Source organism: Olsenella sp. An290, assembly GCF_002159535.1.
Lineage (GTDB): Bacteria > Actinomycetota > Coriobacteriia > Coriobacteriales > Atopobiaceae > Thermophilibacter.
The window spans coordinates 57672-115342 of record NZ_NFIU01000006.1 but is presented as its reverse complement, the minus strand read 5'-3'; the positions used below and the strand labels follow the sequence as shown (position 1 = coordinate 115342).

Below are 57671 nucleotides of genomic sequence, written 5' to 3'. Positions count from 1 at the left end.
TGTTATATCCATTCCATACGATTTCTCATGCCCAGCATCACGCAGTTGATCGAAGCAATAAAAAACCAAGAATAATTTACATGGGCCATCTATACAAGCAGAAAGGTATTATTGACTTGGTCGAAGCGTTCTCCTCCCTTCCAAATAATTTTCAATTAGATATTTGCGGCGATGGGGATGCGGATGTTAGAAAGTATGTGGTCCAAAAGGCAGGCGAGTCTCAAGGGCGGATTATTTTTCACGGAATTGTGCGAGGAAATAAGAAGATAGAACTATATCAAGGCGCCTTGCTGTTCTGTCTTCCGTCCTATGCAGAGGGACTGCCGATCTCAATGCTTGAGGCTATGAGTTGTGGGTGCGTGCCAGTAGTGTCTAACGTTGGGGCTATTGATGAAGTAATCAATCGAACGAATGGTGTTTTGGTCACGCCAGGAGATCGCCAAGATATTGTTCGCGGATTGCTAGACGCATATAAGAATTGGGAAACGATGAGCAGAGGCTGCGTTCAATCTTCAAAGCATTTTACCGTTGAGAATCATATTAAGAAGGTATGTGAGATAATTAACAGCGATAAGAATTAAGAAAACAGATGATCCTAGAACAAATTCAAAAAAGGTTTGATAGAATAAGTGGATACTTTAAGTCAGTAGACTTATTCAGCGTCTGCATGGCTATATATATTGCCTGCTATCCCTTTGAGTACATCAAGCTTCCTGGTGGCGTGCCCATTACCAGGATCATGTTTCTTTTGGTCGGTTTTAGCGGCTTGCTCTGTTTGAAGCGCATTAAGATTAATAGAAATGCTGAGCTGGCTCTGCCGCTATTGTTGGTCGTTTTGCTGGCCTGGAATGTCCCGCATTCGCAGCAGTCGCTATCGGTTGCCGTCGACAGCTTCATAAAGTATGTCGGCAACATTGCCCTGGTAATCCTCTCTGTTATGTTGGTCGATAATTCTAGGCAAATAAAGCTGCTTGCAGGCTCTTATGTAGCCAGCAGCATGGTGATGTTGGTTTTTTATTATTTCAATAGCGGTAGCTATGCAACTCAGATGGAGAGCACAAGGCTAGTAGCAGCCGTTGGTGAAAACACAACAGATCCCAATACGTTTTGCCTTTACTTTATCCCGGGTTTGTCCTATTCCTTTTGCAAATTTCTTAACGCGCGTGGAGCTCAATGGTGTGCGCTATCAATCGCGTTTTTGCTAGTACCGTTATATTCTGGTTCAAGGGGTGCGTTAATTGCATATGCAGCAACTATTATCACAATTGTATTGTTTGCTCTTATCATCGACAAAAACCAAGTCAGAACCATATTTCTAGCTCTGCTAGTGTTTATTATTATTCTAGCTGTGCTGGGAATAGCGTTGAGGCTACTGCCTGAGAAGACTGCCGAGCGGTTTTCACTTGAGTATATTCTTGCACACGGCGATTCAGGGCGCAGCTTCATAAGGGAGAATCTTTGGGAGAATTACCAAAGCTTTTCGCTACTGGATCAGTTGTTTGGCAAGGGATTACGGTCGACGCTCCTGTATAGTGGCGTGGGCTTACAGGCGCACAATTTTTGGCTTGAGACATTAATCGATTTGGGCATAGCGGGGTTAGTTATCTTGCTGTCCCTGCACTGGATTGCACTCAATGCCTTTGTGAAAAGTAAAAGTATCTGGCTAATTGGCTGTCTTGCCGGCATTTTTGTAATGGAACTGAGCCTGTCTTTGAACACGTCAAAGACATTTTGGATACTAATTACATTGGCTCTGCTAATAAGCTTGACTATAAAAAAAAGAGTTGAAAAAAATGCTTAACACCAAGAAACTGAGGTTGGATAGTCTCGCTGCGTTAGGTGCCCAGGGCCTGGCCCTTCTGTGCAGTATGATAATGACCCTGATTATTCCAAAGATTCTTGGGGTTGAATCTTTTGGGTATTGGCAACTATTCATTTTCTACTCAAGCTATGTTTCCTATTTTCAAATTGGTTTGGTAGACGGTGTGTACTTACGTAACGGTGGGAAGTATAGAGACGAGATAGACGGCGCCTTCATCAATGCGCAGTTTAGATTCTTTCTAGCGTATCAAGTTGCTTTTTCATTAATAATAATAGTTATTACACTTTGTACCGTTTCCGACGCAAATCGCTCGTATGTGCTTATGGCCGAATCAGCGTATCTTGTTATTTCAAACGCCTGCTATTTCTGGGGCTATTTTCTGCAGGCAATCAATGAAACGAGAAAGTTTTCATACTCACTGGCGTTTGACCGTCTTGCTTTTCTGGCGCCACTACTTCTTTGTGCAGCAATGAAGATTGACGACTTTAGAGTATACGTTGCTCTTTTTCTTTGTGCGCGATTCATCTCATTAATCTATGTTTTATATAACGTAAAAGAGCTGTTGAGTACAGTTCCGAAAAAGATGAGTTCCGTTTTAAAGGGGAGCCTATTGGAAATGAAGAATGGGCTCATCTTGAGTACGGCCAATATTTGCTCAATGCTCATTCTCGGATGTGCGAGATTTGTTATTGACTGGAGATGGGGAATTGAAGAATTTGGGCAATTGTCCCTATCGCTTTCAATGGTGAATTTTGCCATTACATTCATCACGCAGATTAGCATGGTACTTTTTCCCGCTGTTAGACAACTTGAAAAAAAAGATGCTAAGTTCTTTTTTTTCAAGGTCAGGCTGCTGTCACTGGGGTTACTTCCAGTAGGTTATTTACTGTATTATCCGCTGAGAGCTTTTGTAGTTGCATGGCTCCCACAGTATTCATCTGCGGCACAATACTTGCTCTTTTTGATTCCAATTTGTGTTCTAGAGGCTCAAACTAATTTAGTTTATATTACTTACTACAAAGTATTTAACAGGCAACTTGAATTGCTCCTCATTAATCTCCTTGCATTGGCTATCGGTGCCGCCGGCTCATTTGTGGGAGCTTTTGTATTCGAAAACATTGAGCTGACAGTCGCATTGTCGCTAGTGGGGATAATGGCAAGATATATAGTTAGTGATTTCGTCGTTGCAAAGGATTTAAAATTAGGGAACCGCGCTTCGCTTGCTGCGTCAATCTCGCTGGCAGTACTATTCATTATCATAGGATCTTCCTTTTCTACGCTCTTGTCATGCGCGATAACAGTTGTGGTTTTAGTGATTTATTACGCAATCTATATGAGCCAAGCCGACGTTCGTTCCTTTCTTGAAAGTGGTGGTAACCAATGAGGGAAGTTGTTGCAATAACCGGTGCCTGTGGATTTATCGGGTCGTTTCTTGTGAAAAAGCTTCTTGAAGAAACGGGTTGCCAAATTACGGGTATCGATAACGTAAACGCTTATTACGACCCAGAAATTAAGAGAAATCGACTCCGCATGCTCCGCGAAGTAGATGTGGACGGGCGCTTCACCTTTGTTCGCGGCGACCTTACCGACGCTGCGCTCGTCGAGCGCCTTTTCGCTGATAATGGCTTTGACGTTGTGGTGAACCTTGCCGCTCAGGCAGGCGTACGCTACTCGATTGACAATCCTAAGGCCTATATCGACTCTAATCTTATCGGTTTCTACAATATTCTCGAGGCGTGCCGCCATCATCCCGTGAAGCATCTCGTCTTTGCTTCATCTTCCTCAGTCTACGGTGGAAACGAAAAGGTACCTTTCTCCGAGATGGATCAGGTTGATCATCCCGTGTCGCTATACGCTGCCACCAAGAAGGCCAATGAGCTCATGGCTCATGCGTATTCTAAACTTTACAACATTCCCTGTACGGGGCTACGCTTCTTCACGGTTTACGGTCCTATGGGTCGCCCCGATATGGCGTATTTCAAGTTTGCCAATACGCTTCGCATGGGGGGGACTATCCAGATTTACAACATGGGCGACTGTCGGCGCGACTTCACTTATGTGGACGACATCGTCGAGGGCGTTATGCGCGTTATGGACCGTGCTCCTGAGGACTGTGGAACCGGCGCGCGATACAAGGTCTACAACATCGGCAACTCTGAGCCGGTACAGCTGCTTGAATTCGTCGATACGCTTCAACATGTGCTCGTGGAGGAAGGTGTTCTTCCGGAGGACTATGACTTCGACGTTCATAAGGAGCTCGTTCCCATGCAGCCGGGCGATGTAGTGGAAACGTATGCCGACTGCTCGGAGCTTCAGCGCGATTTTGGCTATCAGCCTGCAACCAAGCTTGAGGATGGTCTTCGCGCATTTGCAAAGTGGTATCGGGAGTACTACGGACTTTAGGGTTCTAACCAGTTTATGACGGGTTTTTGCCCTGTAACGTTCTTTGACAATTGGAGACTGAGATGAAGATTGCCGTTGCCGGTACCGGCTATGTTGGCCTTTCACTTGCTGTGCTGCTTGCGCAGCACAATGAAGTCCATGCTTTGGATATTGTTCCTGAGAAAGTGGACATGCTCAACCGGTTTGAGGCGCCCATTCGGGATACGGAGATCGAGCAGTTTTTGAGCGAGGCTAAGGCGGGGGAGCGCACGCTCAATCTGACGGCTACGATTGATACAACGGCAGCATACGCTGGTGCTGAATTTGCAGTTATTGCGACGCCGACCAACTACGATCCGGCGCGCAACTACTTCGATACTTCTTCTGTTGAAGCGGCGATCGATGCAGTTCGCTCGGTCAACTCGGACGCGTTGATCGTCATCAAGTCGACCATTCCCGTTGGTTATACGGAGCGCCTGCGCGCGGAGCGCGGGGACTCCCGTATCATCTTCTCGCCGGAGTTCCTGCGAGAGGGGCATGCCCTGTTTGACAATCTTCATCCCAGTCGCATCGTGGTGGGTGCGCCGGCGGACGATGCCGAAGCTCGCGCCGGCGCGGAGCGTTTTGCGGCACTTCTCGCCGAGGGTGCCGATCCCGCAGAACTCGATCGCGTGAACGAGGACGGCTCGACCGGCATTCCCGAACTCGTGCTCGGCCTCACGGAGGCCGAGGCGGTCAAGCTCTTCGCCAACACCTACCTCGCGCTGCGCGTCTCCTACTTCAACGAGCTCGACACCTATTGTGAAGTGCGCGGCCTTTCCGCCACCGACGTCATCCGCGGTGTGTGTCTCGAGCCGCGCATCGGATCGTTCTACAACAACCCGTCCTTCGGCTACGGCGGATACTGTCTGCCCAAGGACACCAAACAGCTGCTCGCTAACTACAAGGACGTACCTCAGAATCTCATCGAGGCCATCGTGGACTCCAACCGCACGCGCAAGGATCACGTGGCCGACGAGGTGCTCACGCGCGTGAATGAGCTCGTGTACGCAGGCGTTTCCGCGCCTACTGTGGGCGTGTATCGCCTCACTATGAAGAGCGGATCAGATAACTTCCGCGCGTCTTCTGTCCAAGGCATCATGAAGCGAGTGAAGGCCAAGGGTGTTCCTGTGCTGGTCTATGAGCCGACGCTCGACGATGCGGCGTTCTTCGGCTCCGAGGTGACGCACGACCTCAACGCCTTCAAGGAGCGCTGCGACCTGATCATCGCCAACCGCTGGAGCGACGAGCTTGCGGACGTGTCCGACAAGGTCTATACGCGGGATCTGTTCCGCAGGGATTAATCTAAGTACGAGATTTCATTTTGCTGAAAGGGTGAGACTATGCCCCTCCGCACCGACTACTCGGACGTTTCCTTCGCTGGCGACGGCCGCCTGAAGCTCCTCATCATCGTGGGCACGCGACCGGAGATCATCCGCCTCTCCGAGGTCATCAAGAAGTGCCGCCGGCACTTCGACTGCCTGCTCGCCCACACGGGGCAGAACTACGACTATACGCTGAACGGCATCTTCTTCCGCGACCTCTCGCTCGACGACCCGGACGTCTACATGGACGCGGTGGGGGAGGACCTGGGCTCCACCATCGGCAACATCATCGACGCCTCCTACAAGCTCATGGCGCAGGTCGAGCCGGACGCCCTGCTCGTGCTGGGCGACACCAACTCCTGCCTCTCGGCCATCCCCGCGAAGCGCCTGCACATCCCCATCTTTCACATGGAGGCGGGCAACCGCTGCAAGGACGAGTGCCTGCCGGAGGAGACCAACCGCCGCATCGTGGACGTGATCTCCGACGTGAACCTGGCCTACTCCGAGCACGCGCGCCGCTGGCTCGCAGCTACCGGCTGCGCGCCGGAGCGCACCTACGTGACAGGCTCGCCCATGGCCGAGGTACTTCGCGCGAACCTGGAACAGATTGACGCGTCGGACGTGCTCGACCGCGAGGGGCTGGAGGAGCGCGGCTACTTCCTGCTCTCCGCCCACCGCGAGGAGAACATCGACACCGAGGCCAACTTCCGCTCGCTCTTCAGCGCTATCAACGCGCTTGCCGAGGAGTACGGCAAACCGATCCTCTACAGCTGCCACCCGCGCAGCCGCAAGCGCCTGGAGGCCTCCGGCTTCACGCTCCACCCGCTCGTCCGCACGCACGAGCCCATGGGCTTCCACGACTACAACCGTCTGCAGTCCAGTGCCTTCTGCGTGGTCTCGGACTCCGGGACCCTGCCCGAGGAGTCGAGCTTCTTCGCCTCCATCGGCCGGCCGTTCCCGGCCGTGTGCATCCGCACCTCCACGGAGCGCCCCGAGGCACTCGATAAGGGCTGCTTCACGCTTGCGGGCATCGACGAGCGGGGGCTCCTCAACGCCGTGCGCGTGGCGGTCGCGCTCGACGCGGAGGGCAGCTACCCCGCCGCCCCCGTGCCAGACTACGCAGACGAGAACGTGAGCACGAAGGTCGTGAAGATCATCCAGTCCTACACGGGCATCGTGGACCGTATGGTGTGGAGGAAGTACTAGGAGACCCTTCCTCCCAAATCGCTTTGATTGGCCTCGGCATCAACATGGATATGATGATGCCGAGGCTTTTTTTCGTAGTGAATCGGACGGCTGCGAGAGTTGGCTCTCGGTACTGTTGAACAAGGTGGATAAATCACACGAGAATATATCTCCTCGTGTGATTAATTGATTCGTAAGCGCGGTGCTCAACTCGCCCAAACAGCGTTCCACTGCATGATGCCTCCTCCTTCTTTCACGTTTCCCTTCCCCCCAGTCCTGTAGCGGCGGGCGAGTGGGCGGACAAAGAGGCTGCGAGCAACTATGGTGATGTGGAATTTGACATCATTCTGATGTTTAAAAGCATCGGAATGATGTTTATGGGTAAAAATAATTTAGGACTGTCGCAAAGGAGGGCGCCATGGCAACCAGCGTGATGAAGCCGACGACCGTTCGGTTTGACGAGGGGTTGAAGGCGGATGCAACCGACATCCTTGACTCCATCGGCCTGAGCCTTAATTCGTATCTGACGCTCGCCCTGAGGCAGCTTGTCAATCAGCGCAGGGTTCCCTTTGATTTGGCCCCTGCCCCAGAGGTGCCCAACGAGGAGACGCGTCGGGCGATGATTCTTGCCGATGCCAAGGAGATGGGGCTCATCAGGGACGATGCGGCGACATTTGACAACGTGGAGGATGCGCTCTCCTATCTCGAGGCGCTCTGATGTATCAGATCAAGTTTGATTCCTCCTTTGCGGCGGACTATCAAAGAGTTGTCCGACGGCATCCGTGGGTCAGGCGTGAGTTCGCGGCGGCTCTTCGCGAGCTGGCGGAGAGCGGCGAGCTTCCTAAGTCCTATGGGGCGCACGCCCTCAATAACCCTGGCGGCAACTACAACGGACATATCGACTTCCATCTCTCCGACGGCGCCGTGGATGTCATCGTGCTATACCTGCCGCATTGGTCAAACCCCACCATTCGGTTTGTGAGGATGGGGACTCACGGCGAGCTTTTCCAGGGCCCAAAGAGATAGCCGCGCTCGGCCACTGCGGCTTTGAGAATCTGAGCAGGGCCGTGAGGATGCCTGAGAGGCTAAAGCCTCAGACAGTGGTCAGTGTTGTCCCGTCGGACATTTTGTCGAGCGTGTCCTATTGGGTTTGGCCGCCCATGGAGAGTTTGAAAAGACCTTGAGGTTGGAATCAACAAACTACATGGTAATGCTGGCAGAGGTGCTTTCTCTGCTTCTTGATAGGGTATCTGAATACGGAACGGAAGAGTGAGCGCCGTGAGGGCGCTCCTGTGTTGGAACGAGTGGTCATATGAAGCGCATGTCAGCGTCGGTAAGGGACGGGAAGGTCGTTATCAAGGGAGGCCCGCGGCACGGAAACGGTGTGGTGGACGGCCCCTCGAGCGCCTTTGCAAAGCGGATGGGGAGACTGTTTCCCTACATGGGCGGAGCGCCTGAGCCGCGTTCGGATTTGAGGGACCGCGCACGGGCCTAGGTGGCAGAATCTGCCCGCGAGGAGAGTAGGCGGCCGCAGTATCCCTGCGGGATTAAGCGATATTCAATATTGGCCGTGTCGTCCGGGCGGGGTGGCACGGCTCTTTTACAAGGCTCCGACTCGATCGGATGACTCTGAATATCTCGGAATATCTCTGAATTCTGAGATGCCGGTGCGTGGAATCTCGGGCGGCCTCCTCCGTGCGCAGTGAAATCTAGAGGCCCGCTTTCCCTCTCTTATTTGTACTATTCGCCAAATAGTACAAATAAGAGAGGGAGACGCGGCGCGTTATTTGTACTCGCAAGAGGGCTCGGCCAAGACGCCAGCCGTGATTCTCTCGCCTCCCAATGTAAGCATTCGCGGAACTGCGGCCCAGATAATTGCCAGTCAATATTCAGACTGCTATGCTGAAATGCACAAATGGGGGAGGGGGTACCTTCTCCTGCGACTCGAAAGAAGGAGTGTTCCCATGAAGAAGCTCGTGAGCGCCTTTGCGGCGGCGCTGATGTTTGTCGGCCTGCCCACCGTTGCCATGGCCGCCCAGTTCAACAGCCCCAGCGGCACCACGGTCACCGCCCCGGGCACCAGCGTTGCCCTCTCCGTCTCCGGCGACGTGACCAGCGCCTCCGGCAACGGCTACGTCTCCGTTGACCCCTCTGGCACCGTTGCCTCCAACGTGCCCGAGGGCGTCACGCCGCTCGCCACCTTTGAGGTCCTCGAGCACGGCGACGTCGAGTTCACCCAGCTCTCGCTCGTCTTTAGCGTGGGCACCCAGTACGCGGGCGCCCAGGCGACGGTCTACATCCAGCACGGTGACGGCACCACGGAGACCCAGCAGGCCACCGTTGCCGCTGACGGCACCGTGACCATCACCGTCGACCGCCTCTCCGTCTTCTCCATCGTGGTTGACGAGTCCACCATCCCGGCCGACGGCGGCGTCTCCACGGACACCTCCGCCACTTCGCCCAAGACCGACGCCACCGTGGCCCCCGTGGCCGGCATGACGGTGGCCGCCCTCGCGGGCGCCGGCATCGTGGCCGTGTCTCTCCGCAAGAAGATCGCCGAGTAGCAGCTCTTCTTGCCCGGACGGGCAGCATCGAACGAGCAAGGGGACTCGCTCCGGCGGGTCCCTTTTCGTAAGAAGCGAGAAAAAGGCGGGAGTCGAGGGCTCATGGCAGACATGGAAGACAACGGGCAGCAGAGCGCAACCCCCGCGCCCACGGGGCGCAAGCGGGGCGTCATTCCGCTGGTCATAGCGCTGGTGGTGCTGCTGGGAGTGGCCGGCGCTGGTGGTGCCTACCTTATCTCCCAGATGGCGGTGGGCCAGCGGGAGGCCGCCCGACAGGAGGCAACCGCCGTACCGGAGACTCCCGCGGAGCTGACCGAGGACGCCCCGGAGGAGAAGCCGACCAATCCCATTGACTTCCCCTCACTCAAGGCGGAGCACCCGGACATCTACGCCTGGATCACCGTCCCGGACACGGGTGTCAACTACCCGATCGTCCAAAGCGCGACGGACGACAACTTCTACCTGCGGCGCGACCTCGACGGCGCGTATTCGGTCTACGGCTCCATCTACACCCAGAGCATGAACGCAACGGACTTCTCCGACCCGGTGACCGTGGTCTACGGCCACAACACGGAGAACGGGACCATGTTTGGCGACCTGCTCAAGTTCCGTGACCCGGACTTCTTTGCCGCGCACGAGAAGCTCTACATCTACCTGCCGGGGCACATCCTCACGTACCGGATCATCGCCGCGTACGACTACGACGACCGCCACATCCTCAACAGCTTTGACTTCACCGACCCTACGGTTCGCGAGCAGTACTTTGCCACGGTGCTTGCGCCCACCTCGATGCAGGTGAACGTGCGCGAGGGCGCGTCACTTGCCGCCGACGACCGCATCGTACAGCTGAGCACGTGCACGGCCGTGGGGACCCACGACCCCGTCCGCTACCTGGTGACGGGCGTGCTCGTTGACGACCAGGAGACCCAGTAGAACACGGAGGCCTCATGCCCACGCAGGACGAGCGCTCGCAGCGTGCGGGACGCCACTTCAAGGAGCCCAAGACCAACCCCGAGCCCGCGGGTTCTTCTCGCGAGAAGAACCCTGACGTTTCCGGGGACGTGCGGGACACTGCCACCCCGCCCGCGCCCAGCGAGCCCGCCGCCGCAGACCCCGCCGGTGCTGCCCAGGCGCCCAAGAAGCGTCGCCTGGCCCTGCGCGTTGTGGGGATCGTGGTGCTGGTGCTCGTTCTTGCGGCGGGGGGCGTGGCGCTGGCGGTCACGCAGATGATCTCCCAGGGCGAGCGCGCGCTGCGCGAGGCGTCCAAGCCCGAGGACCTTGAGACGTCCGAGGAGGCGGAGACCCAGGACGAGGGTGTGACCGTCACCTACCAGGGCAAGAAGTACCGCTACAACGAGAACATCGTCTCCATTGTGGTGATGGGCTACGACCGGCATGAGAGCGTTGAGGCCACCGGTCACGCAGGGCAGGCCGACGCCGTCATGGTGGTGGCGCTGGACACGGCAACGGGCCAGATGCGCGTTATCGGCGTGCCCCGCGACACCATGGTGGACGTTGACGAGAACGTGGGCAGCGCCTTTGTGGGCCAGGAGAAGATGCAGATCGCGCTGGCCTTCAGCTACGGCGACGGCTACGACACGAGCGCCCAGAACGTGGTCCGCGCGGTGTCGCGCGTGCTCTACAACATGCCGATGAACTACTACTTTGCGATCGACATGCAGGGCGTGGGCCCGCTCAACGACGCGGTGGGCGGGGTGAGCCTGACGCCTCTGGCCACCATCCCCAACACGGGCGTGGTGGCTGGCCAGCCCACGACGCTCTGGGGCACCGCCGCGCTGCGCTATGTGCAGTATCGGGACACGTCCCAGCTGACGTCCTCGCTTGACCGCCAGGCTCGGCAGTCGCAGTACCTCCAGGCGTTCTTCTCGCAGGCGATCGCCGCCGCCAAGGGCAACCCGACGGTTCTGGTGGGGCTGTACCAGACGGCGCTCGCGTACGCGACGACCAACCTTGACCTGAACGAGTTCAGCTATCTGGCCGCAACGCTCGTGGAACACGGGATGAGCCAGCTTGACGTGACCACGCTTGCCGGCGAGGCCGTGAAGGGCGGGCAGTACGTGGAGTACCACCTCGACCAGCAGAGCGTCTACGAGACGGTGCTCAGCGTGTACTACACGCCCGTGCCCGAGGAGGACCCGGCTCAGGAGTAGGCCGCCGTTCGCCGAAAGGGGAGGGACCCGCGCGTCGTCGCTCTTAAGATTTCTTTAGGTGGAGCCCTTAAGATGGGGTCTGCCTTTTGGAGAGGTGGCGCCAGGGGAGGGAAGCATGAAAATCTATGAGGTTATTCCGCTGGCCGCGCTGGTGTCCTTTGCAGTCATCGGATTGTTCTCTGCTACTCATTTTCGCCCGCTGGTGATTTCTCGAGATGCCAAATACTATGACAGCCATGAGAAGAGGCTCCTGAGGCTTCCCGGCTTGTGGCTGACGGCCTCCATGTGGCTCAGCTATCTAAATAACCTCATGGTCGCTCTCGGTGTGATTGGAACCATCATTGTCCTCCACCTGACAGTACAAGATCCGGGCGATATTGCCCGCATCCAGGGGTATACGGTGCTCTCTTTTGTCTGCTCGTCGTTGGCGAACTTTAGTAATGGCAAGGAGAAGAGCATCGCTTACCGCCAGGCATATATCTACTACGAACCGCTCTGCACAAGATACGAGATCAGCTACGGCAGGGCGGGTGCCCCGAAGGATGAGGAAAGAACAGGGCGACTTGAGGAGCTTGCTGACAAGCGCATGGTGGCCGAGGAGATTATTGCCCTGAAGCACGAAAGGCCGCGGGTCGGGTAGATTGGCGAGAAGAACGTTCGCTCGACACTCAGGGCCGACGGGGCTGTCGGTCCCTCGTCTTGGCTACCTCAGCGCTATGAATGCGGCGACCGCGTAGCAGACGATGGCGATGGCCCAGGGGACAACCTTGGCGTAGCGCTCCTTGGGCCTGAGTGGGAGGGCAATGAGTCCGGCAAGGAGGGCAAAGCTTCCCACCGTGGCAAGGTTGACCGTAATGACCAGTGAGACGCTTGCGGCGGCCTGCGACTCCATGTTGATGTTGACGAGCGTGAAGACGGCGGCGAAGATGGCCATGAGGGTCATGACGTTGCCATAGATGCGCTTCTCGATGCCCTCGATCTCGCTCGCCTTGTTCTCGAGCTTCTTGAGGTCGTTCCCAAAGAGCGACTCATAGTCTCCCATGCCCTTGAAGGAGAACTCGTCGCTGAACGTCCCCTCGTACGGGGTGTCCGTGGGCTCGTCCAGGCGCTCAAACGTCAGCTGGGCGATTCCCCTTGTGGTGTCCAGCACAATGGCATCACTGGAGACATTGGTGACGCGGAAGTACACGCGCGTCTTGTGCCCGGGGAAGTAGAGGGGCGCGTCGAGGCGGAGGCCCTGGCGCAGCCGAGAGTTCTTGATGAGAACGCGGCATGCGAGGTCAGTCGGAAGGTTGATGCGCTCGACCGAGGAGACGAAGGTCGAGTCGCCGGGGTTGAGCGTGCAAGAGGTCAGTCCCGCGCTATAGCTGCTGGAGTCGGTGAAAAAGCGCTGTGTGGTGAGGTCATAGGAAACGGGGCCGGCGTTCTCCTTCCGGCCCTCCTCAATAACGTTTGAATCAATGTAGCCCAGAATGCTTTGATGGCTTAGCAGCATCGTCCGACTCCTCCGTGACCACTACGATGCTTTGCTAGTATAGCACCGCCCGCTGTCAGTCTTGTGCCCTCCCGGGCCGGCGTTGAGGAGGCGCGCATGACCCACTTCCAGCTCACCGACCGCGGCAACGCGGCAAACGAGGACTTCGTGCGCTCCGCGGGGCGCTACGGCATCGTGATCGACGGTGCCACGGGGCTTGCGGGAGACGCGCTCTTTCCTGACCGCTTTGCGACCAACGCGCAGTGGCTCTCGCACACGGTGGGGGAGGGCGTCTGCGCGGCCCTCGATGCGGGCGCGCCGGTTGAGCGGGCGCTTTCTGAGGCCGTGACTGCGGCGCGCGAGGAGCTTGAGGCGACGCTTGGCCGACCGCTCGCGGACGTGGACCCGGACTCAGTTCCTTCCGCGACGCTGGCGCTTGCCGTCCTCACGGCTGACACGGTGGAGCTCTACGGGCTTGCGGACTCTCCCCTCGTGGCCGTGATGCGTGACGGCTCGGTGTTCCTCTCGACGGACGAGGTGCTCGAGGGGCTGGACGCGGAGGCCGTCCGCGCAAGCGTGGAGCGGGCGGCGGGCCGACCCCTCACGGGACCGCAGAAGCGGGCGCTCGTGCAGGACGTCATCGTGGCCCATCGGCGCCTGCGCAACACCGAGGGCGGCTACTGGTGCCTGGACCCCACAGGCACGGGCCTGGCGCACCTTCGCCGGGCGTCGCTCCCGCTCGCGGAGGTGGTGGCCGTGGCGGGCATGAGCGACGGCTTCTGGCGCGTGTTCGGCGACTTTGCCCTGGCGGACGCCGCGCGCGAGCTTCCGGCCCTGACGCCCGGGCGCGCAGGGGAGCTGCTCGGCCGCCTGCGAGCTGAGGAGGCGGCCGACCCGGATTACACCACGCATCCCCGGCTCAAGCGCTCGGATGACGCGAGCCTCTTCTGCATCCGCCCGGCGTAGCGCGCGGGCGTCCCGCGCAGCTGCCACGGGTATGCCGCGCAGCCGTCGCGCGCCAGCCGCCCGCCTACATCCCCATGGCCTGCATGACAAACATCACAACGGTCAGCACCACCACGGCGCAGATCATGAACCACGTGAGCGCGTTCCAGAGGCGGCTGTTGACGTAGCGCCCCATGACGTGGCGGTCGCTCGCAATGAGCACCATGAAGACCAGAAGGACCGGCAGCAGCACGCCGTTGATGACCTGCGCGACCATCATGATGCCGAAGAGGTTGACGTTGGGCAGGAGCACCACGACCGCCGAGATGCAGATGACCGCGGTGATGATGCCGCGATACGCCGGGGCCTCGGACCAGCTGCGGTCCGCTCCCCGCTCCCATCCAAACGCCTCGCAGATGGCGCTCGACGTGATGCCGGGCAGCACGCACGCCGCAAGGAACGAGGCCCCCACCAGGCCCGCGCCAAAGAGCGCCTCCGCGTAGTCGCCCACGAGGGGCGCGAGCGCGGCCGCCGCGGCCTCGGCCCCGCTCACGACGATCCCCGCCGGGTGCAGCACCGTGCCCGTGGTGAGGATGATGAACCAGGAGATCGCGCTTGCGGCCACGGCGCCCGTCACCGTGTCGATGCGCTGGTAGGGGAGGTCCTCGGCGTGGGCGTTCTTTTCGACCACGTTGGACTGCGCCAGGAAGAGCATCCACGGGGCGATGGCGGTGCCCACGCTGGCCACGAGCAGCGAGAGGTACTGCGGCGTGCCCTCGATGTGCGGCACGAGCGTGCTCCTGAGGGCGGCGCCCCAGTCTGGCCCCACCATGAAGCCGGCGACGACGTAGGTGAGAAAGACGCAGGCCACGGCCAGGAGGATTTTCTCGATGCGCCGGTAGGAGCCGCTCATGGTGAGCGACCAGATGGCAACCGCCGCAATGGGGACAGAGACGTACGTGGGCACGCCAAAGAGGGCGAGGCCCGAGGCTATTCCCGCAAACTCCGAGAGCGTGACGGTTGTGTTGGACACGAGAAGCGCGAGCATTGCGAGCGCGGAGCGTCGGACGCCAAACTGCTCGCGGATGAGCGACGCGAGGCCCTTGCCCGTGACGCAGCCCATGCGCGCGGCCGTCTCCTGCGCCACGATGAGCAGGAAGCACATGACGGGGACGGCCCAGAGCTGGCCGAACCCAAAGTTGGCGCCGGCGTTTGAGTAGGTGGCCACGCCGCCCGCGTCCGCGCCCGCGAGCGCGGCGAGCAGGCCCGGGCCCATCGCGGCGAAGACGAGCCGCAGCTTGAGGCGATGCCCGCGTCCACTGGCGGCATCCTTTGCGTTGGCGCTGCGCCCGCTGCCGGCATTCCCCGCGTCAGCTTCGCGGCCGCCGTCTGCCCGCACGGCGTCAGGGCCGGCGGCAGCGGTCGTCGCCGCGCCGTCGCGTTCCGCGCCGCCCGTCGCGAGCCCGGCCGTGTCCTTCTCGCCCGCCACTACGCGAGCATCCCCAGCGGCCCGGCGAGCGCCACGAGCGTCACGCCAAACACCGCCACGGTCACGAGCATGGCAACGACGGACAGGGCAAAGCCGGAGGTCTCCTGGTTGCGCTCCTCGCGCCTCCGCAGGATGGCCAGGTAGACGGGAGAGCTCGCAAACGAGACAAAGATCGCCACGGCAGCTCCCAGGAAGCCCGCCGTCAGCGCGCCGCTCACGGGCCGGTGGGGCTGCCCGCAAAGATCACGTTGGTGAGCGCCATGGCCAAAAGCACGTCGAGCGCGCCCAGGGCCACGCCGAGAAGGAGCCCCTTGAACGTGAAGCCCACCATCGAGGGGGCGTCCTCGTCGTCGGGGTCGTTCTCAAGGAAGAAGTTGGTCACGTAGCTCACCGAGTCGTCCGCCAGCACCAGCGCGATGGGCAGCGCCGCGCAGGCCAGCAGCACCTCCACCAGCGGGATGAGCCCGCCCGTGGCGAGCGCGCCTACGGCTACCACGACCAGCCACAGGAAGAACCAGACGTTGCGGCGCAGAAGCCACACGAGCTCCCCGCCGTGCTCGGAGGCCTCGCCGTCCGCCGAGCCGCCGGCCACGCGCAGGTCCTCGGCGTGTTCCTCCTCCATGACGTCGAGCGCGTCGTCAACGGTGACGATGCCCAGGAGCCGCCCGTCGTCGGCCACGACGGGCATGGCGAGCAGGTTGTACTTGGCGATGTTCTCCGCGACGGCCTCCTGGTCGTCCTCGGGGCTCGCCGTGATGAGGTCCACCGTCGCGAGCTCGGAGAGCGGCGTCTCCGGCGCGGACACGATGAGCCCGCGCAGGGGCACCACGCCGGCGAGCTTGCCCGCCTCGTCGACGAGGTAGACGTAGCGCACCTCCTCGAAGTCGTCGTCGAGCCCGCGCAGCATCTCCACGGCGTCGGCCACCGTGGCGCCCTCGCCGACCGTGGCCACCTCGGAGGTCATGATGCGGCCCGCGGTGCTCTCGCGGTAGCCCAGAAGCTGGCGGATCGCGCGCTGCTCCTGGACGCCCATCAGGCGCAGGAGCTTCTCGGCCTTGTCGTAGTCGAGCTCGGAGACCAGCTCGGCGGCGTCGTCCGGGTCCATCTCGGAGAGCATGCGCGAGGCGTCCGTCTCGTCGAGCGAGCCCATGAGCTCGGCCGCCATCGCGTCGTCGTCGAACTCGGCCATGGCGCTGGCGCGCTGCTCGTCGTCCAGCTGCGCAAAGACCTGGCCGCGCAGGCGCGGGTCCAGCCGCTCGATGATGTCGGCGATGTCGGCGGGGTGCATGTCGTCGAGCGTCTTGTGGCTCACGGAGAGCTTGACGTTGGAGAGGTCGCGCTCGACGAGGTCCATGTAGTTCCACGCGATGATGCGCTCGGGCAGCGGGTGGCCAAAGGTGCGGGCCAGGCGCAGCGCCACGCGCTCGAGGGCGGGGTGGAGCGTACGCAGGATGCCGCGCGCGCCCACCTCGGCGCCCAGCAGGCGCAGCTGCGTCGAGCTGGTGTCGGAGAGCTTGAGGTCATTCACGCGGACGACGCGCATCCCGTGGGTGTCCACGATCTGCTTGTTCAGGATGTCGCGCGCAAGCAGCACCTCGTCAGGCTGGAGGTAGGAGAAGCGCAGGTCCGTGGCAATGGCCTTAAGGTGGACCTCGTGCTCGTCGTAGGTGTCCACGAACTTGCGCCACGAGATCATGATGGGCGTGCGCCCGGGCCCCATGAACGCGAGGCTCGTGATGCGGGGAAAGACCTCGCCGGTGGCAATGCCGAGGTCGGACACGGTGCCGACCTTCTCGCCGTCGGCGTCAAGAACGGGGTTTCCCAAGAGCTGGGACAGGTAGATCATGAGCGCTCCTCTGCTGGCGTCATCCGACGCGCCCAGTGAGCGCGCCGCAGGTCATCGACGGTGAGGTCGAGGTTTCATGCGGACCTTTCTCTTGAGGGATTTACCATGGGCCATTGTACACTTGTGGCGACGGGGCAAAGGCGAGAAGAACCGCCCGCCCCGCAGGGCAAGGAGGCGCGCGTGGACGGGAAGGGCCGCAGAATCGCACGGGTCGTCGCGGGGGCGGGGGCCGTCGTGGCCCTTGGCGCGCTCGTGGCGGCCAACGTGGCCGTGGTTCTCCTGGGCGATACCGTGAACTCCTACCTGGGGATCGGCGAGCAGGTGGTCATCTCGGAGGAGCGCCGCGACGCCACGATGGCGGCGGGCCGCGCGCTCGCCGAGCGCGTCGAGGGAGAGGGCATCGTCCTCCTGCGCAACGAGGACGCGGCGCTCCCGCTTCCCGCCGACGTTCGGCGCGTGAACGTGTTTGGGTGGGCCTCGACCCAGTGGGCCGCGAGCGGCTCGGGCTCCGGGCAGGTGGCGGGGTCCACGATGGGGCTGCTCGACGCGCTCTCCGAGGCCGGCCTGTCCTATAACGAGCGGCTCGCGGACATGTACCGCGACTTTTGCGGCGAGCGCACGTTTGCCTCCGCCGGCGCGCTCAACAGCCACGCGTCCGAGTTCTGCCGCCTCTTTGAGCCCTCCGTCCGCGACGAGTCCTGCTACACGCCCGAGCTCCTGGAGGACGCCCGCGCCTTCTCCGACACGGCGCTCGTGGTCATAGGCCGCGTCTCGGGCGAGTCCATCGACTGCCCGCAGGCCCAGCACAAGGTGGTGGAGCGCGGCGGCGAACTTGAGATCGACGCCTCGCGCGGCTACCTCGAGCTCTCGCGCGAGGAGGAGGACCTGCTGCGCTACGTGGGCGCCACCTACGAGCGCGTGGTCGTGCTCGTCAACTCCACCAACGCGATGGAGCTCGGCGAGCTGGAGACCGTCCCCGGCATCGACGCGGCGCTTCTCGTGGGAGCCACGGGGGAGGTGGGCGCCCGCGCGGTGGTGGACGTCCTCACGGGGGCGACCAACCCCTCCGGGCGCACCACCGACACCTACGCCTACGACTTTGCGACGGCTGCGAGCTGGGCAAACGCGGGCGAGCTGGGGGAGGGGCGCTACCTGGGCGCCGAGGGGCTCTACCCGGCCGACGGCACCCTCAACGTCAACGTGGGCGTGACCGAGCCCTATGACGCCGTGCGCTTCGTCGACTACGCCGAGGGCATCTACGTGGGCTATCGCTGGTACGAGACGGCCGACGCCGAGGGGTTCTGGGACGGCGTGGAGAACGAGCACGGCACGGGCTACGACGGCGTCGTGCAGTATCCCTTTGGCTTTGGCCTCAGCTACACGGACTTCTCGTGGGAGGTCGTCGAGCGGTCTCACGCAAGCGGGGCGTCCGTGGGGCGCGACACGTCCTTCTCGGTCGTGGTGCGCGTGACCAACACGGGGTCCGTCGCGGGTCGGGACGTGGTGCAGCTCTACTGCTCCGCGCCCTACCGTGCGGGTGGGATCGAGAAGGCGGCCTGGGTGCTCGTGGGCTACCAGAAGACGGGCCTCCTGGAGCCGGGGGAGAGCCAGGACGTCACCGTGTCCTTCCTGCTGGACGACGTTGCCTCCTTCGACCACGACGACGCCAGCGCCAACGGCTTTGCGGGCTACGAGCTCGAGGCCGGGGACTACGCGGTCGAGCTCCGCCGCAACGCGCACGAGCCCGCGGCCTGCACGCGGGCGCGCACCACGTTGCGGGTGCCTGCCACGATCTTGTGCCGGGACGATCTTGCCACGGGCGCGGAGGTGACCAGTCGCTTCACGGGGGACTCCGCGGTGGACGGCGTCTCCGTTGACGGGTCGGACTCGGGCGCGGGGCTGACGTATCTCTCCCGCGCGGACTTTGCCGGGACCTTCCCGAGCGAGCCGAGCCCTGACCGGGAGATGACGGATAACGTCCGGGCGCTCAACCTCTACGGCGAGGACCAGGTCAAGGAGGACGCACAGGCCTACGAGGAGCTGGTGGCTCGCGGCGAGGTGTCGCTTGGCCAGCCGCTCGCCTCCACGACGAGCGCGGTTCTCACCCTGACGGAGAACGGGCAGCTGACCGCCATCGCGCGCCATCTGGGCGAGAAGTACGAGAGCGCGGTCTGGGACACGCTCTTAGACAGCCTCTCCGTGGACGACATGAGCTCCCTGGTCCTGCACGGATACCTGGCCACGGGACGGATCAAGACGCTCTCGAAGCCGCTCACCAAGGAGGTGGACGGGCCCGCGCAGGTGGGGTCGTTCAACCAGCTTGCCTCAGGTGTGGGCTATCCCGGGCCCACGGTCCTTGCGCAGACGTGGAACCCGGGGCTCGCGCGGGAGTATGGCCGGCAGCTGGGGCTCGAGGCGGCGGTGCTGGGGGTCGACGGGCTCTACGCGCCCTGCGCGGACCTGCACCGCACGCCCATTGGCGGGCGCAACTACGAGTATTACGCGGAGGACCCGCTGGTCTGCGGCGTGACTGCCCGCGAGGTCACGGCGGGCGCGCGGGAGGCGGGCACCTACTGCTTCCTCAAGCACTTTGCGGTGAACAACCAGGACTCCTATCGCGACGGGCTCTACACCTGGCTCACCGAGCAGGCCCTGCGCGAGCTCTACCTCCGGCCGTTCCAGATCGCCGTGCGGGGCGGCACCACGGGAGTCATGACGTCGTACAACCGGGTGGGCGCCGTCTGGGCCGGCGGCAGCACGGCGCTCCTCACCGAGGTGCTGCGCGGGGAGTGGGGCTTTGCGGGTGCCGTCATCACGGACTACGCCGACCACCAGCAGTACATGAACGCGGACCAGGCCCTGCGTGCGGGGAGCGACCTCTACATGGACGGGGTCTTCCGCAACGGGAGCTTTGCCTTTGGGTTTGACTCGACCGCGCTCGCCCGCGTGCGCGGGACCGGGGACGAGGCGCTTGCGGCGAGCTACGTGACCAACCTGCGGCGCGCGACGAAGGACGTGCTCTACGTGTGGCTCAACGCACGGGCGGCGAACCTCGCGTACAACGAGCAGGCCCGCGCCACGGGCGCGCCGACCCTCGACCGCCCGCTCAAGACGGAGTCCTTCAACTGGCTTGGCACGGGCCTCGCGCTTCTCGATGCCGCCGCCGCGACCTTCCTCATCACCCGCCTCTTCCGCCCCGCGGGCACCCGCGACAAACCCGGGATGGTTTGACGGGCGGCGGCGGGGCGGAGCATCCCGCGCGGGCGCGGCCCGGCCTTGCCCGCTGCCCTTGCGGGGCTCGTTGTTCTTGTCGGCCACCTCTCGCGCTTTGGCGGGCTGAGCGGCGCGCACTCGTGGGCACTTTGGTCCGGGGACCAGAGATCGAGCCCAGTGCGCGCTGGCTTCCGCGCACTCGGCGCGATTTCATTCCGGACGGACGAGAAAAACGTCGGGTGCGCGCATGCGGCGGGGGAGCGGGCGCGCACTGGGCGCAACTTTTGGAGCGGGACAAGAAACGCCCCCAGTGCGCGCGTCGCGGCGTGCACTGGGGGCGTTTCTCGTCCGTACGGACACGGGAATTGACGAGTGCGCGCTGTCCCGCGCGCACCGGGGGCGTTTCTTGTCCGTGCGGGCAAAGGGGCCGGCGGGCATACATTGGGGGGCGCCCCAAACGGGACGCCCCCCTGTAAGGTCAGCTGGTCAGCTGCGCGCCGGACTAGCGACGGCGACGGGCGCCGAAGACGACGCCCAGGCCGGAGACGGCTGCGCCGACGGTGGCCACGAGGCCCACGGCGAGCGACGGGTCGCCCGTCTCGGGGACGGTGGCGGTGCCGTGGCTGCCGCCGGGCCGCGTGCCGCCGGGCTGCGTGCCGCCGGGCTGCGTGGTGCTGCCGCCGGGCTGCGTGGTGCTGCCGCCGGGCTGCGTGGTGCTGCCGCCGGGCTCGTCACCGCCCGGCTGCTCCTCGCCGCCGGGCTCCTCGCCCGTCGCGGGCTCGAGCGCGGCCGCGGCGGCCTCGAGCGCCTCGGCGGCCGCGGCGAGCTCGTCGGCCGTGGCGTCCTCGCGCGCGAGGAGGTCCTGCGCGGCCTCGAGCGCCTCGGCGAAGGGCTCCCAGGTCTCGGCGGTGTAGTCCTCGGCCGTAAGGTCGTCGTGCGCGTCCACGGCCGCCTGGAGCTCCTCGCGCGCCTCGTCGGCGGGGTCGGGCTCCACGACGGGCTCGGTGACGGTCACGGCAAACGTCGCGGTCTTGCCGCCGTAGGTGACGGTGACCTCGACGGTCCCGGCCGCCTCGAGGGTCGTGACGTCAAAGGAGAAGTCCTCGGGCGCGTCGGCGTAGGCAATCTCCTTCGTGGAGCCGTCGGAGTAGGAGAGCGCGAGCACAAGGCCCGTGGCGTCGAGCTCATCGCCCACGGTGTAGGCCGTCTTGGCGGGGCCGGCCTTCACGGTGACGCCCTCGAGGGTGGGCTCGACGGGCTCGGGGATGTCCTCAAGGCCCGCGATGGCGTCGCGGATGGCCTGGGCGGCCTCGGCGACGGCCTCCTCGGTCAGCTCGTCGGAGTCGAGCAGGGACTCTCCCGCGGCCACGGCCGCGTCGAGGGCCGCCAGGGACTCCTCGGTCTTGCCGTCGCGGTCGGCCGCGGCGGCCTCCTCGAGCGCCGCCTCAAGCTCGGCGGTGTCGACGGGCTCGGGCTCGGGCGTCGGCTCCTCGCTCGCAAGGCCGCTCACCACGAGCTCCGCCGCGCCGGCGAAGGCGTTGCCGGCGAGGGTGCTCTTGGCCACGAGCGTGACGTAGCGGCCGGTGGCCGGCTCGGCGAGCTCGACGATGGTGGCGTCGCGGCTGCCGGCCTGGAGCACGTTGGGGAAGGTGCCCGAGGCGGCGGGGGTGCCGGTGGGAACGCCCGCGGGATTCTCCTCGGTCACGTAGATCTCGTAGTCCTTGATGAGGCCGTTCTGGTTGGACTGGCGCGGCGTGTACGAAAGGCCGTCGACGTCGTAGCTCTTGCCCAGGTCAATGGTCACGTACGCGGGAAGCGAGCTCGTGCCGCTCGACCACGCGGTGTGCCAGTAGGTGCTCAGGTCGCCGTCGATGGCGTCCTCGGCGCGGCCGTTGCTCGCGCCCTCGCCGGTGGTCTCCTCGGTCGAGAAGCCCGCGATCGCGTAGAGGTCCTGCGCGATGGGGTGCGCCAGCGCCTGCGCGGCGAGCTCGAGCGTGGCCGAGCCCGTCCACCAGCCCTGGGTGACCGTGAGCTCGTAGGAGCCGAGCGTGGCGTCCTCGGGGATGGTGAGCGTGGCCTCAGCGGTGCCCTCGTCGCTCACCTGGAGCGTGACGTCCTCGCCAAAGCCGGTGGCCAGCGTGGCCTCCTTGCCGGGCTCAAGCCCGGTGACGCTCACGGTGACCTCCATGCCGGGCTTGGCCTTGGCGTGGGAGACGGTCACGACGGGCGTGAAGGCGGGCTCGACCTCAAAGGTCGGGACGTCGTTGGCGGTGGCGGGGCTGGTGGTCACCTCGTAGGTGCCGGGCGCCACGGCGGGCACGGAGAACTCGAGCGAGCCCGTGCCGTCGGCGCCCACGGTGGCGGTGCCGAGGTTCTTCTCGCCCAGCGAGAGCGAGACGGACGAGTTGGGCTCGAAGTCGGTGAGCATTGCCGTGACGGTGTCGCCCTGCCGGCCGGAGGCGGCGGACAGCGACGTGTTGTTGCCGTAGGCGACGGCGCCCTCGGTCACCGTGACCGTGAGGGTGTCCGTGACGGAGGTCCCGCCGGCCGTGAAGGTGACGGTGCCGGTGTGGGTGCCCGCGGCGGGCAGCTCGGTGAGCACGAGCTCCCAGAGGCCGTTCTGGGCGCGGTTGTTGTTGTTCTGGTTGGTGGGCGCGAGGTAGGGGCGGCGCTGCACCACGGTGAGCTCCTGGGTCTGCCCGTCCTCCCACGTGATGGTGGCCGAGACGTTGTCGGCCGTGGTCATGGGCAGGTAGCCGCGGGCGATGGTGTGGCTGACGCCCACCGTCGGCGCGGTCTCGAGGTCCGTGGCGGCCACGAGGGGCTCGTTCACGAGGCCGTCCTCGGCGTAGAAGTCCGCGCCCTTCATGGTGAGGGCGGGCACGGTGTCGGCGAGGCGCTCGCGCAGGTCGGCGACCTGCCCGCTGCGCTTGGCCTGCGGGGTCCACGCGACCTCGGCCAGCGCCATGGCGCGCGGGAAGGACGGGAAGAAGAAGTCCTGGATGCCGCGGACGTGCTCGCTCCACATGGCGCCCTCGACGCCGCGGATGTAGGAGTCGTCCAGCTGCGCGGACGTCGCGGGGTCGTAGTTGTAGAAGTCGTCGATGTTGACGACGCCGTCGGAGCCGCCCGCCCAGGTGGGACCAGCGACGTTGGGACCGGGCGCCTGCGGGAAGTAGGCGTTTTGGGCCATGGACCAGATGATTCTGGCGTCGGCGTCGCGCACCTTCTGCGGCGCGTTGCCGTTCCAGCACTGGAGGGTGTCGCCGGGCTCAAACTCGACGCCCGAGCCGGTGGAGGCCCACTCGTTCCAGCCGATGGGGGTGAGGCCCATGCCACGGACCATGTCGGCGGCCTTGTTCAGGAACTCGACGGCGCGGCCGGGGTAGTCGGTGTTGAGCTGGTGGGTCTCGTCGCCGCCGATGTGAAGGTAGTCGGAGCCGCAGATCTTGCTGACCTGCCGCACCACGTGCTCGAGGAACATCCACGTGTACTCGTTGTTGATGTCGAGGTAGGAGTTGCCCACGTCTCCGGTGGTCTGGGCCGGGCCGCAGATCCACTCCTCGGGGTTGTTGATCTTCTCGCCCGTGGCGGGGTCGACGGTGCCGTCGTGGGAGGACTCGGCGGAGTTGAGCTGCGGGATGGCGTGGAGCATGCCGCCGGAGTGGCCGGGCATGTCGATCTCCGGCACCACGTCGATGTGGCGCGCGTTGGCGTAGGCCACGATCTCGCGCAGGTCGTCCTGGGTGTAGTAGCCGCGGATGCCGGGGAGCTGCTGCCACTGGGTGGTGCCCATCGCGGCGTCGCCGGCGATGGTGGCCAGGCGGGTGTAGTCGATGGTGTCGCCCTCGGCGCGGCCCTCGTTGGTGATCTCTATGCGCCAGCCCTGGTCGTCGACGAGGTGGAGGTGCAAGACGTTGAGCTTGTACATCGACATGACGTCGAGCGCCTGCTTGACCTCCTCCACGGTGAGGAAGGAGCGCGCCGGGTCGAGCATGATGCCGCGCCACTCGTAGCGCGGGTAGTCGGTGATGCTGAGGGCCGGGACGCTCCACGGGCCGTTGGTCTCGAAGTCGGCCACGGAGTAGGGGCCAAAGAGCTGGTAGGTGGTCTGGACGCCGTTGAAGAGGCCCTCGGCCGTGCAGGCGCCGAGGACGAGGCCCTCCTCGGAGCTCGTGATGACGTAGCCCTCGTCCGTGTGGCCGGCAAGGCCCGCGGCGCCCCCCTCGTCCAGCATGGTGAGGACGATGTCGGCGACGTCGTCGTCGGAGACGCCCACCACGTCGAGCTCGTAGCCCGTGGAGGCCCGCAGGGTCTCGGCGAGCTTCTCGGCCTCGTCGCGGGCGGCGTCGTCGGCCACGATGTCGGACGCGGGGTCAAGCACGAAGGGCTCGCCGTCCTGGGCCTCGTAGCTCACGGGCTCGGGGACCACGGAGGGCAGCTCGCCCGACTCGGGCTCAGGCTCGGGCTCGGGCGCGCCGTCCGCCCAGGTGCCCATGATCTGGACCTCCCAGATGCTCGGCGCGTACCGGCTGCTGCGCTTGGTCACGCTGATGCGCACGTGGCGCGCGGTCACGTCCGTGAGCTCGGTGGTGACGGTCTCGGAGTCCGCCCCGTTGAGGTCTGTGGCGACGGGCGTCCAGCTCTGGCCGTCGGAGGACGTCTCGATCTGGTAGGGCTTGCCGTACTGCTTGCCCCAGACCACCGAGACGCTCGCGATGTTGGCCTCGGCGCCCAGGTCAAAGGCGAGCCAGGCCCCGTCCGCGTTGTTGGCGGACCAGCGGCTCGCCTGCGCGTTGACGTGGTTCTCGCGCGTGGTGAGCCAGGCCTTGTCGCGCCAGGTGGTGTCGCTCACCAGGCCGACCTTGCCGTCGGCGGCAAGCTCCGGCCCCCACTGGCCCGCGACCTCCTGGCCGGAGGCCGTGACCTTTGTGGTGTCGAGCGTGGCCAGGTTCACGGGGTCGGCCGGCTTGGGCGTGCCCCAGACCTCGAGCTCCCAGACGCCCGTGGCCCACGTGTCGTTGGCCTCGGTGATCGTGACGCGCACGTAGCGGGCGACGGCGTCGTCGAGGGCGGTGGTGTCCTCCTCGGAGGCGGTGGCGTGGACGTTGTCCGCGGCGACCGTCCAGTCGGTGCCGTCGAGGGAGGTCTCGATGCGGTAGGTCTTGCCGTACTGCTTGCCCCAGACCACGGTCACGTGGTCAACGACGACCTCCTGGCCCAGGTCCACGGAGAGCCAGCGCTCTCCCTCGGTGTTGGAGGACCAGCGGCTCGCCTCCCGGTTGCGGAAGTTGTCGCTCGTGTCGCGCCAGGCAAAGTCGTCGCGCCGGTCCTCGCCGCCGACCAGGCCCACGAGGCCGTCGACGGCGCGCTCGGGCGCGAAGTGGTCGGTCTCGCTGCCGGAGGCGGAGACCTCCTGGCCCAGGGCCAGGTTCTCAAGCTCGGGTCCCGCGGCCTGCGCGAGCGCGGCGCCGACGGGCTGGACGACCCCGCCCAGCGTCAGCGCGCCCGCGAGCAGGGCCGAGAAGACCCTCCTGCTGGGACGTTGCTGCCTCATGCATTCCCCTCTCACGTAAGGTGGTCGCAAATCGCGATAGACCCCCTTACCCTACCAGCGCGGGAGGGGTGTTCCGGAGGGGGCGGCGCCGGGCGCCGGGCGGGTGGCCCCAAGGTCTCGGCAAACGGTCTGAGCTGGTGTTGCCTGAGGAGCCCCGCTGGCTGCGGCCAACAGAAAGCGCGTCCTTCTCGCAAGAGGGACGCGCTGCAAGGGGCGGTGGGGGTATGCGCTTGGGCCGCGTGGCGGGCGCCGCGGGCGGCGGCGAGCCGGCGCGCTAGAACCTGACCTCGGGGGCCTCGCGCGCGGCGGGGGAGGCCACCTCAAAGCCGGCGCGCGGGCGGAACCGACGGCCGGCCACCAGGCTGCCGGGGAAGGTCTCGATGGCGTTGTTGTACTCGAGGACCATGTCGTTGAAGCTCATGCGCGCGTAGCTGATGCGGTTCTCGGTGTCCGAGAGCTCGCTCTGGAGCTGCTGGAAGTTGGCGTTGGCCTTGAGGTCGGGGTAGGCCTCGGCCACGGCGAAGAGGCTCTTCAGGGTGTCCGTGAGGACGTTGGAGGCCTCCATCTTGGCCTCGGGGGAGCGGGCCTCCGTCACGGCGGCGCGCGCGGCGGTCACGGCCTCGAGGGTCTGGGACTCGTGCGCGGCGTAGCCCTTGACCGTCTCCACGAGGTTGGGGATGAGGTCGTTTCTGCGCTGGAGCTGGGCGTCGATGGTCTGCCAGGCGTTGTCGCACTTGTTGTCCGCGGTGACGATGCCGTTGTAGATGCTGATCCACACCATGACCAGCGCAATAACCACAAGACCGGCAATGAGGATGACGACGATGGGGTCCATGCCCACTCCGTTCTGTCGGGGACGACGGGCAGCGCGCGGGGCTTGCGGCCGGGTCGGGCGGTCGCGGCGCCGGGCCTGCGCGGGCGGAGGAGGAGGGATTCGAACCCTCGGAACGGGGGTTGCCCGCTCGACGGTTTTCAAGACCGCTGCAATCAACCACTCTGCCACTCCTCCGGGTGCGCGAGCACTAGTATCCTACCCCATGTGGACCACGAGCAACCGCGGGAGGCCTGATGGAAGCTGCCGAGAAGAACGACGAGGCGTACATGCGCCTGGCGCTGGCCGAGGCCGAGGCGGCGGCGGGGGAGGGCGAGGTGCCCATCGGCGCGGTGGTGGTGTGCGACGGGCGCGTGGTCGCGCGGGCCCACAACCGGCGCGAGACCGACGCCGACCCCTCGGCGCACGCCGAGTTCTCCGCGATGGTGGCCGCCGCGCGCGAGCTGGGCCGCTGGCGGCTCACGGGGTGCACGGTGTACGTGACGCTGGAGCCCTGCCTCATGTGCGCGGGCCTCATGGTGAACGCGCGCGTGGACCGGTGCGTGTACGGGGCGAGCGACCCCAAGGGCGGCGCGGTGGGGACGCTCTTCGACGTAAGCTGCGACCCCCGGCTCAACCACGAGTTCGCGGTCACGCCGGGGGTCCTGGCGGACGAGTCCGCCGAGCTTCTGCGCTCCTTCTTCCGCGCGCGCCGCGCCCGGCGCTACAGCACGAGGGAGCCGGCGTAGACGAGGACGGCCATCGCGGCCGCGAAGGCAAAGGCGTACTTGGCGATCCTGCCGAGGATCTCGCCGTCCTTGCCCACGAGCCCGCAGGCGGCGCAGCCGATCGCGATGTTCTGCGGGCTGAGCATCTTGCCCGCGGAGACGCCGAGCGAGTTGGCCGCCACGAGCCAGGTCTCGTTGGCGCCGATCGACTGGGCGGCCTGGAGCTGCACGTTGCCAAAGAGCACCTCGCTCGAGGTGCCCGAGCCGGTCACGAAGGTGCCGAGCGCGCCCAGGAGCGGCGCGACGAGCGGGTAGAGGCCACCGAGCGCGCCCACGAAAAACGCCGCGATGCTCGCGATCATGCCGGAGTAGCCCATGATCTTGGCGCAGGCAAGCACGCCGAGCATCGTGATGATCGTCTTGCTCATCTGGCGGCAGGTGGCCCCCAGGACGTCCAGCATCTCGCGCGGCGAGCAGCGCTGGATGAGGCCGCCCACGATGCCGCAGATGAAGATCAAGACGCCGGGCGTGTTCACCCACGAGAAGGTCAGCGTGGCCGTGGGGTCTCCGGCGTAGATGTTGACCGTGCTCTTGATGGCGGAGAGGGGGCCGTTCACCGGCGGGACGAGCTTGCTCGTGGCAAGGAGCACCACGAAGATGAGGGCAAAGGGAGCCCAGGCGCGGAGCTTGTCGGCGACGGTCTCCCTGGGCTCGTCGCCGGCGGAGGCGACGGCAAGACGGTACTTCTCGGGAACCTCGGCGCCAGCCTTGTGCATGCGCAGGGCATAGAGGAACGTCAGGACGAGCGAGACGACCGAGGCCACCACGTCAGGCAGCTCGCCGCCGATGAAGTGGCCTGCCACGACCAGGCACACGGCAAAGGACACGCCGGAGACGAGGCACGCGGGCAGCACGCCCCTGAGCGCCTTGGCCCCGTGCCCCACGAGGGCAACCATGAGAATCGGGCATGCCACGACGAAGGGGAACACCTGGATGGCCTGGACGGTGGCGAGCTGGACCACGTCGATGCCCGTGATGGAGGCGAGCGTGGTGGTGGGGATGCCGATGGAGCCGAACATCGTGGGCACGCCGTTGGCGATGAGGCAGGCGAGGATGGAGGTCACGGGGCTGATGCCGAGCGCCATGAGCATGCTCGCGGGGATGGCGACGGCGGTGCCAAAGCCCGCCATGCCCTCGAGGAAGCCGCCGAAGCACCAGCCGATGAGCAGCGTGAGGATGCGTCGGTCGGCGGAGACCGAGCAGAGCATGCGCTTGATCGTCTCCATGGCACCGGTGTGCACGGTGAGGTTGTAGGTGAAGACCGCCGCGATGATCACGATCACGATGGGCCAGAGGGCCATCGCAAAGCCCTCGAGCGCGGCGGTGCCCAGGTTGACGGGGGTCATCTGCCAGCCGAGCGTCGCGCAGACCGCGGCCACGACGAGGGCGCCGAGGCTGGCCTTGTAGGCCTCCATGTGGAGGCCGCACAGGGCGACGACAAGCCAGATGATGGGCATGAGGGCAAGGACGAACATTCCAAAGAGCTCGAGCATGGGGCGACTCCCGGGGTCGTACGTGTAATCAGTCTCACAATCTACCAAAACTTGCCCAAAAGGAGTCGGGCTCCTTTTGGGCAAGCTTTAGACAACCTGGAAGATGAAGAAGTCGAGGTAGTGGCTCTCGGGGAAGCCCCAGAGAATGGGGTGGTCGGGGGCCTGCTGGCGCTCCTCGACCTGCTTGAGCTGCACGTTCGCGCGATGGGCGGCCTCGGCGACCGCTTTGGCGAGAAGGTCTCGCGTCATGAAGTGCGAGCAGCTGCAGGTAGCCAGGTAGCCGCCGCGTGGGAGCAGGCGCAGGGCCTCGTAGTTGATCTCGCGGTAGCCGCGCGCGGCGTGGGACACGGTGCCGCGGCTCTTGGTGAAGGCGGGCGGGTCCAGCACGATGAGGTCGAAGGGGCCGCCCTCCGCGCGCAGCCGCGCGCGGTCGCGGGCGAGCTCGGGCAGGTAGTCAAGGACGTTTGCGCAGGTGAAGCCCATGCGCGCGTCCAGGCCGTTGAGGCGGGCGTTCTCCTGCGCGAGGTCAATGGCCGTCTGGCTCACGTCAACGCAGCGCACGTGCGCCGCGCCGCCCGCGGCGGCGTTGAGCCCGAAGGGCCCCACGTGGCAGAAGCAGTCGAGCACGCGACGGCCAGCGGCAAGCTCGCGCACGGCGCGGCGGTTGTACTTCTGGTCGAGGAAGAAGCCGGTCTTCTGGCTGTTCTCGAGGTCGAGGTCAAAGCGCAGGCCGTTCTCGCGCACCACGATGCGGGGCGTTTCGGGCGCGGGCGTGCCGTCCCACCAGCCCTTGTACTGCGGCAGCCCCTCCTTGGCGCGGGACGCGCCGTCGTTGCGCTCGTAGATGGCGGAGACGTCCTGGCCGTCCGCGCGCAGGGTCTCAAGCAGGATCGGGTAGATCACGGGGCGCAGTCGCTCCATGCCCACGGTGCCGACCTGCGTGACCAGGACGCTCTCGTAGCGGTCGACCACAAGACCGGGCAGGCCGTCGGCCTCGGAGAAGACGACGCGGCAGCAGGTGGTGTCGGGCTCCGCGCCGGGCAGGGCGCGCTGTCCCAGGCAGGTGGCGCGATGCTGCCACGCGTATGACACGCGCCTGCGCCAGAACGCCTCGTCGAGGCGGTCGTTGGCGTTGCGGGTGACCACGCGCACGCGAATCTTGCTCTGCTCGGAGAGCAGGCCCGCGCCCTGCCACGTGCCGTTCTCCTCAAAGACGTCCACGACGTCGCCGTTTGCGGCCGGCTCGGCGGCTATGACCTCGCCCTCGAAGACCCACGGGTGCCCGCCGGAAAGGGAGCGCGCCGCCTTGCGGGTGATGAGAACGCGCGGGTAGGGGCGTGCCTGCTTCATGAGTGCTCCTTACTCTGCTCTGCCCGTGGGGTGACGAGATCGTGACAGGGCCGGCCGTCAAGGACCCGGGCGGTCCATGACGGCCGGCCCGGGTCCTTGACGGCCGACTCCGCCGTGGTCGTGCCGGCAGAATCCGCCGGCCTCCGCGGATCTAGTAGTGACGACCGTAACGTCCGCCAAAGCCACGGCCGCGGCCGCGCGATCCGGCGAACATCGTGCGCGTGGAGCGCTTGGTGGGGCGCCCCTCCTGGGGCACGATGCGCCCGGCGTCGTACGTGAAGTCGGGGAGATCCCACACGGGGACGAGCTTCTTGGTGAAGTACTCGATCTCGCGCAGGGGGCTGATCTCGTCGGGCGCCACGAAGGTGTAGGCGTGGCCGGTGGCCCCGGCGCGGCCCGTGCGGCCGATGCGGTGCACGTAGTCCTCCGGGTCCATGGGGACGTCGAAGTTGACCACGGCGTCGATCCCGGAGACGTCGATGCCGCGGCTCATGACGTCGGTGGCCACGAGGACCTGGACCTTGCCGTCGCGGAACTTCTCGAGCGCTCGGGCGCGCGCGGCCTGCGGGCGGTCGGCGTGCATGACGTCCACCTTGACGCCCGCGCTCTTGAGGGTCTTTGAGACGTCGTCCACGCGGTGCTTGGTCCGACAGAAGACCAGCACGCGCTCGGGCTTCTTGCCCGCGGCGCCGCCGGTCTCGAGCAGGGCGCGCAAGAGCTCCGTCTTCTGGCCCTGCGTGACGGGGCAGAGGTGCTCCTCCACGGTGTCCGCGGTCTCGCCCACGCGGGCGATCTCCACCGTTGCGGGGTCGGTGAGCAGCGCGTCGATGGTGGACTTGATCGACGGCGGAATGGTGGCGGAGAAGAGGAGGGTCTGGTGCTTGGGCGGCAGGGCGTGCATGATGCGGCGGACGCTCGGCCAGAAGCCCATGTCCAGCATGCGGTCCGCCTCGTCGAGCACGAGCACCTTGACCTGCGAAAGGCTCACGTGCTTGTGCTCCATGAGGTCGATCAGGCGCCCGGGGGTGGCCACGAGCAGGTCGCAGCCGCGCTCGAGCTCCTTGATCTGACGGTCGAACTTGGTGCCGCCCATGACGATGACCGCGCGCTGGCCCGTCTGCTCGCAGACGACGCTCACCACGCTCTCGATCTGCGCCGCGAGTTCGCGCGTGGGGGTAATCACGAGCGCGTGCGGGCCCTTGCCCTTGGCGCCCGCCACAAGCTGCAGCGTGGGCAGCGCGAAGGCCGCGGTCTTGCCCGTGCCCGTCTGCGCGGAGGCGACGATGTCGCGTCCCGTGAGAACCACGGGGATGGCCTCGGCCTGGACGGGCGTTGGCTCGGTGAAGCCGAGGGCATCCACCCCGGCGAGAATCTGCTCGTTAAGCCCGAGCTCGGCAAATGAAGTAGTCATACTATTTAGTATAGAGCATGGGGCCGAGCTGGGCCGCCGGCGCGCTGGGCCGGTGCTGCGCTTCCGAAAAGTACCCTCCGCCGCCTTGCGGGTGGCGTCCCTGACCTATTTGCCCCTCCTTTTCAAATGTTGGGTACTTTTTTGCGACCCGTTCAAGTACTACCCCGCACATCCCATTTTTCTACCTGCACAAACAGAGGCCAATAAATGTTGGGTACTCCCCGTGCTCCCAAAAAAGTGCCCAACACTCGAAAGAGTGGTCACGGCCGCCGTATACTGGTCCAGTTAGCGCGCAGAAATGGAGTCCGCATGCCCATCAACATCCCCGACGGCCTGCCCGCCAAGGCAATCCTTCAGCAGGAGCGCATTTTCGCCCTTGAGGAGGAGGTGGCCAGCCACCAGGAGATTCGCCCGCTGCGTGTGGCAATTCTGAACCTCATGCCCACCAAGATCGAGACCGAGACCCAGATCCTGCGCCTCATCTCCAAGTCCCCGCTCCAGGTGAGCTGCGACTTCATGCGCGTCTCTACGCACGAGTCCACGCACGTCTCCCAGGATCACCTCGTCAAGTTCTACGACACCTTCGATGCCTTCCGCGGCAAGAACTACGATGGCCTCATCATCACTGGCGCGCCCGTCGAGCACCTCGATTACGAGGCCGTCGACTACTGGGACGAGTTCTGCGAGATCGTGGACTGGAGCCAGGAGCACGTCTTCTCGACGATGTACCTCTGCTGGGGGGCCCTCGGAGCCCTCTGGCACCTCTATCAGATTCCCAAGCGCCAGCTCGGCTCCAAGCTCTTTGGCGTCTTCAAGCAGCGCCTCTGCGACGAGTACAGCTTCCTCACCAACGGCTTCGACGAGGTTCACTACATGCCGCACAGCCGCCATGCCGCGATCGACACGGGCGAGCTCGCCAAGCACCCGGAGCTGTGCGTGCTGTCCGAGGGCTTCACGAGCGGCCCCTCGCTGCTTGCCACGCGCGACTTCCACGAGGTCTACGTGACCGGCCACTTTGAGTACGGCCGCGACACCCTGGCCGACGAGTTCTGGCGCGACTTCCACAAGGGCCTCCCCATTCGCGTGCCCGAGAACTACTTCCCCGACGACGACCCCGAGAAGCAGCCCCTCTTCACCTGGCGCGCGCACGCCAACCTGCTCTATCGCAACTGGCTCAACTGGGTCTACCAGATGACGCCGTACGATCTGGACGAGATCCCGGCCGCGATCGCGGACCTGCGCGCGCGCAGCACGGCGGCAACGGGTCACGTGGACAAGTTCTAGCGCCGGCGAGAAGAGCGCGGGCTCGCGGCGCCGCTGGCTGAGCCTGCAGAATCGCGCGTTACCAGTAATCCCCGCTTGTGCGTGCCGAGAAGGATGCACAAGCGGGGATTCTTGGCGAAACGGACATCTTTCGCCGGCTCTGCACCCAAATCCCCAGCCCGCCGCTCGCACTAACGACAGCTTCCAACAGCGCACGATTCTGCATCACGCGACCACAGCGCGCTGACTCGCGAAAAACGCAACCCCTCTTTCGGACGGTTCGGATTGGCCGGACCCCATGACCGAGAGGGGGACAAATGGCAGGTCGTTTGGGTGGAGAAGGCGTCGCGCGCCCCCGTAACCCGCGTCTTGCCGCCCGGCTTCCGGGCGGTACAGCATGGGGAAGAGGGGAGGCGCCGATGTGGAGACGGTCCGAGGTCGAGCAGCTCACGGGGCTTGGCCGGCACACCATACAAGACCTGTGCAACCAGAACACGAGTCGCGACGGGCTCGGCTTCTGGGAGCCGGCCGTGATGAAGCCCGGTTACTCGCGCTTCGATGAGGGGGATCTGCTCGCGTTCTATCTGGTCCGCCAGCTCACTAAGGTCGGCTTCACTCCAGCCGAGGTTGGCCCGGTCATCTTGAGTATGACCGAGAAGAACGACGAGTTCGCGGGCGCACTCAGGAAGAGGGCGTGCGCCCTGGGAACCCGGCGCTCCGTCATAGACGAGCAGCTTGCGGGCCTCGAGCGACTTGAGGAGGCCGCCGCCGACAGCGCGTCCGATCAACGTGTCTATATCGTGATGGAGCGCGAGCTCGCCGCAAGTGCGGGCCGCGCCGTCGATGCGGCGGCGCGCGAGCTCCGAGCGACGGATGCGCTGCGCGTCAAAGTCGAGGCGCGCCTCGGAGAGATAGCGCGCAGCCTGGCGGACGCCGTCCGAGGGGAGGAGGCGCGCCTTTCGATAGGCGATGTCGAGGCGGACCTTACCCGCCTGCATGACGGCGAGCGCTCGGACGAGCAGGTTCTTCTCGCCCGGGCGCTGATGCACTTCCTGAGCGAGGCGGAAAACGGCGTGCCCGTGGAGCTCGCCCTGGGCAAGGGCTCGTTTGCCCGTTTGAGGCAGCTTGCGGGCACGGTGACAAGAGAGACGGAACAGTAAGGAGAAAGACATGAAGAAGATGCAGTTGGCAGCAGTTGCGGTTGCCCTGAGCGTGGCGCTCGTGGGCTGCGGCGCCGGCGGCGGGACGACGCCGCAGCCGCAGGCGGATGCTCCGGCAGGGGAGGGGCAAGCGCAAGGGCAGCCGCAGAGTGACGAGGGGACGACGAGCGCGCCGGTGGTGGCGGACACGAACGATCCGGAGTCCGTCATTGCTGCCATCCAGGCGGACTTTGGCGCGACCACACAGGGCCTGCTTGACGAGCAGGCCGCGCTCCTGGCGCAAGTTGGGGACAGCTATGACGGCTACGCTGCGAACGTGGATGCGGTGCAGGCTTGGTATGACCTCGCCGTGAGCGAGAGCGAGGCACTTGGGACGCGGACGATCGAGAACGCGCGCCAGTATTACCGCGCCGTGTCGGCGACCATCGATCACGGGGATGATGACGCACTCGACGATGCGATGGACGACTTCTACGACCTGGTCTACGACGAGCAGTTCGAGGCATACTACGACGCCATCTATGACGAGGGCTTTGAGCTGATGTATGACGAGCTCTACGACGGCGTTATCGCTGATGCCTACGACACCATGGACTACGGGGACTGGTTCGACGCCCACAGCGATGCCTATGATGCCTGGTTTGACGCCAAGAGCGGCGTGTATGACGCCTGGTTTGACTCGAAGTCGGACGTCTACGACGAGTGGTTCGACGTCAACAGCGACTTCTACAGCGGGGAGTTTGACGTTGACGCCACGCTGCGCCTGGATGAGTAGGGGGAGCGCCGAGAAGGGCGCCTCCTAAAAGTCGATGAGGTCCCGCACGGGCACGTCGAGCGCGTGGGCAATGCGAATGAGCACGTCAATGCCCACGTCGGCCGCTCCTATCTCGATTTTCCAGAGGTAGGAGCGGCTCGTGCCCGTCATGAGCGCGAGTTGACGCTGCGTAATGCCGCGGCGTGTCCGCTCGGCGACGATTCGCGACCCGAGGGACTGCTTCTCCCGTGCGTTGTCCATTCCGCAAGCATATGGGCGCTATCATCGAGAGGTGCTCTCTATAGAGAGCACTAAAAGCTAACGACGAGATGGGAGGGGCTGCCGTGGCCATCAAAATAACGGATGCAAAGATCAAGCTCGCAAAGGTCGGAGGGGCCTGCGCCGCAGTTGGCCTAATCATCGGCATCGTGGGCACCCTGTTCTTCTCGAACTACAATCCGGTGGACAGCAAGGGGGAGACGGCCTCCGTCGTGTTTGGCCGCATTGTCGAGCAGAACGAACTCGTCTCCGTATCCCAGGACTACAACATCGTTGACAAGCAGTCGAACGCGAGCTCGTTCTTTGGGCTGTTCGACATTCCCTTTACCGGTAACAGCTTTTGGTATCGCTACGCCGGGACGATAAAAGCGGGTGTCAACCTTGAGACGGCTGACATCAGCGAGCAGGGCAACACGGTGACAATCACGCTAGACCCTGCCTATATCATCTCGAACACGCCCAATATGGAAACTTCCGGTGTGCTTGAGGAGAACAACAACATGCTGAACCCCATCCAGGTGGGCGACGTTGACGAGTTTCAACGCTGGTGCGTGGAGCAGAGCGAGGCCCAGGCCGTTGAGGGCGGCCTGCTCGATGACGCTCAGACCGAGGCGGAGGCCCAGCTCTCCCAGCTGTTCTATGCGGCGCTTGGCGACGAAGTGAGCATCACGTACGTCTGGCGCGATGCGCCGGTGGAGGCGGGGGATTAACGGCAGGCTATATACGGTTGGCGACGAGCTTCAACACTCTCCGATGAGGACGATTTTCAGATTGCCCCTATCCAAGCGATACGAAAGGATATTCGGATATGGCGTATTGTCCAAGCTGCGGCGAGGAGGTTTCCGAGTCTGCTGTGTTCTGCCCTCGATGTGGGGCCAGGCTCCACGAGAAGCCATCGCTCGACGATGCGTCGCAAGATGCCGTCGCGTCCTCTGAGAGTGAGGATGAGCTCTATAAAGCGGCCCTCTCCATGGTTTTGGCTGCCTCAAAGCTCCCGGTCGTGAGGGTGAATCGCGAGGAGTTTCTTGCCAGACACTTTGGCAAGTCCCCGTACTTCAACCAGATTCTCGACCAAGGTCCACAGGCGGTGTTCACGCCGGAGTCTCTGCGCAAGAAGGCGACCGAGATTATCAATCAGAGCACAACAAAGACCGCTGCAGTCTCATTCGTCTCCGGTCTCCCCTCGAATCCGGTGGCGATGGTCGCCCTCGGCGGCGCGGATGTGGTGCAGTACTTCGGATTTGCGATTAACCTTGCACAACAGCTCGCATACCTGTTTGGCGAGGATGACCTCTTCAGTGATGGAACAACCGACATGCCGGAAGAGGCTAAGGTGCGTGTTATCGCGTATCTGGGAGCGATGTTTGGTGCCGCTGGCGCTGCCCAGCTCGTGGCAAAAACTTCCGTCAGGGTTGGCGCGAACCTCGGCAAACAGGTGGCCTCAAAGGCACTTACAAAAACCGTGTGGTATCCGGTGGTCAAGAAGGTCGGATCCCTCATCGGCCAGAAAATCACCAAGAAGACAGTCGAAAAGACCATCACCAAGGCGGTGCCCATTATCGGCGGTGCCGTCTCCGGGGCGATTACCTTTGTGACGTTCCGCCCCATGGGAGCGCGCCTTGCGGACGTGTTCGAGCAAAATCTCAAAGGTATGTTTGTGACTGATGACGGGATGGAACTCAAGCCAGACTTCGTGTCCGCCCCCCCCTCGCTCCGGCCAACGCAGCGGAAGGGCCAGCGATTGAGAGTGGCGATTGGCTTGATGGGCGGCCATCCTAGTGCTGGAAGTCGACGGCCAGGCTATTGAGGCGGCGGGCGGTTATCAGCGGCTCAATGACGCGCTAATGCTTCGAGGCCGACTTCGTGGCCAGCCTCGGCTATCGCCGCCATTGCATCCTGTCCGATCTGAACTTGAATACGGGCGAGAAAAGCGAGCGTGAGAAGTGCCCCCTGCGCCTCAACGGCGACGGCTCCAAGAGGATCGTCATCGTTAACAGGGTGATGAGGCCGTATATGGATGACGGCGGCATTCTCACAATGGGGCTGCTCGACTTCCTGCTCGGTCAAGACGGCCTTGACCACGTGTGACGGATGGGCCTATTGATTGCCCGGGTATCCCCGTTACTTATAACAGCCACCGCCACTCGAAAAACCTTTTGTCGCTGACGATTCTCTCTCTCTCTCTCTCTCTCTCTCGGGTATCGTCGCTCCCGCGTGAGTGGGTGACGATGTGCGTGGGGGGGCGGGCTTGGTCTTTTGGGCCTGCCCCTTGAAACAGAACATGAGTTCTATATAATAGAAAGACACGGTTTATCAATCAAGACGTAATACTTCTTCCCCAGAGGTGCTTCTCGCCTAACGAGAGACTACATATATGTTATCATCCGAAAGGAGATGCAATGTATGAAGTGGTCTTTTACGAAAGAGCAAATGGCAGAGCTCCAGCCCAGGAATTCTTGGACAGCCTGCCAATCAGGCTGAGGGAGAAGACCTTGAGGAGCCTGATGCTTCTTCAAGAGCTCGGCCCTCAGCTTCGCGGAGAGGAAACGGAGCACATTCGAGACGGCCTGTTCGAGCTAAGGACGAAGTTTGGAAGCGACATCACTCGAGTTTTCTACTTCTTCTTCGTCGGGCAGAAGATTGTTGTGACGGGCGGGTTTATAAAGAAGAGCCAGAAAACGCCCCGCCGTGAGATAGAGCGGGCACTTCGCTGCAAAAGGGACTGGGAGGAGGCTCATTGTGAAGACGCTTAACGGGTATATCGAGCGACAGCTCGAGAATCCCGAGTTCGCCGCCGCGTGGCGTGAGGGCGAAGGCGAGTACCAGGCCATGCGCGCGCTTGTCCTGGCGCGCATCGAGTCTGGCTTGTCGCAGAGGGAGCTCTCCGACAGGGCGGGCGTACCTCAGAAGACTATTAGCCTCATAGAGACCGCCGATACCAACACGACCGTCCGGACGCTGTCCAAGCTCGCGCAGGGGATGGGGAAGGTGCTCAGGATTAGCTTCGAGGACCGTAGACAAGGCGAGAACGGGATGCTGGAGGCATAAGGGCGGAGCCATGAGATTCAACTACCTGGGCCATTTCGAGCCCAATGAGCTCGGTGGCTATAGCGTGTGGTTTCCCGACTTCCCGGAGCGTCACACGGATGGTGACGATCTTGACAACGCGATGGACATGGCTGCCGAGGCGCTCGGGCTTGTGATCGAGTCCCACCTCGAGAATGTCCGCGCGCTTCCAGAGCCCATGCTCGATGCGCCAGCGTCGAAGGGCGTGTGTAAGCCGCCCATCTTCGTGAGCGTTGATACCTAGGGCTGTCGCGAAAAAGGGTTGCGGTCACAGCGGGCGGGCCCGGACACTCGCGTCCGGGCCCGCCCCACGTGCAAAGGTGCCTGTCACTTTTCCACGCTTGCCGATGTGCAAAGGTGCCTGTCCCCTTTGCACGCTAGCAGGTGGCGCCGCCGATGACGGTCTTGCCCAAAATGGCGTCCTTGTCGATGGGTGCCGTCAGCAGCTTCTCCTGCACGTAGTCAAAGCCGAGGCGCGCCACGGTGTCGGCAAAGCGCTCGCCGCTTTGGCCCTCGTCGCGGAAGAAGAGAATCGCGCGCTCCACGACGTCCATGACCTCGTCCTCCGTCGTAAACAGCTTGTCCAGTGCCTGGCCGTGCGCGGTCTTCTTGCCCCAGCGACCGCCGATGTAGACCTTGTAGCCCGCGAGCCCCTCGGTCACGGCGCCGAACGGGCACGCGCCCACGCAGCGGCCGCAGTGGTTGCACGCGGACTCGTCGATCGTGATCTTACCGTCCGGCCCGATCTGCGCGTCGCCCATCGGGCACGCCTTCACGACCTGGCAGACCTTGCATGCGCGGCACTTCTCGAGGTCGATCTGCGGCACGCGCTGGCCCACGATGCCCAGGTCGTTGAGGTCGGGCTTCACGCACATGTTGGGGCAGCCGCCCACGGCGATCTTGAACTTGTGCGGCAGCTCCACCCCGTGGTAGCCCACGTAGAAGCGCTCGTGCAGCTTCTCGGAGAGGTCGAAGGTGTCGATGAGACCGTACTGGCAGGTGGTGCCCTTGCAGCTCACCACCGGGCGCACCTTGGAGCCGGTGCCGCCGGCGTCGAGCCCCGCGTCCTGCAGAAACGCAATGCACTCGTCGATCTTCTCGTACCTCACGCCCTGGATCTCCAGCGTGAGGCGCGTGGTCATCGTGACCTCGCCGGAGCCAAACCGCTCGGCGGCCTCGGCCACGGCGCGCTGCTCGTCCACCGTGATCTTGCCGTTGCGCGTGATCACGCGGATGTTGAAGACGTCGTCGTAGCGCTTGTCCTGGAGGCACCCTAGGCCCTTGAGGCGCTTGATCTCGGCGGCGGGGAGCTTGGCCCCGTCCGCGCGCGGCACGCGGACCTCGTTGAAGGTCACGCCGCCCTCGAGCACGCGCGTTGCCGTGTAGCCCGCGGCTTTGAGGCGGTTCTGCGTGAAGTAGCCGCGCTTGCCCTTGGCGCACACCAGCAGGAGCTTCTCGTCCTTCTCGTGACCGGGCAGGCCTTCCGGGCCGATCTCGGTGAGGTCCACCCACTCCGCTCCGGGAATCGTGGGCGCGGGCAGCACGTCGATCACGTGGTAGCCCTTGGCGGCGCCGGCGGCGTACTCGGCCGGCGTGAAGCTCTCGAGCGCGCCTGCGAGCTTGTTCTCCAGGATGTAGGCCGTCGTGACCAGCGGGTGGATGGCGGTCGAGAAGGGCGGCGCGTAGGAGAGATCCATGAGGTCGAGGTCCTCCACGGCGAGTCCGCGCGAGAGCGCGACCACCATGACGTCCGTGACCTTGTCAACGGCGCCGGCGCCGAGCACCTGCACGCCGAGCAGCCGGTGCGTGGCGCGGTCCGCGATGAGCTTCACAAAGAAGCTCGAGGAGCCGGGGTAGTAGTGGGCCTTGTCATCCACCACCGAGACCACGCTCACCGGGTCAAAGCCCGTCTCGCGCGCCGCGGCCTCGGTGAGGCCGGTGCGCCCGCCGTTCAAGGTGGGCAGCAGGCGCACCACGCCGGTGCCGAGCGCGCCGGGGTAGGCGGTCGGCGTGCCCGTGAGCGTGCGGGCGATCGCACGGCCGCAGATGTTGGCCGTGGAGCCCATGGCGCTCCAGAACGGCTCGCCGGTGATGGCGTTTTTCACCTCGGCGCAGTCGCCGGCGGCGTAGACGTCCGCCAGGTTGGTGGCACCGAACTCGTCCACGAGCACGCAGCCCTTGAGCGTCTCCACGCCGGAGCCCTCGAGCCACGCGGTGTTGGGCCGGATGCCAATGGAGAGGATCACGAGGTCCGCGGGCAGGGTCCCGGACGCGGTCTCCACGGCCTCGACCTTGCCCTCGCCCGTGATGCCCCTGAGCGCGCACGACGTCATCACGCGCACGCCGGCAGCCTTGAGCTGGCGCTGCGCGAAGCCGGCCATCTCGGGGTCAAAGACGTTGGGCAGGATCTGCGGCATCGCGTCGATCACGGTGACGGAGAGGCCGCGCGCGAGCAGGTTCTCGGCCACCTCCAGGCCGATGAAGCCGGCACCCACCACCACGGCGCGGCGCGCCCCGGCGTCGACCGCCGCACGGATGGCCTCGGCGTCGTCCGGCGTGCGCACGGCGAAGACGCCGGGCAGCTCGGCGCCGGGAAGGCCGGCGGGCACAAACGGCGCGGCGCCGGTGGCAATGACCAGCTTGTCGTACTTCTCGGCGTGGCTGGTGCCGTCCTTCTCGCGCACCGTGACCTCGTGGGCGGCCGCGTCAAGCGCCACGGCCTCCACGCCCGTGCGCACCTCCACGCCGGTGAGCCCCTCGTAGGCGGCCGGCGTGTTGACGATGAGGTCGGCGCGGCTCTGGATGCTCCCGCCTATGTAGTACGGCAGGCCGCAGCCCGCGTAGCTGATGTCCTCGCTCTTGGTCACAACCACGACCTCGGCCGAGCGGTCGCAGCGCTTGAGCTTGGCCGCGACCTTGGTTCCGGCGGCCACGCCGCCGACGATCAGATACCTCATGGTCTCTCCTTTGTTGTGCCGACCCTCCGGCGTGCTTGCTGCTATGGTACGGCTACGTTGCGTCATCCGTGGCGTACTATGTCGCCAATGCGACCGGTTCCGCACGGGAACGTGCCCTCGCGCTCCCCACGCGCGGGCGCGTGCAAAAGTGCCTGTCCCCTTTGCACGCGGTGCGGGCGAAAGGAGAAGAACATGAAGATTGCCATCCCCACCCTTGGCAAGGGCGGCCTCGACTGCGAGCGCTCCGGACACTTTGGCCACTGCGACTGCTTCACGGTGGTGGAGGTCGAGGGCGGCGAGCTCGGCGCCGTTACCGTCATTGACAACCCGCCCCACGAGGAGGGCGGCTGCCTGCGCCCCGTGGCGCTGCTCGCCCAGAACGGCATAGACGCCATCGTGGCAGCGGGCATGGGCATGCGCCCGATGATGGGCTTTGCGCAGGCGGGCATCACGGTGCTCTTTGAGAACCAGACGCCGGGCGTGGGCGACGTCGCGCGCATGGCCGCGGCCGGCACCCTTTCCGAGATGACCCCCGACCACGCCTGCCACCACTGACGGCGGGCCTCCTCCGAGCCGACCCCTCTGGGCCGCCCTCTCACCATGGGAACGGGACTGGTCATAGCCGGCTGCCTCTCCGGCGAGAAGAACGACGCGGGCGTGGCCGCGCTCGTCGGCGAGCTCTCGCGGGCCGTGCCGGCCGACGTGTGCCTGCGCGCCCGGACGGGCGGGCGTCCCGTGGGGCCCGCGGTCCCCGAGGCCCTGGCGGAGCTGCGGGTGCGGGGCGTCCGCCGGGCCCTCGTGGTGACGACGCACGTGGCGGACGGAGAGCTCCAGCGCGCGTGCGCGGAGGCGGTGCGCGCGGCGGCCTCCGGCTTTGACGAGCTGCGGCTCGCGCGCCCGCTCCTTGCGGGCGCGGGGGACCTCGCCGTCGTGGCCGCCGCCCTTGACGAGGCGCTTCCCGCCCGGCCCGGGCGCGTCGTGGCGCTTGCGGGGCACCGCGGCGCGGAGTGCGCGGCCGCCTTCGTGGGCCTTTCCCGGGCGCTTGCGGCGCGCGGCCGCGAGGATGTCGTCGTTGTCGCACAGGACTGCCTGCTCGCGCGCGTCGCGGAGCGCACGGAGCGCGAGGTCCTTCTCGGTCCGTTCCTCATGGCCATGGGGACGCACGCCCGCCGCGACGTCCTTGTTGGCCTGCGCTCCTCCCTCGAGCTCGCGGGGCATGAGGTTGGGACGTGGCCGCACTCCCTCGCCGAGCTGCCCGCGGTCCGCTCCCTTGTCTGCGCCCACGCCCTAGAATGGGTCCCAGGGGGACGGGCCGCGCGGCTGCGGCGCGCCCCGTGACAGACGCCTCGGAAGGGGAGGGCCCATGAAGCTCGTCATTGCCTCGGACATCCACGGAGCCGCCGACGCCTGCGGGCGTCTCATGGCCACCATCGAGAGGGAGTCGCCCGACCGCGTGGTCCTGCTCGGCGACCTGCTCTACCACGGGCCGCGCAACGAGCTTCCGGCCGACTACGCCCCCAAGCGCGTCATCGAGATGCTCAACTCCCTGGCCGACCGCGTGATCGCGGTGCGCGGCAACTGCGAGGCCGAGGTCGACCAGATGGTGCTCGCGTTTCCCTGCATGGCCGACCACAACATCCTGCTCGACCCGGAGGCCGGGACCACGCTCTTCCTCACCCACGGCCACGTCTATGGGCCCGGCTACCACAACAGCGTGGACGCGTGGCCAAAGCTCCCGGAGCGCTCCGCGCTCGTGTACGGTCACACCCACGTCAAGGTGAGCGAGAAGAACGAGGCGCACGGTGCCTGGGTCTTCAACCCCGGCTCCGTGGGCATCCCCAAGGACGGTTCCGCGAGCTGCGGCATCTACGAGGACGGTCGCTTCGAGCATCGGACGCTGTAGCCAGGCGTGCAAAGGGGACAGGCACTTTCGCACGGGCAAACCGTGCGAAAGTGCCTGTCCCCTTTGCACGCCCTAAAATCCTCGGTTCAAAAAATCTCATGTGTAGAGACTTAGATTATGTATAGAATCGTCACGCACAGGGGATAAACTCAACCGTACAAAGGGAAACAGGCGAACAGGCCGCCCCGCGCGGCCCACCGCAACGCAAAGGAGAGCATCATGGGCAAGATTCTTGGCATCGACCTTGGTACCACCAACTCCGCGATGGCGGTCCTCGAGGGCGGCGAGCCCACGATCATCGTCAACGCCGAGGGCGACCGCACCACCCCGTCCGTCGTGGGCTTCCGCTCCGACGGCGACCGCATCGTCGGCAAGGCGGCCAAGAACCAGGCCGTCACCAACCCCACCAACACGGTCTTCTCGATCAAGCGCTTCATGGGCCGTCGCTACGACGAGGTCGGCTCCGAGCTCAAGACCGTCCCGTACAAGGTCAAGTCCGGCACCGGCAACCGTGCCGTCGTGGAGATCGAGGGCGAGGACTTCACCCCCGAGCAGATCAGCGCCATGATTCTCTCCAAGATGAAGGCCGACGCCGAGAAGTACCTCGGCGAGCCGGTCACCGACGCCGTCATCACCGTCCCGGCCTACTTCAACGACGCCCAGCGCCAGGCCACCAAGGACGCCGGCAAGATCGCCGGCCTCAACGTCCAGCGCATCGTCAACGAGCCCACCGCCGCGGCGCTGGCCTATGGCCTCGACAAGAAGGGCATCGACCAGAAGGTCCTGGTCTTCGACCTCGGCGGCGGCACCTTCGACGTGTCGCTTCTCGACCTCGCGGACGGCGTCGTGGAGGTCCTCGCCACCAACGGCGACAACCACCTCGGCGGCGACGACTGGGACCAGCGCGTCATCGACTGGATGGCCGACAAGTTCCAGGCGGACAACGGCATCGACCTGCGCTCCGACCCCATGGCCCTGCAGCGCCTGAAGGAGGCCGCGGAGAACGCCAAGAAGGAGCTCTCCTCCGCCCAGCAGGCCCAGATCAACCTGCCCTTCATCACCGCCGACGCCACCGGCCCCAAGCACCTCGACTACACGCTCACCCGCGCCGAGTTCGAGCGCATCACGCGTGACCTGCTCGACCGCTGCAAGGCACCCGTGACCAAGGCCCTGAAGGACGCCAACCTCCAGATCTCCGAGGTCAACGAGGTCATTCTCGTCGGCGGCTCCTCCCGCATGCCCGCCGTGCAGGAGCTCGTCAAGCAGATGACCGGCAAGCAGCCCAACATGTCCGTGAACCCGGACGAGGTCGTGGCCGACGGCGCGGCCGTCCAGGGCGGCGTTCTCACCGGCGACGTCTCCGGCATCCTGCTTCTGGACGTCACGCCGCTGTCCCTTGGCGTGGAGACCATGGGCGGCGTCATGACCAAGATGATCGACCGCAACACCACGATCCCCACGTCCAAGACGGAGATCTACTCCACGGCCGCCGACAACCAGACGTCCGTCGAGATCAACGTTCTGCAGGGCGAGCGCGAGATGGCCGCGGACAACAAGTCCCTCGGCAAGTTCAACCTCACCGGCATCCCGGCCGCCCGCCGCGGCGTGCCGCAGATCGAGGTCACCTTTGACATCGACGCCAACGGCATCGTGAAGGTCACCGCCAAGGACAAGGCCACTGGCAAGAGCCAGCAGATCACCATCTCCGGCTCCACCGCCCTCTCCGACGACGAGGTCGACCGCATGGTCAAGGACGCCGAGGCCCACGCCGAGGAGGACAAGAAGCACAAGGACGAGATCGAGGTCAGGAACCAGGTCGACTCGCTGGCCTACTCCACCGAGCAGACCCTCAAGGACCTTGGCGACAAGGTCCCGGCCGACCAGAAGAAGGCCGCCGAGGACGCCGTGGCCGAGGCCAAGAAGGCCCTCGACGGGCAGGACATCGACGCCATCCGCGCCGCGGGCGACAAGCTCCAGGAGGTCGGCCACAAGCTCGCCGAGGTCGTCTACTCCGCCACGCAGGACGCCACGGCCGAGGGCGCCTCGGGCGCCGGCGCGCAGGACGGCTCCGCCAACGACGTGGTGGACGCCGACTACGAGGTCGTCGAGGACGACAAGAACAACTAGTCCGACGGGCCGTACGTAACGGGTTGAGAACGGGGGCGGCCACGGCTACGCGGCCGCCCCTTCACAGAATGTGGAAAGGGGACAGGCACTTTTCCACATCCGGAGCTTGAGGAGGGGTGACGTGAAGGTGCCCATCGAGGTAGAGGACGAGAAGAACGAGGCCACGGAGCCGGAGGTCGCAGAGCCGGAGCCGGAGGTCCCCGAGGTGGAGGAAATGGACCCGGACGAGGAGCGCGCCCGCGTGGAGGCCGCCAAGCGTGCCGGCGCCGAGCAGGCCGAGCGCGAGCTCGCCGCGGACGCGAGCCGGATCAGCGCGGAGCGCGACGAGCTGCAGAAGAAGCTCGCCGACGTGGAGGACCAGATCGAGGCCGCCAAGAAGGAGGCCTCCGAGGCCACGGAGCGCATGCTGCGCCTCCAGGCCGACTGGGACAACTATCGCCGTCGCACCGCCGCCGAGCGGCTTGCCGAGAAGGAGCGTGCGGCCGAGAAGCTGGTCACCAACCTGCTGCCCGTGATCGACGACATCGAGCGCGCCATCGAGCACGCCGGCGCGACAGAGGAGGACGCCCAGCTCAAGCAGTTCGTCGACGGCGTCTCCGCGGTTCACGCCAAGATGCTCGGCGTGCTCGCCAAGGAGGGCGTCGAGCCCATCGACCCGGTGGGGGAGCCCTTTGAGCCCCTCGCTCACCAGGCCGTGGGCCGCGTCGAGGACAAGGAGGCCTTCGACGAGACCGTGGCCCAGGTCTACCAGAAGGGCTACAAGATGGGCGACAAGGTCATCCGCGCCGCCATGGTGACGGTGACCTACGGTGGGCCCAAGCGCCCCGCCGAGGAAGAGTAACGCCCCGGGCGTGCAAAGGGGACAGTCACTTTTGCACGCGCGCAGGTTAGTTGGCCGGCGTGCAAAAGTGACTGTCCCCTTTGCACGCCATCAGCAGAAGGGAGGTGCGTGTGACATGGCATCCAGCAAGAGCTACTACGACATCCTCGGCGTGAAGCGTGACGCCTCCGATGACGAGATCAAGAAGGCCTTCCGCAAGCTGGCCGCCAAGTACCACCCGGACGCCGGCGGCGACGAGCAGAAGTTCAAGGAGGTCAGCGAGGCCTACACCACCCTCTCCGACCCCAAGAAGCGCCGCGAGTACGACCAGATGCTCATGTTTGGCGGCATTCCCGGCGCCGACTTCGGCGGCTCGGGCGGCCGTGGCCGCTACACCTACACCACCAACGTGGGCGGCGACTGGTCCGACATCTTTGACAGCATGCGCGGCGGGGAGGGCGGCTTCGGCGGCTTCGACTTCTCGTCGATCTTCGGCGGGGCCGCGGGCGCCCGCGCGGCGGCCAACCGCCCCACCAAGGGCTCCGACCTCACCATGTCCGTGGACGTCACGGCCGAGGAGGCCTTCCGCGGCGCCACGCGCAAGGCAACCTACCGCGTGCCCTCCACGGGCGAGGAGCAGACGCTCACCATCAAGATCCCGGCCGGCGCCGTGGACGGCGGCAAGCTCCGCTACCGCGGCCGCGGCGAGTACGGCACCAACGGCGGCGACCGCGGCGACCTCGTGATCACCACGCACGTGGCCGAGCACCCGCTCTTCAAGCGCGACGGCGCCGACGTGCGCATGGACCTGCCGATCAGCATGTACGAGGCCGCGCTCGGCGCCACCGTCGAGGTTCCCACGCCGGACGGCGCCGAGGTCCGCCTCAAGGTGCCCGCCGGCACGCAGGACGGAAAGACCTTCCGCTTCCGCGACCTCGGGGCCCCCAACGTCAGGCGCAAGGGCACGCGCGGCGCGCTCTACGTCACCGTGCGCGTGAAGGTCCCCACGATGCTCACCAAGAAGGAGCGCGACGCGCTCGAGTCCCTGCGCGACGCCGATGCGCGCGACTACCGCGAGGAGGTCAGGCGCTATGGCACCCAGCGCTAACGAGGGAACGGGCCGCGACCGCAACAAGCCGCTCTACATGATCAGCGTTGCCGCCGAGCTCACGGGCATGCACCCGCAGACCCTGCGCGTCTACGAGCAGAAGGGCCTCGTCACCCCCGGGCGCTCGCGCGGCAACACGCGCCTCTACTCGCAGTCGGACATCGACCGGCTGAACCTCATCTCCAAGCTCACCGACGAGGGCATCAACCTCGCCGGCGTCGTGCGCATCCTCGACATGCGCGAGCGGATGCTCGAGCGCGAGGACGAGCTCGAGGAGCTTCGCCGCCGCGTGCGCACCCTCGAGGAGGAGGTCCACGAGTTCCGCATGCAGGAGAAGATCACGGCGCTCGCCCGCTACGACGCCTCCTCCAACCCCGAGCAGGTCATGAGGCGGCTCCTGCTCAACGGCTCCCCCGCGGCGTCGCAGGAGGAGGGGGAGGGCTAGCCCCTCCCGCAGGGCCCCGCCCGACCAAAAAGGACCTCTCGCCGCCCCCAACTGGCCGCTCACCGAGCGGCGGGACGACGGGAGGTCCTTCTCGCTTTTCTCCGCGCGCAGAAACATTGAGACTCCTTGAACAGGCATGCACAGCGCCGGGCCCCGGCCCGGAGGCAAAAAGGAGGCATCAATGACGGCACCTGTCACCAAGGCGCGCGGGGCGCTGGTCCGACGGGCCCTGGGCGCGGCCCTCGTGGGCGCTCTCGCGCTTGCGACGCCCGCGACCTCGGCCCTTGCGGCGGGGCTTGCGCCCACGCTGCGCTCGGCGTCCACCACGCAGATGAGCTCCGCCCCGGAGACCGTCTACGTGAACACCGTGAGCGACCCGACCGAGCGCACCCAGAGCTTCAACAGGAACTGGAAGTTCTACCTCGGCGAGGCCACGGGGGCCAGCGAGGCCGCCTTTGACGACTCCACCTGGGAGAGCGTCAACGTCCCGCACGACTACAGCATCGACCAGGACTACTCGGAGTCGGGCGAGGGCGAGAGCGCCTACAAGCTCGGCGGCGTGGGCTGGTACCGCAAGAGCTTCGAGGTGGGCAAGGAGCTCGCCGGCAAGCGCGTGCGGATCGACTTCGACGGCGTCTACATGAACGCCACCGTCTACATCAACGGCCACGAGCTCGGCACGCACCCCTACGGCTACTCGCCCTTCTCGTTTGACCTCACGCCCTACCTCAACGTGGGCGGCCAGAACACCATCGCGGTGCGCGTGAACCACCAGACCCCGTCCTCGCGCTGGTACTCCGGCTCGGGCATCGGCCGCGACGTCGACCTCGTCATCACCGACCCGGTCCACGTGGCCAAAGACGGCGTCCGCGTGACCACCCCGGACATCGAGAGCGAGCACGCCTCCGGCACCGTGACCACGGCGCTCTCCACCACCCTTGCCAACGAGGGCGAGAAGGACGTGCAGGTGAGCGTCACCCAGTCCGTGCTGCCCAAGGACGGCGGCGCCGCGATCGGCTCCACCACGACCGACCAGACCGTGGCCGCCGGCTCCACCACGACCTTTGACTCGAGCGTGGCCGCCGCCAACCCGACCCTCTGGGACACCGAGAACCCCGCCCTCTACGTCCTGCGCACCGAGGTGAGCGTCGACGGCGCCGTCGTGGACACCTACGACACCACCTTCGGCTACCGCTGGTTTGAGTACGACTCCAACAACGGCTTCTACCTCAACGGCTCCTACCTCAAGCTCCAGGGCGTCTGCCTGCACCACGACCAGGGCTCCCTGGGCTCCGTGGACACCCGCGCCGCCGTCGAGCGCCAGGTGCGCATCATGAAGGAGATGGGCGTCAACTCCATCCGCACCTCCCACAACACGCCCTCCCGCACGCTCGTGGAGGTCTGCGAGGAGGAGGGCATCCTTCTCAACGAGGAGATCTTCGACGGCTGGACCCAGCCCAAGAACGGCAACGTCAACGACTACTCCAACTACTTCGGCGTGGCCATGGGCACCTCCGAGCTCGTGGGCGCCGACGCGGAGAAGACCTGGGCCCAGTGGGACCTCGAGCAGACCATCGCGCGTGACGCGAACTCGCCCTCCGTCATCATGTGGTCCGTGGGCAACGAGATGATCACCGGCACGCCGAGCGGCTCCATCCCCAACTTCGAGACCATCCAGCTGAACCTCATCAACTGGGTGAAGGGCGCCGACCCCACCCGTCCGGCCACGCTCGGCGACAACCAGCTCCTGAGCGGCTCGTGGAACTACCACCCCGACAACCTGGCCAACGCGGGCGGTGTCATCGGCATCAACTACGCCCTTGGCAGCCGCTACGAGAACCTGCACCAGAACAACCCGAGCTGGGTGCTCTACGGCTCCGAGACCGTCTCGGCCACCAACAGCCGCGGCGTCTACGACAACGTGCTCAACAACTCCACGGCGGCCCCCGGCCAGCAGCTCACCTCCTATGACCGCTCCTGCGTGAGCTGGGGCCACCTCGCCTCGCAGGCGTGGTACGACACCGTGCGCTACGACTACGTCATGGGCGAGTACGTGTGGACGGGCTTTGACTACCTCGGCGAGCCCACGCCCTGGAACGGCACCGCGGCGGGCCTGGGCGACGGCTGCTCCGAGTGGCCCTGCCCCAAGAACTCCTACTTCGGCATCGTGGACACCGCGGGCCTGCCCAAGGACTCCTACTACTTCTATCAGAGCCAGTGGAACAAGGACGTCCACACGCTGCACATCCTGCCCGCCTGGAACGACGACGTCGTCTACCGCGACCCCTCCCAGGGCGGCAAGGTGCCCGTGGTCGTCTACACCGACGCCGCGCAGGTCGAGCTCTTCTTCACCCCGGCCGACGGCGGCGCGCCGCAGTCCCTGGGCAAGAAGACCTTCAAGACCGTGGACACCGGCAACAACAGCTACCAGATCGACGAGCAGAACCAGAGCAGCCACACCGGCCTCTACTTCACCTGGTACGTCCCCTACGAGGACGGCACCATCTCCGCCAAGGCCTACGACGCCCAGGGCTCCGAGCTCGACACCGCCGACTGGGAGGGTCGCCAGAGCGTGACCACCACGGGCGAGCCCGCCGCGCTCGTGGCCAGCGTCGACCGCTCCACCATCTCCGCCGACGGCGCGGACCTGGCCTACGTCACCGTGAGCGTGGTGGACGCGGACGGCAACATCGTCCCCGACGCCACCAACAACGTGACCTTTGAGGTCACGGGCGCCGGCGAGCTCGCGGCCGTGGACAACGGCAGCTCCCCGGACTGGCAGTCCTACCGCGACGACAACCGCGACGCCTGGGCCGGCCAGCTCGTGGGCATCGTCCGCGCCGACAGCCGCGGCGGCGACATCACCGTCAAGGTGACCTCCGGCGACCTCAAGGGCGCCACCGTCTCCATCACGGCCGAGCCCACCGCCGACGCCCCCGCCGAGAAGACCGTGGACAGCCTGTTCTTCTCGCGCTACTACTATGTGAAGACCGGCACCCCGCTGACCCTCCCCGAGACCGTGACCGTCACCTACACCGACGGCACCACGGCCGAGAAGAACATCGCGTGGGGCTCCGTCTCCGACGACCAGCTGGCCCAGCCCGGCTCCTTCGAGGTGGCCGGCGAGGTCGAGGGCGCGCGCGTGAGCGCCGTCGTCACCGTGATCGACGACGTGGCGGCCGTGCTCAACTACAGCACGACGACCCCCGTGGGCCAGGTCCCCGCCATGCCCGACACCCGGCCCGGCGCCATGGCCGACGGCACCATCATCAACGCCAACTTCCCCGTGACGTGGCAGATGCCCGAGGACGCCGCCTTTGGTGCCGAGGGCACGGTGGAGGTCTCCGGCACGGCGAGCGTCTTTGGGCGCGACGTCCCCGTGAGCGCGACCGTGCGCGTGCAGAGCCAGACCTACGAGCTGGGCGGCAACATCGCCCAGCAGGGCGGCGGCTCGCTCCTGCGCGTGGAGCAGGACGTCCCGGCCGACCTCCAGTCCGACACCCTCGAGGCCATCGTCGACGGCAGCACGGCCTTCGTGGCCCCTGAGAGCGGCCAGCCCAACACGAGCGTCTGGACCAACTACGACTACGCGCAGTCGGGCGGCACGACCTCGAGCGTGACCATCGTCCTCAACACCTCGCTCGGCGTGGGCCAGGCCAAGGTCTACTTTGTCGACGACGACTGGAGCGCCGCCTACCCCAAGGCCAACACCACCAAGATCGAGGTCTCCGGCGACGGCAGCACGTGGGTGCCCGTCACCTACGAGGAGACCATCGCCGCGGAGGAGACCTCCGAGCACATCAAGCTCTACACCTACGACTTCAGCCCGGTGAACGCCGTCTTCATGCGCTTCACGGTCACGAACTCCGACGAGGTCCAGTCCACGGACCGCCCGTGCGTGGGCATCTCCGAGATCCAGCTCATCTCCGCGACGGGCTCCTACACCACCAACGCCACCGCCCGCCTGGCCTCCCTCACCGTGAACGGGCAGGAGGCCCCCGCCTCCGCGCTCGAGGCCGGAAGCTTTGACACCCCCGCCCTCGTGGCCGACGTTGAGGCCGTGGGCGCGGACAACGCCGCCGTGACGGTGCTCCCGGCCCAGGACGGCGTCGTGAGGATCGTGGTGGAGTCCGAGGACCACACCAGGCGCGAGACCTTTGTCATCAACCTCGGGCAGGAGTCCTCCGGCCCGAGCGCCGAGGACGACTCCCGCGACTACCCGGTCGAGAAGATCACCCCCACCGCGGGCAGCGAGGAGCTGAACGGCGGGGCGAGCGAGGGTCCCGTCAGGCTTGCCTTTGACGGCAACACCTCCACCATGTACCACTCCGCCTGGAACGGCGCCGCCCGCGAGGACCTCTGGGTGGCCATGGAGCTCGAGGAGCCCGCGGCCATCGACGCCCTGCGCTACCTGCCGCGCCAGTCCGGCGGCAACAACGGCAAGGTGCTCGAGTACGCCATCGAGGCGAGCGACGACGGCCAGACCTGGACGACCGTTGCCACCGGCACCTGGGCCGACGACACCGCCTGGAAGATCGCCGAGTTCGACGAGCCGGTGACGGCCCGGTACTTCCGCCTCAAGGGCGTGAAGACCACGACCACCACCCAGGACATCTTCATGTCCGCCGCCGAGATTCGCCTGCGCAAGGCCGAGGAGGCCGTCGACCTCTCCGGCGCCACGGTCAAGGCGCCCGAGACCCTCACGGTCGACCGCGTCGACGCGGAGCACCCGGCGTTCTTCGCGCCCGAGGACGTCTCCGTGACGCTTCCGGACGGCACCGAGCTCACCTACGGCGTGGACTACATCCTCACGTACGAGAACAACACGCAGGAGGGGCAGGCGCTCCTCAGGGTCCGTGGCATCCACGGCGGCACCGTGAACTACACGGGCGAGGTCGAGTTCCCGTTTGTGATCGAGGTGGCCGAGCCCGTGCTCGAGGGCATCTCCGTGACCACGGCGCCCACGCGGGCCCTCTACACGGAGGGCGACGCGCTCGACCCGACCGGCCTTGTGCTCACGCTCGCCATGAGCGATGGCACGTCCCAGACCGTGGCCTACGGCGCGGACAACGCCGACGACTTCACGTTCTCGCCGACGACGCTCGATACGGTCGGCCACCAGGACGTCACCGTCACCTATGGCGGCTTCACGGCCCTCTTCACGGTCACCGTCGAGGAGGCCGGCGGCGAGGAGCCGGGTACCGGCGAGGAGCCTGGCGGTGAGGAGCCGGGCGGCGAGGAGCCTGGTACCGGTGAAGAGCCCGGCACCGGCGAAGAGCCCGGGACGGGTGAGGAGCCCGGCACCGGCGAGCAGCCCGCTGCGGGCGAGAAGCCCGGCTCCGACCGTCCTGCCGGCAGCCGTCCGTCCGGTACGGTTCCCGAGACCGGCGACCCGTCTCTTGCCGCGGGGCTCGTGGCGGCCACGGGAGTCATGGCGCTTCTTGGCGCGCGCCGCGTGGGATCCAGGCGTCGCTAGCCAGCGTACGGAGCGAGGGGGCGTCCATTGGGCGCCCCCTCTTTTTGTTTCAGCAAGTGGTTATTTGATTCAAATACCATAGGAAACGGGACGACCGTTTGTCGGCGCAATGGGGCCGCCCACGGCCTTTGAGGCGCCGTCCGCGCGCGTCATGCCTGAAACTCGATTCACTAGCGACATTTGTGCGGAGGGGCAGTCTGCCTCGACGCGATGGTAAGGAGGTTCTATGGCAGCATCCGGCACCAAGGCGTGCGGGGCCCAGGGAGGGCGCGGCAGGCGGTTCCGCTACGCCCTCGGCGTAGCGCTCGCGGGCGCGCTTGCGCTCGGCACGCCGGCGACGGCGGCGCTTGCGGCAGGGCTCTCGCCCACGCTGCGCTCGCAGTCGACCACGCAGATGGAGTCGACCCCCGAGGTCGTCTACATCAACTCCGTGAGCGACCCCACCATCCGCACCCAGAACTTCAACGACAACTGGAAGTTCAACCTGGGCGACGTGAGCGGCGCCGAGGCCGAGGTCTTCAACGACTCCTCCTGGGAGAACGTGGACCTTCCGCACGACTACAGCATCGACCAGGACTACACCTCCGCCGGCGAGGCCGAGAGCGGCTACAAGCTCGGCGGCATCGGCTGGTACCGCAAGAGCTTTGACGTCTCCGCCGACCTTGAGGGCAAGACCGTCCGCCTTGACTTCGACGGCGTCTACATGGACGCGACGGTCTGGGCGAACGGCCACGAGCTCGGCACGCACCCCTACGGCTACTCGCCCTTCTCGTTTGACATCACCGAGTACCTCAACTACGGCGGCGAGAACGTCATCGCGGTGAAGGTGAACCACCAGACCCCGTCCTCGCGCTGGTACTCCGGCTCGGGCATCGGCCGCGACGTCGACCTCGTCATCACCGACCCGGTCCACGTGGCCAAGGACGGCGTCGTGGTGACCACGCCGAACCTCGCGTCCGGCGACGGCACCACCAACCTCGCCACCACGCTCGAGAACAGCGGCGACGCGGCCGTGGAGGCCGAGGTCGTCCAGACGATCCTCGACGCGAGCGGCCAGAGCGTGGGCACCACCACCACCTCCACCACGGTCGAGGCCGGCGCCACGGCCTCCCTCGAGGCGAGCGTTCAGGTGGACAGCCCCTCCCTCTGGGGCTTTGACAACCCCGCGCTCTACACGGCGCGCACCGAGGTCAAGGTCGCGGGGGAGGTCGTGGACACCTACGACACCACCTTCGGCTACCGCTACTTCTCCTTTGACCAGCAGGGCTTCTCGCTCAACGGCGAGCGCGTCAAGCTCAAGGGCGTGAGCATGCACCACGACCAGGGCGCGCTCGGCTCCGTCAGCACGCGCGACGCCATCGAGCGCCAGGTGCTCATCCTCAAGAACATGGGCGTGAACGCCATCCGCGCCACGCACAACCCCTACGCCGAGGAGTTCGTCGAGGTCTGCAACGAGCACGGCATCCTGGTCATCGAGGAGTTCTTCGACGGCTGGACCGCCGCCAAGAACGGCAACACCTACGACTACTCCCGCTTCTTCAGCCAGACGATCGGCGAGACCGAGCTCATCAACGCCGAGGCCAGCATGACCTGGGCGCAGTATGACCTCCAGGAGACCGTGCGCCGCGACATCAACGCGCCGTCCGTCATCATGTGGTCGCTCGGCAACGAGGTCACCGAGGGCACGAGCGGCGTCGCCAACCTGCCCCAGATCCAGTCCAACCTCATTTCTTGGACCAAGGCCCTTGACGCCACCCGCCCCGTGACCCAGGGCGACAACAACATCAAGGGTGGCGGTACCGCGCAGAACCCGGCCGGCATCGCCGCCGCCGACGGCATCGTGGGCCTCAACTACTGCAGCGGCGCCAACTACGACAGCATTCACAGCCAGCACTCCGACTGGCTCCTGTATGGCTCCGAGACCGCCTCGGCCGTCAACAGCCGCGGCGTCTACAACGTCACCGGCAGCCAGCAGCTCAATTCCGACAAGATGCTCACGTCCTACGACAAGTCCGCCGTGGGTTGGGGCGCCACCGCCTCCTCCGCGTGGTACGAGGTCATCAAGCGCGACTTCATCGGCGGAACCTTCGTGTGGACCGGCTTTGACTACCTCGGCGAGCCCACGCCCAACAACGGCACCGGCGCCGGCTTTGTGAACGGCAACCCCTCGCCCAAGAACTCCTTCTTCGGCATCGTGGACACCGCGGGCCTGCCCAAGGACTCCTACTACTTCTATCAGAGCCAGTGGAACGAGGACGTCCACACGCTCCACGTGCTGCCCGCCTGGAGCGACGACAGCGGCTTCGTCAAGAAGGACAACAATGGCAACATCGAGGTCGTCGTCTACACGGACGCCCCCGGTGCCAAGCTCGTCCTCGTGACGCCCGACGGCCAGGAGAAGGAGGTCGGCGCGGCCAAGTCCTTCAAGACCGTCACCACCGAGGCTGGCTTCACCTACCAGATCGACAAGAACAACGCCAACTCCGACACGGGCCTCTACTTCACGTGGAGCGTCCCCTACGAGGAGGGCACCCTCAAGGCCGTGGCGCTCGACGAGTCCGGCAACCCCATCGACACCTCCGACACCACCGCGTGGCAGGGCCGCCAGAGCGTGTCCACCACGGGTGAGGCCACCCAGCTCGACGCCGAGGTCACCTACAACGCCGACGGCATTACCGCCAACGGCGACGACCTTGCCTACGTCACCGTCTCCATCAAGGACGCCAAGGGCAACATCGTTGCCGACGCCACCGACAAGGTGACCTTTGAGGTCTCCGGCGCGGGCGAGCTCGCGGGCGTGGACAACGGCGTCCAGGCCGACTTCCAGTCCTATCGCGACGACAACCGTGCCGCCCAGGCCGGTCAGCTCGTGGGCATTGTCCGCGCGGGCAAGACCGCTGGCACCATCACCGTCAAGGTGACGGCGAGCGGCATGGCGTCCGACACGGTCACGATTCCCGTCGCGGCCGACGAGGGCAGCGAGACCGGTGAGAAGACCGTCACCGCGGCGTTCTTCTCGCGCTACTACTACGTGCAGACCGGAACCGCCCTCACCCTGCCCGAGCAGGTCGAGGTCCGCTATTCCGACGGCTCGAGCGCAAGCCAGGACGTGACGTGGGACGAGGTCACCTCCGACCAGCTGGCCACTCCCGGCACCTTCCAGGTCACGGGCACCGTTGAGGGCACCAAGATCACGGCAAGCGTGACCGTGCTCGACGGTGTGGCCGACCTGCTCAACTACTCCACCGCCACGCAGCCCGGCGCCAAGCCGATCCTGCCCGACGCCCGTCCTGCGGTCCTGGCCGACGGCACCATCCTCAACGCGAGCTTCCCCGTGAGCTGGGACGAGCCCGGCGAGGACGCCTACGCCAACGCGGGCGACGTGGTGAGCGTCACTGGCACCGCCAACGTCTTTGGCGTCGACCTCGACGTGACCGCCACGGTGCGCGTCCAGGAGGAGGAGCTCGTCCAGGCGGGCAACGTTGGTCCCGACGCCCTCCACGTGGTGCAGGACGAGGCGACCGCCGCCAACCCGTCCGACACCCTCGAGGCCGTGATCGACGGCAGCACCGTCATCGACCCCAACAACGACGGCGGCGCCAACGAGTCCTGCTGGTCCAACTGGAGCTTCGCGCAGGCCGGCGGCACCCAGTCGAGCATCACGATCGACTACGCCACCCAGCAGCGCCTGAACGAGATTACCATCTACTTTGCCGAGGACAGCGGCTCCGGCCGCCTGCCGAGCGACGTCAAGATCGAGGCCTCCGAGAACGGCACCGTCTGGACGACCGTCGACACCGAGGCGACCACCGGCACCAAGGCCAACAGCGTGACGCCGATCACCTACCGCTTTGCCCCGACGACGGGCACCTTCTGGAAGATCACGGTGACCAACTCCACGGCCGCCACGGGCACGAACTTCAAGCCCTGCACCATGATCACCGAGATCGAGCTCATGAAGGTCGAGGGCTCCTTCGCCACCAACAAGACCGCCGAGCTCGCCTCCCTCACGGTGAACGGCGTCGAGGTCCCCGAGGCCACGCTCGCTCAGGGCAGCTACTCCACGCCGGCCCTCTTCGCCGAGGTCGAGGCCGTGGGTGCCGACAACGCCTCCGTGACCGTGCTCCCCGCCGAGAACGACGCGATCGTCATCGTGATCGAGTCCGAGGACCACGCCACGCGCAACACCTTCACGATCAACCTCAACGAGGAGCCCACGCTGGGGCCGGACGACGCCTCGCGCGACTACCCGGTGGACCAGATGACGGTCTCCGCGGGCAGCGAGCAGCCCGGCACGAGCGAGGGTCCCGTCGAGCTGGCCTTTGACAACGACCCGAGCACCCACTACCACTCCAACTGGAGCAGCCTTCCCCCGTTCGACGACCTCTGGGTCGAGATGGACCTCAAGGAGCCTGCGGCCATCGAGGGCCTGCGCTACCTGCCGCGCC

44 protein-coding genes and 1 tRNA gene (2 of these 45 cut by a window edge) are annotated in these 57671 nt (G+C 65.4%); 33 read left to right on the top strand and 12 right to left on the bottom strand.

Translation table 11 applies throughout. From position 1 onward, the window contains the following. The 12 genes from B5F84_RS05385 to B5F84_RS05335 all read left to right on the top strand — a co-directional run. On the top strand, window positions 1-581 hold the 3' portion of the coding sequence (locus tag B5F84_RS05385) for a glycosyltransferase family 4 protein (protein ID WP_087321627.1). 517 nt of this gene lie to the left of the window's left edge; the window shows 581 of its 1098 coding nt (coding positions 518-1098); the start codon falls outside the window, past its left edge; its stop codon occupies window positions 579-581. 8 nt (window positions 582-589) lie between these two features. Further along, the gene (locus B5F84_RS05380; RefSeq protein WP_087321625.1) at window positions 590-1801 is read left to right on the top strand and encodes an O-antigen ligase family protein; all 1212 of its coding nucleotides are present in this window, start codon (window positions 590-592) and stop codon (window positions 1799-1801) included. Then, window positions 1794-3206 carry a hypothetical protein gene (locus B5F84_RS09450; RefSeq protein WP_143786055.1) on the top strand — a complete coding sequence of 471 codons (1413 nt, stop codon included), beginning with the start codon at window positions 1794-1796 and terminating at the stop codon, window positions 3204-3206. The genes B5F84_RS05380 and B5F84_RS09450 overlap by 8 nt, the downstream gene beginning before the upstream one ends. Beyond that, window positions 3203-4225: a GDP-mannose 4,6-dehydratase gene (locus B5F84_RS05375; RefSeq protein WP_087321623.1), complete on the top strand. Its 1023-nt coding sequence runs from the start codon at window positions 3203-3205 to the stop codon at window positions 4223-4225. Before B5F84_RS09450 ends, B5F84_RS05375 begins: the two co-directional genes overlap by 4 nt. A gap of 62 nt (window positions 4226-4287) precedes the next feature. Further along, entirely contained in the window at window positions 4288-5547 is a 1260-nt protein-coding gene (locus B5F84_RS05370) for a nucleotide sugar dehydrogenase (protein ID WP_087321620.1), read from the top strand. 39 nt (window positions 5548-5586) lie between these two features. Then, window positions 5587-6774 (top strand): UDP-N-acetyl glucosamine 2-epimerase, encoded by a 1188-nt coding sequence (locus B5F84_RS05365; RefSeq protein ID WP_087321618.1) that lies wholly within the window; start codon window positions 5587-5589, stop codon window positions 6772-6774. Between the two features lie 397 nt (window positions 6775-7171). Further along, complete coding sequence (locus tag B5F84_RS05360; protein ID WP_204205511.1) at window positions 7172-7471, top strand: type II toxin-antitoxin system RelB/DinJ family antitoxin; 300 nt, start codon at window positions 7172-7174, stop codon at window positions 7469-7471. Further along, window positions 7471-7779 (top strand): type II toxin-antitoxin system YafQ family toxin, encoded by a 309-nt coding sequence (locus tag B5F84_RS05355; RefSeq protein WP_087321616.1) that lies wholly within the window; start codon window positions 7471-7473, stop codon window positions 7777-7779. Before B5F84_RS05360 ends, B5F84_RS05355 begins: the two co-directional genes overlap by 1 nt. Window positions 7780-8717: 938 nt before the next feature. After that, complete coding sequence (locus B5F84_RS05350) at window positions 8718-9317, top strand: hypothetical protein (RefSeq protein WP_087321614.1); 600 nt, start codon at window positions 8718-8720, stop codon at window positions 9315-9317. Between the two features lie 102 nt (window positions 9318-9419). Next, window positions 9420-10250 (top strand): sortase, encoded by an 831-nt coding sequence (locus B5F84_RS05345; RefSeq protein WP_204205510.1) that lies wholly within the window; start codon window positions 9420-9422, stop codon window positions 10248-10250. Window positions 10251-10264: 14 nt separating this feature from the next. After that, complete coding sequence (locus B5F84_RS05340) at window positions 10265-11488, top strand: LCP family protein (RefSeq protein WP_087321613.1); 1224 nt, start codon at window positions 10265-10267, stop codon at window positions 11486-11488. Between the two features lie 115 nt (window positions 11489-11603). Beyond that, window positions 11604-12128 carry a hypothetical protein gene (locus tag B5F84_RS05335; protein WP_087321611.1) on the top strand — a complete coding sequence of 175 codons (525 nt, stop codon included), beginning with the start codon at window positions 11604-11606 and terminating at the stop codon, window positions 12126-12128. A gap of 63 nt (window positions 12129-12191) precedes the next feature. Here the strand turns inward: B5F84_RS05335 and B5F84_RS05330 are convergent, their stop codons facing one another. Further along, on the bottom strand, window positions 12192-12983 hold the full coding sequence (locus B5F84_RS05330) for a hypothetical protein (RefSeq protein ID WP_087321609.1): 792 nt from the start codon (window positions 12981-12983) through the stop codon (window positions 12192-12194). A 96-nt stretch (window positions 12984-13079) separates the two neighbouring features. On the opposite strand from B5F84_RS05330, the gene B5F84_RS05325 reads away from it, so the two are divergent. Beyond that, window positions 13080-13928 carry a protein phosphatase 2C domain-containing protein gene (locus tag B5F84_RS05325; RefSeq protein WP_087321607.1) on the top strand — a complete coding sequence of 283 codons (849 nt, stop codon included), beginning with the start codon at window positions 13080-13082 and terminating at the stop codon, window positions 13926-13928. A 64-nt stretch (window positions 13929-13992) separates the two neighbouring features. On the opposite strand, the gene B5F84_RS05320 is transcribed toward B5F84_RS05325, so the two are convergent. The 3 genes from B5F84_RS05320 to B5F84_RS05315 form a co-directional block, all read right to left on the bottom strand. After that, a complete protein-coding gene (locus tag B5F84_RS05320) occupies window positions 13993-15183 on the bottom strand; it encodes an Nramp family divalent metal transporter (protein WP_087321646.1) in 1191 nt (396 codons plus the stop codon). Between the two features lie 212 nt (window positions 15184-15395). Beyond that, entirely contained in the window at window positions 15396-15614 is a 219-nt protein-coding gene (locus B5F84_RS09690; protein ID WP_239378261.1) for a hypothetical protein, read from the bottom strand. Next, complete coding sequence (locus B5F84_RS05315) at window positions 15611-17242, bottom strand: CBS domain-containing protein (protein ID WP_239378260.1); 1632 nt, start codon at window positions 17240-17242, stop codon at window positions 15611-15613. The genes B5F84_RS09690 and B5F84_RS05315 overlap by 4 nt, the downstream gene beginning before the upstream one ends. Window positions 17243-17422: 180 nt before the next feature. On the opposite strand from B5F84_RS05315, the gene B5F84_RS05310 reads away from it, so the two are divergent. Further along, window positions 17423-20473, top strand: a complete 3051-nt coding sequence (locus B5F84_RS05310) for a glycoside hydrolase family 3 protein (protein WP_087321606.1) — start codon at window positions 17423-17425, stop codon at window positions 20471-20473. Window positions 20474-20957: 484 nt separating this feature from the next. On the opposite strand, the gene B5F84_RS05305 is transcribed toward B5F84_RS05310, so the two are convergent. The 3 genes from B5F84_RS05305 to B5F84_RS05295 all read right to left on the bottom strand — a co-directional run bounded on the left by B5F84_RS05305 (window position 20958) and on the right by B5F84_RS05295 (window position 27021). Beyond that, complete coding sequence (locus B5F84_RS05305) at window positions 20958-26012, bottom strand: family 20 glycosylhydrolase (protein ID WP_087321604.1); 5055 nt, start codon at window positions 26010-26012, stop codon at window positions 20958-20960. A gap of 274 nt (window positions 26013-26286) precedes the next feature. Continuing rightward, a complete protein-coding gene (locus B5F84_RS05300) occupies window positions 26287-26847 on the bottom strand; it encodes a LemA family protein (RefSeq protein WP_087321603.1) in 561 nt (186 codons plus the stop codon). Between the two features lie 84 nt (window positions 26848-26931). Next, a tRNA-Ser gene (locus B5F84_RS05295) sits at window positions 26932-27021 on the bottom strand. Between the two features lie 59 nt (window positions 27022-27080). On the opposite strand from B5F84_RS05295, the gene tadA reads away from it, so the two are divergent. Then, window positions 27081-27572 (top strand): tRNA adenosine(34) deaminase TadA, encoded by a 492-nt coding sequence (gene tadA, locus B5F84_RS05290; RefSeq protein WP_087321601.1) that lies wholly within the window; start codon window positions 27081-27083, stop codon window positions 27570-27572. On the opposite strand, the gene B5F84_RS05285 is transcribed toward tadA, so the two are convergent. The 3 genes from B5F84_RS05285 to B5F84_RS05275 form a co-directional block, all read right to left on the bottom strand. Further along, window positions 27548-29104, bottom strand: coding sequence for an L-lactate permease (locus tag B5F84_RS05285; protein WP_087321599.1), 1557 nt, complete (start codon window positions 29102-29104; stop codon window positions 27548-27550). The genes tadA and B5F84_RS05285 overlap by 25 nt on opposite strands. An 87-nt stretch (window positions 29105-29191) precedes the next feature. Further along, on the bottom strand, window positions 29192-30454 hold the full coding sequence (locus tag B5F84_RS05280; RefSeq protein ID WP_087321597.1) for a class I SAM-dependent rRNA methyltransferase: 1263 nt from the start codon (window positions 30452-30454) through the stop codon (window positions 29192-29194). A gap of 151 nt (window positions 30455-30605) precedes the next feature. Next, entirely contained in the window at window positions 30606-31865 is a 1260-nt protein-coding gene (locus tag B5F84_RS05275) for a DEAD/DEAH box helicase (protein WP_087321594.1), read from the bottom strand. Between the two features lie 309 nt (window positions 31866-32174). Here B5F84_RS05275 and metA point away from each other — a divergent pair, with 309 nt between their 5' ends. From metA to B5F84_RS05260, 3 genes are all read left to right on the top strand, one after another. Continuing rightward, complete coding sequence (gene metA / locus B5F84_RS05270; protein ID WP_087321592.1) at window positions 32175-33149, top strand: homoserine O-succinyltransferase; 975 nt, start codon at window positions 32175-32177, stop codon at window positions 33147-33149. Between the two features lie 398 nt (window positions 33150-33547). Further along, window positions 33548-34288 (top strand): hypothetical protein, encoded by a 741-nt coding sequence (locus B5F84_RS05265; protein ID WP_087321589.1) that lies wholly within the window; start codon window positions 33548-33550, stop codon window positions 34286-34288. A gap of 10 nt (window positions 34289-34298) precedes the next feature. After that, a complete protein-coding gene (locus B5F84_RS05260) occupies window positions 34299-35063 on the top strand; it encodes a hypothetical protein (protein WP_087321587.1) in 765 nt (254 codons plus the stop codon). Window positions 35064-35087: 24 nt separating this feature from the next. Here the strand turns inward: B5F84_RS05260 and B5F84_RS05255 are convergent, their stop codons facing one another. After that, a complete protein-coding gene (locus B5F84_RS05255; RefSeq protein WP_087321585.1) occupies window positions 35088-35303 on the bottom strand; it encodes a helix-turn-helix transcriptional regulator in 216 nt (71 codons plus the stop codon). 83 nt (window positions 35304-35386) lie between these two features. Between B5F84_RS05255 and B5F84_RS05250 the strand changes: the two genes are divergently transcribed. The 6 genes from B5F84_RS05250 to B5F84_RS05225 all read left to right on the top strand — a co-directional run bounded on the left by B5F84_RS05250 (window position 35387) and on the right by B5F84_RS05225 (window position 38631). Continuing rightward, a complete protein-coding gene (locus tag B5F84_RS05250; protein WP_158094494.1) occupies window positions 35387-36031 on the top strand; it encodes a DUF4230 domain-containing protein in 645 nt (214 codons plus the stop codon). Between the two features lie 98 nt (window positions 36032-36129). After that, window positions 36130-37128 carry a zinc ribbon domain-containing protein gene (locus B5F84_RS05245; RefSeq protein ID WP_087321581.1) on the top strand — a complete coding sequence of 333 codons (999 nt, stop codon included), beginning with the start codon at window positions 36130-36132 and terminating at the stop codon, window positions 37126-37128. Window positions 37129-37184: 56 nt separating this feature from the next. Beyond that, on the top strand, window positions 37185-37409 hold the full coding sequence (locus B5F84_RS05240) for a hypothetical protein (RefSeq protein WP_087321579.1): 225 nt from the start codon (window positions 37185-37187) through the stop codon (window positions 37407-37409). A 311-nt stretch (window positions 37410-37720) separates the two neighbouring features. After that, window positions 37721-38074 (top strand): type II toxin-antitoxin system RelE/ParE family toxin, encoded by a 354-nt coding sequence (locus tag B5F84_RS05235; protein ID WP_087321578.1) that lies wholly within the window; start codon window positions 37721-37723, stop codon window positions 38072-38074. Then, a complete protein-coding gene (locus tag B5F84_RS05230; protein WP_087321576.1) occupies window positions 38061-38369 on the top strand; it encodes a helix-turn-helix transcriptional regulator in 309 nt (102 codons plus the stop codon). Before B5F84_RS05235 ends, B5F84_RS05230 begins: the two co-directional genes overlap by 14 nt. A 10-nt stretch (window positions 38370-38379) precedes the next feature. Further along, window positions 38380-38631, top strand: a complete 252-nt coding sequence (locus tag B5F84_RS05225) for a type II toxin-antitoxin system HicB family antitoxin (protein ID WP_087321575.1) — start codon at window positions 38380-38382, stop codon at window positions 38629-38631. A 133-nt stretch (window positions 38632-38764) separates the two neighbouring features. On the opposite strand, the gene B5F84_RS05220 is transcribed toward B5F84_RS05225, so the two are convergent. Then, window positions 38765-41344, bottom strand: coding sequence for an FAD-dependent oxidoreductase (locus tag B5F84_RS05220; protein WP_087321573.1), 2580 nt, complete (start codon window positions 41342-41344; stop codon window positions 38765-38767). A gap of 192 nt (window positions 41345-41536) precedes the next feature. Here B5F84_RS05220 and B5F84_RS05215 point away from each other — a divergent pair, with 192 nt between their 5' ends. The 9 genes from B5F84_RS05215 to B5F84_RS05175 all read left to right on the top strand — a co-directional run. Continuing rightward, a complete protein-coding gene (locus B5F84_RS05215; RefSeq protein ID WP_087321571.1) occupies window positions 41537-41899 on the top strand; it encodes a NifB/NifX family molybdenum-iron cluster-binding protein in 363 nt (120 codons plus the stop codon). A 45-nt stretch (window positions 41900-41944) separates the two neighbouring features. Further along, complete coding sequence (locus B5F84_RS05210) at window positions 41945-42682, top strand: sirohydrochlorin cobaltochelatase (protein WP_087321569.1); 738 nt, start codon at window positions 41945-41947, stop codon at window positions 42680-42682. 25 nt (window positions 42683-42707) lie between these two features. Further along, window positions 42708-43247 (top strand): phosphodiesterase, encoded by a 540-nt coding sequence (gene yfcE / locus B5F84_RS05205; RefSeq protein WP_087321568.1) that lies wholly within the window; start codon window positions 42708-42710, stop codon window positions 43245-43247. 219 nt (window positions 43248-43466) lie between these two features. After that, the gene (gene dnaK / locus B5F84_RS05200) at window positions 43467-45374 is read left to right on the top strand and encodes a molecular chaperone DnaK (RefSeq protein WP_087321567.1); all 1908 of its coding nucleotides are present in this window, start codon (window positions 43467-43469) and stop codon (window positions 45372-45374) included. A gap of 121 nt (window positions 45375-45495) precedes the next feature. After that, window positions 45496-46215, top strand: a complete 720-nt coding sequence (grpE, locus tag B5F84_RS05195; RefSeq protein WP_343225131.1) for a nucleotide exchange factor GrpE — start codon at window positions 45496-45498, stop codon at window positions 46213-46215. Window positions 46216-46330: 115 nt separating this feature from the next. Next, window positions 46331-47302 carry a J domain-containing protein gene (locus B5F84_RS05190; protein WP_087321565.1) on the top strand — a complete coding sequence of 324 codons (972 nt, stop codon included), beginning with the start codon at window positions 46331-46333 and terminating at the stop codon, window positions 47300-47302. Then, window positions 47286-47747 carry a MerR family transcriptional regulator gene (locus tag B5F84_RS05185; RefSeq protein WP_087321563.1) on the top strand — a complete coding sequence of 154 codons (462 nt, stop codon included), beginning with the start codon at window positions 47286-47288 and terminating at the stop codon, window positions 47745-47747. The genes B5F84_RS05190 and B5F84_RS05185 overlap by 17 nt, the downstream gene beginning before the upstream one ends. A 181-nt stretch (window positions 47748-47928) precedes the next feature. Then, window positions 47929-53223, top strand: a complete 5295-nt coding sequence (locus B5F84_RS05180; RefSeq protein ID WP_158094493.1) for a discoidin domain-containing protein — start codon at window positions 47929-47931, stop codon at window positions 53221-53223. 226 nt (window positions 53224-53449) lie between these two features. Beyond that, on the top strand, window positions 53450-57671 hold the 5' portion of the coding sequence (locus B5F84_RS05175; protein WP_204205509.1) for a discoidin domain-containing protein. 1463 nt of this gene lie beyond the right edge of the window; only the first 4222 of its 5685 coding nucleotides appear in the window; the start codon lies at window positions 53450-53452; the stop codon falls past the right edge of the window.

Excerpts from the sequence above, each read along its gene's own strand:
- B5F84_RS05320 (WP_087321646.1), bottom strand. The coding sequence starts at position 15,183 with ATGGGCCCGGGCCTGCTCGCCGCGCTCGCGGGCGCGGACGCGGGCGGC.
- B5F84_RS05190 (WP_087321565.1), top strand. The coding sequence starts at position 46,331 with ATGGCATCCAGCAAGAGCTACTACGACATCCTCGGCGTGAAGCGTGAC.
- B5F84_RS09450 (WP_143786055.1), top strand. The coding sequence starts at position 1,794 with ATGCTTAACACCAAGAAACTGAGGTTGGATAGTCTCGCTGCGTTAGGT.
- B5F84_RS05365 (WP_087321618.1), top strand. The coding sequence starts at position 5,587 with ATGCCCCTCCGCACCGACTACTCGGACGTTTCCTTCGCTGGCGACGGC.
- B5F84_RS05360 (WP_204205511.1), top strand. The coding sequence starts at position 7,172 with ATGGCAACCAGCGTGATGAAGCCGACGACCGTTCGGTTTGACGAGGGG.
- B5F84_RS05300 (WP_087321603.1), bottom strand. The coding sequence starts at position 26,847 with ATGGACCCCATCGTCGTCATCCTCATTGCCGGTCTTGTGGTTATTGCG.
- B5F84_RS05280 (WP_087321597.1), bottom strand. The coding sequence starts at position 30,454 with ATGAAGCAGGCACGCCCCTACCCGCGCGTTCTCATCACCCGCAAGGCG.
- B5F84_RS05220 (WP_087321573.1), bottom strand. The coding sequence starts at position 41,344 with ATGAGGTATCTGATCGTCGGCGGCGTGGCCGCCGGAACCAAGGTCGCG.
- yfcE (WP_087321568.1), top strand. The coding sequence starts at position 42,708 with ATGAAGCTCGTCATTGCCTCGGACATCCACGGAGCCGCCGACGCCTGC.
- tadA (WP_087321601.1), top strand. The coding sequence starts at position 27,081 with ATGGAAGCTGCCGAGAAGAACGACGAGGCGTACATGCGCCTGGCGCTG.
- metA (WP_087321592.1), top strand. The coding sequence starts at position 32,175 with ATGCCCATCAACATCCCCGACGGCCTGCCCGCCAAGGCAATCCTTCAG.
- B5F84_RS05355 (WP_087321616.1), top strand. The coding sequence starts at position 7,471 with ATGTATCAGATCAAGTTTGATTCCTCCTTTGCGGCGGACTATCAAAGA.
- B5F84_RS05375 (WP_087321623.1), top strand. The coding sequence starts at position 3,203 with ATGAGGGAAGTTGTTGCAATAACCGGTGCCTGTGGATTTATCGGGTCG.
- B5F84_RS05350 (WP_087321614.1), top strand. The coding sequence starts at position 8,718 with ATGAAGAAGCTCGTGAGCGCCTTTGCGGCGGCGCTGATGTTTGTCGGC.
- B5F84_RS05370 (WP_087321620.1), top strand. The coding sequence starts at position 4,288 with ATGAAGATTGCCGTTGCCGGTACCGGCTATGTTGGCCTTTCACTTGCT.
- B5F84_RS05245 (WP_087321581.1), top strand. The coding sequence starts at position 36,130 with ATGGCGTATTGTCCAAGCTGCGGCGAGGAGGTTTCCGAGTCTGCTGTG.
- B5F84_RS05225 (WP_087321575.1), top strand. The coding sequence starts at position 38,380 with ATGAGATTCAACTACCTGGGCCATTTCGAGCCCAATGAGCTCGGTGGC.
- B5F84_RS05325 (WP_087321607.1), top strand. The coding sequence starts at position 13,080 with ATGACCCACTTCCAGCTCACCGACCGCGGCAACGCGGCAAACGAGGAC.
- B5F84_RS05255 (WP_087321585.1), bottom strand. The coding sequence starts at position 35,303 with ATGGACAACGCACGGGAGAAGCAGTCCCTCGGGTCGCGAATCGTCGCC.
- B5F84_RS05275 (WP_087321594.1), bottom strand. The coding sequence starts at position 31,865 with ATGACTACTTCATTTGCCGAGCTCGGGCTTAACGAGCAGATTCTCGCC.
- B5F84_RS05305 (WP_087321604.1), bottom strand. The coding sequence starts at position 26,012 with ATGAGGCAGCAACGTCCCAGCAGGAGGGTCTTCTCGGCCCTGCTCGCG.
- B5F84_RS05260 (WP_087321587.1), top strand. The coding sequence starts at position 34,299 with ATGAAGAAGATGCAGTTGGCAGCAGTTGCGGTTGCCCTGAGCGTGGCG.
- B5F84_RS05210 (WP_087321569.1), top strand. The coding sequence starts at position 41,945 with ATGGGAACGGGACTGGTCATAGCCGGCTGCCTCTCCGGCGAGAAGAAC.
- B5F84_RS05185 (WP_087321563.1), top strand. The coding sequence starts at position 47,286 with ATGGCACCCAGCGCTAACGAGGGAACGGGCCGCGACCGCAACAAGCCG.
- B5F84_RS05285 (WP_087321599.1), bottom strand. The coding sequence starts at position 29,104 with ATGCTCGAGCTCTTTGGAATGTTCGTCCTTGCCCTCATGCCCATCATC.
- B5F84_RS05235 (WP_087321578.1), top strand. The coding sequence starts at position 37,721 with ATGTATGAAGTGGTCTTTTACGAAAGAGCAAATGGCAGAGCTCCAGCC.
- B5F84_RS05345 (WP_204205510.1), top strand. The coding sequence starts at position 9,420 with ATGGCAGACATGGAAGACAACGGGCAGCAGAGCGCAACCCCCGCGCCC.
- B5F84_RS05265 (WP_087321589.1), top strand. The coding sequence starts at position 33,548 with ATGTGGAGACGGTCCGAGGTCGAGCAGCTCACGGGGCTTGGCCGGCAC.
- B5F84_RS05380 (WP_087321625.1), top strand. The coding sequence starts at position 590 with ATGATCCTAGAACAAATTCAAAAAAGGTTTGATAGAATAAGTGGATAC.
- dnaK (WP_087321567.1), top strand. The coding sequence starts at position 43,467 with ATGGGCAAGATTCTTGGCATCGACCTTGGTACCACCAACTCCGCGATG.
- B5F84_RS05335 (WP_087321611.1), top strand. The coding sequence starts at position 11,604 with ATGAAAATCTATGAGGTTATTCCGCTGGCCGCGCTGGTGTCCTTTGCA.
- B5F84_RS05180 (WP_158094493.1), top strand. The coding sequence starts at position 47,929 with ATGACGGCACCTGTCACCAAGGCGCGCGGGGCGCTGGTCCGACGGGCC.
- B5F84_RS05215 (WP_087321571.1), top strand. The coding sequence starts at position 41,537 with ATGAAGATTGCCATCCCCACCCTTGGCAAGGGCGGCCTCGACTGCGAG.
- B5F84_RS05330 (WP_087321609.1), bottom strand. The coding sequence starts at position 12,983 with ATGCTGCTAAGCCATCAAAGCATTCTGGGCTACATTGATTCAAACGTT.
- B5F84_RS05315 (WP_239378260.1), bottom strand. The coding sequence starts at position 17,242 with ATGATCTACCTGTCCCAGCTCTTGGGAAACCCCGTTCTTGACGCCGAC.
- B5F84_RS05340 (WP_087321613.1), top strand. The coding sequence starts at position 10,265 with ATGCCCACGCAGGACGAGCGCTCGCAGCGTGCGGGACGCCACTTCAAG.